Annotated in this window: 36 protein-coding genes; 12 read left to right on the top strand and 24 right to left on the bottom strand. The window is 57.5% G+C overall.

The genetic code is table 11. The features are described 5' to 3' along the window. Positions 1-780: 780 nt before the first annotated feature. Positions 781-1179: a hypothetical protein gene (locus VEH04_12445; GenBank protein HYG23587.1), complete on the bottom strand. Its 399-nt coding sequence runs from the start codon at positions 1177-1179 to the stop codon at positions 781-783. Positions 1180-1248: 69 nt separating this feature from the next. Next, positions 1249-2355, bottom strand: coding sequence for a DNA-processing protein DprA (gene dprA, locus VEH04_12440; GenBank protein ID HYG23586.1), 1107 nt, complete (start codon positions 2353-2355; stop codon positions 1249-1251). 58 nt (positions 2356-2413) lie between these two features. Between dprA and dusB the strand changes: the two genes are divergently transcribed. Beyond that, the gene (dusB, locus tag VEH04_12435) at positions 2414-3571 is read left to right on the top strand and encodes a tRNA dihydrouridine synthase DusB (GenBank protein HYG23585.1); all 1158 of its coding nucleotides are present in this window, start codon (positions 2414-2416) and stop codon (positions 3569-3571) included. 141 nt (positions 3572-3712) lie between these two features. Here the strand turns inward: dusB and udk are convergent, their stop codons facing one another. From udk to VEH04_12395, 8 genes are all read right to left on the bottom strand, one after another. Next, positions 3713-4330 carry a uridine kinase gene (gene udk / locus VEH04_12430; protein ID HYG23584.1) on the bottom strand — a complete coding sequence of 206 codons (618 nt, stop codon included), beginning with the start codon at positions 4328-4330 and terminating at the stop codon, positions 3713-3715. Then, on the bottom strand, positions 4327-5523 hold the full coding sequence (locus tag VEH04_12425) for a glycosyltransferase family 4 protein (protein HYG23583.1): 1197 nt from the start codon (positions 5521-5523) through the stop codon (positions 4327-4329). Before VEH04_12425 ends, udk begins: the two co-directional genes overlap by 4 nt. Positions 5524-5612: 89 nt before the next feature. Continuing rightward, positions 5613-7472, bottom strand: coding sequence for a glycoside hydrolase family 3 N-terminal domain-containing protein (locus VEH04_12420; protein HYG23582.1), 1860 nt, complete (start codon positions 7470-7472; stop codon positions 5613-5615). A gap of 11 nt (positions 7473-7483) precedes the next feature. After that, the gene (locus tag VEH04_12415) at positions 7484-8263 is read right to left on the bottom strand and encodes a prepilin-type N-terminal cleavage/methylation domain-containing protein (GenBank protein ID HYG23581.1); all 780 of its coding nucleotides are present in this window, start codon (positions 8261-8263) and stop codon (positions 7484-7486) included. A gap of 12 nt (positions 8264-8275) precedes the next feature. Beyond that, entirely contained in the window at positions 8276-9124 is an 849-nt protein-coding gene (locus VEH04_12410) for a prepilin-type N-terminal cleavage/methylation domain-containing protein (GenBank protein ID HYG23580.1), read from the bottom strand. A 55-nt stretch (positions 9125-9179) separates the two neighbouring features. Then, positions 9180-11189, bottom strand: a complete 2010-nt coding sequence (locus VEH04_12405; protein ID HYG23579.1) for an immunoglobulin domain-containing protein — start codon at positions 11187-11189, stop codon at positions 9180-9182. A gap of 69 nt (positions 11190-11258) precedes the next feature. Continuing rightward, a complete protein-coding gene (locus VEH04_12400) occupies positions 11259-11939 on the bottom strand; it encodes a PEP-CTERM sorting domain-containing protein (protein HYG23578.1) in 681 nt (226 codons plus the stop codon). A gap of 172 nt (positions 11940-12111) precedes the next feature. Further along, positions 12112-12771, bottom strand: a complete 660-nt coding sequence (locus VEH04_12395) for a site-2 protease family protein (GenBank protein ID HYG23577.1) — start codon at positions 12769-12771, stop codon at positions 12112-12114. A gap of 266 nt (positions 12772-13037) precedes the next feature. Between VEH04_12395 and deoC the strand changes: the two genes are divergently transcribed. Together deoC and VEH04_12385 are read left to right on the top strand one after the other, a co-directional pair. Then, entirely contained in the window at positions 13038-13769 is a 732-nt protein-coding gene (gene deoC / locus VEH04_12390; protein ID HYG23576.1) for a deoxyribose-phosphate aldolase, read from the top strand. Positions 13770-13845: 76 nt separating this feature from the next. Continuing rightward, positions 13846-15858 (top strand): CHASE2 domain-containing protein, encoded by a 2013-nt coding sequence (locus VEH04_12385; protein HYG23575.1) that lies wholly within the window; start codon positions 13846-13848, stop codon positions 15856-15858. A gap of 184 nt (positions 15859-16042) precedes the next feature. Here the strand turns inward: VEH04_12385 and VEH04_12380 are convergent, their stop codons facing one another. From VEH04_12380 to VEH04_12360, 5 genes are all read right to left on the bottom strand, one after another. After that, the gene (locus VEH04_12380; GenBank protein HYG23574.1) at positions 16043-17362 is read right to left on the bottom strand and encodes a PhoH family protein; all 1320 of its coding nucleotides are present in this window, start codon (positions 17360-17362) and stop codon (positions 16043-16045) included. After that, entirely contained in the window at positions 17359-18027 is a 669-nt protein-coding gene (locus VEH04_12375; protein HYG23573.1) for a glutathione S-transferase family protein, read from the bottom strand. Before VEH04_12375 ends, VEH04_12380 begins: the two co-directional genes overlap by 4 nt. Positions 18028-18105: 78 nt before the next feature. Then, positions 18106-18864, bottom strand: a complete 759-nt coding sequence (gene rnc, locus VEH04_12370) for a ribonuclease III (protein ID HYG23572.1) — start codon at positions 18862-18864, stop codon at positions 18106-18108. Beyond that, the gene (locus tag VEH04_12365) at positions 18824-19444 is read right to left on the bottom strand and encodes a hypothetical protein (GenBank protein HYG23571.1); all 621 of its coding nucleotides are present in this window, start codon (positions 19442-19444) and stop codon (positions 18824-18826) included. The genes rnc and VEH04_12365 overlap by 41 nt, the downstream gene beginning before the upstream one ends. An 80-nt stretch (positions 19445-19524) precedes the next feature. Further along, complete coding sequence (locus tag VEH04_12360) at positions 19525-23109, bottom strand: discoidin domain-containing protein (GenBank protein HYG23570.1); 3585 nt, start codon at positions 23107-23109, stop codon at positions 19525-19527. A 4-nt stretch (positions 23110-23113) separates the two neighbouring features. On the opposite strand from VEH04_12360, the gene VEH04_12355 reads away from it, so the two are divergent. The 4 genes from VEH04_12355 (at position 23114) to argS (ending at position 26470) form a co-directional block, all read left to right on the top strand. Continuing rightward, a complete protein-coding gene (locus VEH04_12355) occupies positions 23114-23257 on the top strand; it encodes a hypothetical protein (GenBank protein ID HYG23569.1) in 144 nt (47 codons plus the stop codon). 97 nt (positions 23258-23354) lie between these two features. Continuing rightward, a complete protein-coding gene (locus tag VEH04_12350; protein HYG23568.1) occupies positions 23355-24035 on the top strand; it encodes a M50 family metallopeptidase in 681 nt (226 codons plus the stop codon). Between the two features lie 97 nt (positions 24036-24132). Beyond that, positions 24133-24597 (top strand): PTS sugar transporter subunit IIA, encoded by a 465-nt coding sequence (locus VEH04_12345; protein HYG23567.1) that lies wholly within the window; start codon positions 24133-24135, stop codon positions 24595-24597. Positions 24598-24700: 103 nt separating this feature from the next. After that, positions 24701-26470: an arginine--tRNA ligase gene (gene argS, locus VEH04_12340; protein ID HYG23566.1), complete on the top strand. Its 1770-nt coding sequence runs from the start codon at positions 24701-24703 to the stop codon at positions 26468-26470. Between the two features lie 16 nt (positions 26471-26486). Here argS and dnaN read toward each other — a convergent pair whose 3' ends face one another. From dnaN to VEH04_12325, 3 genes are all read right to left on the bottom strand, one after another. Next, positions 26487-27596 (bottom strand): DNA polymerase III subunit beta, encoded by a 1110-nt coding sequence (gene dnaN / locus VEH04_12335; GenBank protein HYG23565.1) that lies wholly within the window; start codon positions 27594-27596, stop codon positions 26487-26489. Between the two features lie 207 nt (positions 27597-27803). Continuing rightward, on the bottom strand, positions 27804-28949 hold the full coding sequence (locus tag VEH04_12330) for a cysteine desulfurase family protein (protein HYG23564.1): 1146 nt from the start codon (positions 28947-28949) through the stop codon (positions 27804-27806). A gap of 3 nt (positions 28950-28952) precedes the next feature. Further along, positions 28953-29621, bottom strand: coding sequence for a sulfite oxidase-like oxidoreductase (locus tag VEH04_12325; GenBank protein ID HYG23563.1), 669 nt, complete (start codon positions 29619-29621; stop codon positions 28953-28955). Positions 29622-29759: 138 nt separating this feature from the next. On the opposite strand from VEH04_12325, the gene VEH04_12320 reads away from it, so the two are divergent. Further along, on the top strand, positions 29760-30449 hold the full coding sequence (locus VEH04_12320; GenBank protein ID HYG23562.1) for a UDP-N-acetylglucosamine diphosphorylase: 690 nt from the start codon (positions 29760-29762) through the stop codon (positions 30447-30449). 2 nt (positions 30450-30451) lie between these two features. On the opposite strand, the gene VEH04_12315 is transcribed toward VEH04_12320, so the two are convergent. The 4 genes from VEH04_12315 to VEH04_12300 are packed head-to-tail and all read right to left on the bottom strand — an operon-like array spanning position 30452 to position 37100. Beyond that, entirely contained in the window at positions 30452-32602 is a 2151-nt protein-coding gene (locus tag VEH04_12315) for a response regulator (GenBank protein HYG23561.1), read from the bottom strand. After that, positions 32599-34548, bottom strand: a complete 1950-nt coding sequence (locus tag VEH04_12310) for a PAS domain-containing protein (GenBank protein HYG23560.1) — start codon at positions 34546-34548, stop codon at positions 32599-32601. The genes VEH04_12315 and VEH04_12310 overlap by 4 nt, the downstream gene beginning before the upstream one ends. Position 34549: 1 nt before the next feature. Beyond that, on the bottom strand, positions 34550-35134 hold the full coding sequence (locus VEH04_12305) for a YfiR family protein (protein HYG23559.1): 585 nt from the start codon (positions 35132-35134) through the stop codon (positions 34550-34552). Between the two features lies 1 nt (position 35135). Continuing rightward, positions 35136-37100 (bottom strand): TonB-dependent receptor, encoded by a 1965-nt coding sequence (locus VEH04_12300; protein HYG23558.1) that lies wholly within the window; start codon positions 37098-37100, stop codon positions 35136-35138. Between the two features lie 97 nt (positions 37101-37197). On the opposite strand from VEH04_12300, the gene VEH04_12295 reads away from it, so the two are divergent. Continuing rightward, on the top strand, positions 37198-39486 hold the full coding sequence (locus VEH04_12295; protein HYG23557.1) for a helicase C-terminal domain-containing protein: 2289 nt from the start codon (positions 37198-37200) through the stop codon (positions 39484-39486). A 23-nt stretch (positions 39487-39509) separates the two neighbouring features. Here the strand turns inward: VEH04_12295 and VEH04_12290 are convergent, their stop codons facing one another. Then, positions 39510-40502, bottom strand: coding sequence for a sigma-70 family RNA polymerase sigma factor (locus VEH04_12290; GenBank protein HYG23556.1), 993 nt, complete (start codon positions 40500-40502; stop codon positions 39510-39512). 81 nt (positions 40503-40583) lie between these two features. Further along, on the bottom strand, positions 40584-41198 hold the full coding sequence (locus VEH04_12285; protein ID HYG23555.1) for a TetR/AcrR family transcriptional regulator: 615 nt from the start codon (positions 41196-41198) through the stop codon (positions 40584-40586). A 165-nt stretch (positions 41199-41363) separates the two neighbouring features. Between VEH04_12285 and VEH04_12280 the strand changes: the two genes are divergently transcribed. The 3 genes from VEH04_12280 to VEH04_12270 all read left to right on the top strand — a co-directional run. Beyond that, positions 41364-42578 (top strand): alkaline phosphatase family protein, encoded by a 1215-nt coding sequence (locus tag VEH04_12280; protein HYG23554.1) that lies wholly within the window; start codon positions 41364-41366, stop codon positions 42576-42578. A gap of 28 nt (positions 42579-42606) precedes the next feature. Beyond that, complete coding sequence (locus VEH04_12275) at positions 42607-43485, top strand: glycosyltransferase (protein ID HYG23553.1); 879 nt, start codon at positions 42607-42609, stop codon at positions 43483-43485. An 8-nt stretch (positions 43486-43493) separates the two neighbouring features. Then, a partial coding sequence (locus VEH04_12270) for a hypothetical protein (GenBank protein HYG23552.1) occupies positions 43494-43886 on the top strand: 393 nt, incomplete at its 3' end.

The following is a 43886-nucleotide window of genomic DNA, read 5'->3' as shown; positions in this document are numbered from 1 at the left end:
CTCTACGGACTATCCGTTTACTTCCAGTTGCTCTCCACGGTTCATTTCTGAACCGCAGTTACCTTCAGTCTCTGGCGGGAAGCGCCGCCAGACAGGGACTCTCACCCTGCGATGTGCGTTGTATCCCAAGCGCACTAGCGCCGACTTCCAGTCGGCATAACGCGTTCCCTTTCAATCGACCTGGCAAAGTTCGAGCAGGCGTCGTTCTCTTCTCTGGATTCTGACATGCCTCTCAATTGCGGCGCGTTTGGTTTCGCTCATCGTAAGCCGACTCCAAGTCGGCGCTCCGGCTCGCCGTTACTGATTTCTCAGAAACATCTTTCCAGGCAGCTGCTTCACCCTGCATCTGTAAGCCCTCCAACGGCTCCATCTAAAGCGCAGGCTTGCGGCTGGCTTACCCTGCTGGTTCAAACGTCAACTGCCCATCAATCCCGCGAAAACGCGCGCTGCTCCATGTCCATGCCTTTGCTTCTTTCATCAAGCCGGCTTGGACAGGATTCTGCTCGATATAGTTTCGTGCCTTAACCGCTTGGAATTCATTGCGCATGTAGGTGTCCCAATACTCTCGCTCCCAAAAGCGGCCTTCGCGGTGCAAGATTGTATTCGCCTCCCTTGCAATGAAGCGCTTCCAACTTTGGAGCACTCTCGACATGGGAACATCGCGCGTCTGCATCAGAACATGGCTGTGATTTGGCATTATGAACCATGCCAGCAGGTCGTAGCGTTCACCATGAAAGTGTTGCAGCGCGCATTCCGCAATCCTGGCAATGCGCTCGTGGCCTAGCCAGCAGGGCCCATGCCCCCGGGGTCGAGATACTGCTCCAGCTGCTTGCGCCGCTCGCGGTTGTTCTCGATTCGCAAAAGCGCCTCCCATTCGCCACGACGTGCAGCAGGAAAGCTGTCGCACAATCGGAAGGTCACAAACTGAATCAATCCAGGGCTGTCGCGGTGAGGCAGGTATCCGCGTTGATGCCAGCCGATGAAACTGTCCGCCTTTGCCTGAGCGTCCAGCCGTTGGGCCCACTTTTGTTTGCCTTCCACCAACTGTTGCAAACCACGATTGTAAGGTGGCCGGCTATCGCCACCGGAGCGCCGACTTCCAGTCGGCTTAGCGCGTTCCCTTTCAGTCGACCTGGCAAAGTTCGAGCAGGCGTCGTTCTCTTCTTTGGATTCTGACATGCCTCGCAATTGCCGCGCGTTTGGTTTCGCTCATCGTAAGCCGACTCCAAGTCGGCGCTCCGTTCGCACTTACTGATTCTTTACGAACAACTTCCCTGGCAGTTGCTTTACCAGGCGCTTCATTTCCAAACTCAGCAGAGCCACGGACACGGTCGAACTCGGCAGGCCGCTCTTGCGGATGACTTCGTCGATGGTGATTTGCTCGCGGTCCAGCGTGCCGAAGACTTTCTGTTCGTGGTCGGAAAGCTCCAGCGCGGGCAGGAGGCCGGTTTCGTTTGGGGCGGGTGGCTTGTTGCTTGTTGGAAACAGGTATTCAAATTCGCTCAAGATGTCCTCCGCCCCTTCGCACAACTTCGCGCCCTTCTTGATCAGTTCATGGCAGCCTTTGCTCCGCGGTGAGTCGATGCGGCCGGGAACGGCGAAGACCTGCCGGCCGTACTCTGTTGCGAAGTTCGAAGTGATCAGCGCACCACTCGAGAGGTTCGCTTCCACCACAACGGTGCCCATCGTCATGCCGGCGACAATGCGGTTTCGGATGGCGAAGGATTGTTTGTCAGCCTTGCGGTTGAACGGGTATTGCGTGATGACCGCGCCGCTGGCCGCGATGCGTTCGAACAGTTCCCCGTTCTCGGGAGGGAACACAATATTGATGCCTGTGCCGAGCACCGCGACCGTCCGGCCTTTCGCCGCCATGGCACCTTGATGAGCCGCGGTGTCGATGCCACGCGCTCCGCCGCTCACGGCCGTGACTCCGATGTAGGCGAGCTGGTATGCCAGCTTCCGTGCGACTTCGAGCCCGTAATGCGTCGTCATCCGCGAACCGACCAGTGCGACGCCGTTTTTGTCCTTCGCGAGGAGATTCCCCTTCACGTAGAGGACCAGTGGCGGATCATAAATTTGACGCAGCAATTCAGGGTATTCCGCGTCCTCCTGTGTCACCACGTGGCATCCATAATCATTTATGCGTTGGAGCTCAGCCTCCAAATCAATCGTGATCTTCCAATTCGAAATGGCATCCGCGGTGTCTTCCCCGATTCCGTGGACATGCAGCAACTGCGCCTTGGTTGCCTGAAGAATGTTTACCGGGTTTTCGAAGACCTGCAGAAGTTGTCGAACCCGAACCGGCCCGACGTGATCGATCATGTTCAACCCCACCCATGCATCCCTGGTTTCCATGGGCTTGAATTATCCTGCCGGCCCGTCGTCGGCAAGCGAGAACGTGCGTCGCTTTTGAATGTTAATTCGTCGATTGGCCGGCCTCGTCCATTTGTGCTACACCTACTCCGTGCGTTTTGGCTCGCTGACATTGGAATCGAACCTCTTTCTCTCGCCGCTGGCGGGATACACCAATCTCCCGTTCCGCCTCGTCGTGCGCGAGATCGGGGGAGTGGGCCTCGTCACGACCGACCTCGTGAATGCCCGCTCGCTGCTTGAAGGCCGCGACAAGGCGTTCAAGTTGATCGAAACGCGCCCCGCCGATTCTCCGATGGCTGTGCAGCTCTTCGGCTCGGTGCCTGAAGAGATGCGTGACGCTGCGGCAATGATTGCTGAACGCGGGGTGGCTTCGATCGACATCAACATGGGTTGCCCCGTGAAAAAAGTCGTCAAGGTGGGCGGTGGTTCCGCAATGATGACAGAGCTCGACAAAACCGCCGCGCTCGTGCGGGGCATGGTCAATGCCGTGAAGATTCCGATCACCGCAAAAATGCGGCTCGGTTGGGATGACGCCAACATTACTGCCCCCGACCTCGCCCGTGCCTTGGAGGATGTCGGCGTCGCCGCCGTGTTCGTCCATGGACGAACACGCGAGCAGGGATTTGGAGGCTCTGTGAATCTTGCTGGAATCCGGGCCGTCGTGCAGGCGCTCAAGAGGATTCCTGTCATTGGAAACGGCGACGTCACCACACCTGAAGCCGCGCAACGCATGATTGATGTCACGGGATGCGCGGGCGTGAGCATTGGACGCGGGGCGTTTTATGATCCGTGGATTTTCCGGCGGACGAAACATTACCTCGCGCACCGTGAACTTCTGCCTGAGCCATCGTTTGACGAGCGGATTCGCGTGATCATCCGTCACCTGGATCTGATGATCGAAATCTTTGGCGAGGATTTGGGCTGCCGGATGTTTCGCAAGGTGGCGCCCTGGTATGCAAAGCGATTCGGCCCCGCCAGCGAGTTCAACAAGAAGGTCGTGCTGCTTTCATCCCGGCAGCACTTCCACGAAATCCTGGAACATTACCGTTCGTGGCGTCAGCAATTCCTTGATGAAACGGGAGAACTGAAGCCGAAGTTCCGCCCCGGGCCGATGGCGGCGTCGTACATCGAGGACGCGCCTGCCGCTACGCAGCGCCAGCAAATTCCTGTGCCTCGCGGCCCGGTGGAAGTCTGGTAGCGGGATTTGTCCCCACGCGGCGCCGGCGATCCGGATCACCGCCTCCCGCGCGCCAGATTTGCCTCAGCAGCGGTATGAACATCAGCAGCGCAAAACCCCGCCCGCGGTTGTCATGAAATGGCCTAACGTCATCGGGCGGAGTCACAGCTTGAGAATCCGCTGCAGACGATCCGCCAGCTCCGTGACGTCGCGCCCGGAGAAATCATGAGGCAGAACGACGTCAGCCCATCGTCGCTGCGGCGCAACGAATTTCTGATGCATCGGCTCCACGCTCGTTCGGAATTGTTCTTCAACGGAACTGCGTGTTCGTCCGCGTGAGACAATGTCTCGTTCAATTCGCCGCCGCAGGCGCGTTTGTATTGGACACTCGATGAAGACCTTCAGGTCGAACATCCGTCGCAACGCGACTGGCCTCAACAGCCACAGCCCGTCGACGAGCACAACACGCGCAGCTTCCACGGTCCGGGTGCGCTGTTCGCGGCAATGGGTCTTGAAGTCGTAACAAGGCAGCGCGGCTGGGCAATTCGCCATGAGGTTCGTGAGAACCGCCTCCAACGCGGCCCAGTCAATGGCGCGCGGGTGATCGAAGTTGATCTTTCCCCGCCTCGCTTCCGTAAGGTGGGAGCGGTCGTGATAAAAATCGTCGAGCGAGATTCTTTGGGCGTGCGGGGCAAGCGCGGTTTCGAGGCGTTCGGCGAGCCATGTCTTGCCCGAGCCGCTGCCTCCAGTGATGGCGACAAGGAGGGGAGCGATTTTCATGAAGCGACCGCAGTCTGCTCGCGTTGGACCATGCGCGCAAACATTTGCTCCAGGCCATCAATATAATCCTCAAACGCAAAACGCTCGCGCACGATTCGCCGGCCATTTTGTCCCAGGCGTCGCGCGAGCGCCTTGTCGGCGAGCAGTTGATCGACGCGTTGCGCAAATGTCCTCCGATCCATCCATGGAACGAGAAATCCATTCTCGCCATCGCTCAGCCATTCGCGAATGCCCCCTGCGTCAAACGCTACAACGGGAACCCCGAAGCGCATCGCCTCAAGCCCAACCGCACCGAACGGCTCCGGCCAGACCGAGCTGACCACAGCCAGGGTTGCTTCGCCATAGAACTCTGCCATGGCGGCGGGTGGAACATACCCAAGGAATCGCACGCAGCTTCCGAGCCCCAGTCGCTGGCTCAATTGCTCGCAGTGTGCGCGATGATGCCCCTCACCCAGGATTACGCATTCGAATTTGGAGCTGACCTGGACGAGCGCTTCCAGAAGGACATCCACACCTTTTCCCCGGATGACCTGTCCTGCAAAAATGAGCAAATTACGATCGGAGAAATTCGAAGGCGGCGCGTCATCGGCCGCAGGCGGAACGGGAGCATGGATTTCCACGCGCTCAGGCGCGAATCCGTTTCGCAGTAGTTCCTGTTTCATGTAGTCGGTCGCGACGATCATGCGATTAAACTTGCGATTGATTCGAAGTTCCTTCCGTTTTGCCGTAAAGCTCATCCATTTGAACGGCAGGCCACCGCTGCGGTCGCGCGCGAGAACGGCGCCACACGGAAACACGCAATGCCATCCCGCTGCGCGAGTGCAGATGCGGCGGCTGAATGGCGAGTACTTGTAACTGCGAAGGCAATAAAGGTCGTGGTCATGAACCATTCGTGCCACGGGAACAGCACTGTCTGCGAGATCACGAAGAACCGAGAGGTCGGCCATTTTGTGTACGTAAACGGCGTCGGGTTCGAAATCGCGGATGACTTCAGCCACGGAAGAGTTGCCCGAACTGAGGGAATAGCATTTCTCGAACACGCGGATCCATTCCGCTTCAGCCCGGCCCGTCGATGGACCATGCAGTATTGCCAGGGAATGGCCGCGGTTCTTCAGTTCCCTGGCTGTGACCAGCAGGTTGACTTCAGCTCCCGCCATCGCTCCAAAGCGATCATGAACAAAAAGGATTCGCATCGACCAACGCGCATGTTCATGGCGAGCTGCCGAAGATCACAAGTGGGGAGAAGCCCCACGAGTCGCAGCGCGGGTTTCCTCTGTGCCAATCACTGCGCGGCGGCAGTTTTCACCTCCTTGTCAAAAGTCAGACCAAAACCGAAGGGGAACAGCGCATGAGTCGCCGACTTCAAAGCCGTGGATGTAACCTCAGGTCCTTTCGGCCATGGCCGAGGGAGTTTTCCGGTTGGTTTGAAATCCCCGAACAGGACGTCGGAGATGCCCAAACCTTCTGTTCCAGGAAGCCATGCTGCCACAAACGCGTCACTCGCTTGCAGGGCTTCGCCCAGGACGAGGGGCCGTCCGGAGAACAGCACTGTGAGCACGCGCGCGCCACTGGCCTTCGCCCTGCGCACCAGCGCCAGGTCTTCCGCTGCCAGCTGCAGCTCCTGCCGGTCGCCCTTCATTTCCGCGTACGGTTTTTCGCCTATGACAACAATCACCACGTTTGGATTCCCAAGATCGTTTGCGTCGGCAGAGTACGAGACCCGGCTGTCAGCGCCGATGCTTTTACGAATGGCCTGGAGCAGGGTTGTGCCGCCGCGCGTAATATTTCCGCTATCCCCCTGCCAGCTGATCGTCCATCCGCCGCATTGAACCCCGAGATCATCCGCGGCTTTTCCCACGACGGCGATTCGGTTGTTGTTCCTGGCAAGCGGCAAAATTTTGGAATCGTTTTTCAACACTACCAACGATTCCCGAACAGCCTGGCGCGCTACACTGCGATGTTCCGCGGATCCAATGGCTGCCGTCAGGGCGGGATCCACTGGCCGGTTGGCGAAGACCCCAGCATCCATTTTAGCCTTGAGGATCCGGCGTACTGCATCATCGATTCGCGTCATTGCCACGCGCTTCTCATTCACGAGCTCCGTTAGCTTTGTGATGAACTCCACATAGTTGTTCGCCTGCCCGGGTCCGTTGGGAACCATTACCATATCCAGGCCCGCGTTGATCGAAGCTTCAATGCTGCCCTTGTAATCGTAAGGAAGCTGATCGATGGCTGCCCAGTCAGACACGACAAAACCTTTGAATCCAAGTTCCCCCTTAAGCACGTCGGTAAGAAGGTGCTTGTGCTCGTGCATCTTCTTTCCGTTCCAACTGCTGAACGATGCCATGATTGAAGCTGCGCCCGCTTTGATCGAAGGAAGATACGGTGCCAGGTGAACGCGCCGCAGCGTGGCTTCATCGACAACCATGTCGCCCTGATCGCGGCCCTCGCTTGTGCCGCCATCTCCAACGAAGTGCTTCACGCATGCCAGGACGGAGCCGGGTTGAGAAAAGCTGTTGCCCTGGAAGCCGCGAAGCGCTGCAAGCCCCAATTCCCCAGCGAGCTCGGAGGAGTCCGAGAAGCTCTCATAGGTGCGCCCCCAGCGGGGATCCTGGGCAACGGCAACGCACGGAGCGAAGGTCCAATTGATGCCGGTGCCCGCCACTTCCCTTGCTGTCACGCGCGCGGCCTGCTCGACGAGCCCAGGATTCCTTGTCGCTCCGAGGCCAATGTTGTGTGGGAAAATCACGGCTCCGATGACGTTGTTATGCCCGTGCACCGCATCGACGCCGTACAACAGCGGAATTTTGAGCCGCGTTTTTTGCGCCCAAAACTGGCAGTCGTTCGCGAGCTTAAGCCACCCTTGGGGCATGTTATCAACGGGATCCGAGCCGCCACCGCTGAGCACTGAGCCGAGAAAATATTTTTCGATGTGCGACTTGTCCTTGAGCGCCTCGGAGTCGACCTGAGTCATCTGGCCAATTTTCTCCTCAAGCGTCATTTGGCCGAGAAGGGCTTCCACTTTGTCGTCCCCTGCAAGAACGCTTGCAATGGAGACCATGAATCCTGCCGCAAAGGTGGCGGCCTGCCGAAAGCGGCGCAACGACGCCGGGTTTTCAAGTGCCATCAGGAAATTGCTCATAGTTCAAACCGTTAAAGGGAATTCACCGCAAAGACATCGCCAAGGTTCTGGCGCAAATTTGTCCAGGTCCAACTCTCAACGTGACCGTCGCAAAACGAGAACACCGCGCGTTTGTTGTGGCGCGCAGCAGGCTGCTTGTAGGGAGCAACGGTCCAGCCGCGGCCCGGATCGGGCTGTTTCGTGACGACATCGGTCCAATAGCCCGCTGCAGGTAATTGGTCGAAACGCACACCGCTCTTGGTGACGCCCACGTCGCCGATCAGCCAGATCTGGCTGGCCCGGCGAATCTGCGTGAACTTGCGGCTGCCGAGCGGCGATCCATCCATGTTCTTGCCGTAGCGGACCACGCCGCTCGTGTAAGTGTTGCCCTCGAGAGGTCCGTAGCCTTCGCAAGGCGACCTGAAATACGCCACCGTGCCGGGATCGATGTCTGAGTCTTTCACAGCCGAGCAACGCCAGACATTGTTCGAAACAGCCGAGCTCGTCAGGTATTTGCCCTGATCGAGAATCACGAACCACCATTCCGTCGTCACTGCGGGAAAGACACCTGTGTTCAAGGGCGGAAGAAAATCGTTGTTGTCGGACGCATACATTGCGAAGCCCAGAGCGATCTGCTTGTTGTTGCTGAGGCAGGTGGTGGCCTTCGCCTTTTCCTTGGCCTTGCTGAGCGCGGGCAACAACATCGCGGCAAGGATTGCGATGATCGCGATTACAACCAATAGCTCGATGAGCGTGAAACCCGGCTGAGAAACGGAACGATTCCGATTACCTTCTGTCTGTCGGCAACGCATCGGGTCGTTCCTCTACAGCTTCGGCTCGGTGCTCCGTTGCTGCAGCCACTGATGGTCGTCGACGCTCCCGTCGGCGCGCGTCGTTCGGCTGGCATTGGATTCCGGTTTGAGACTCACGACTTCCTTATCCCTCCACTTGCGCATTTCTGAATGGCCGTCGGCATACGACATGCCGCTCGCGCGATTGTGGTAAGTCGCGGGGTAATCGTACCAGGCACTCGTGCCAACCCGGACTACAAACCAGCCGTCATTGATGCTCGCGGAATTCTCGTCGATCGTGACCCAGACTTCCGAAGGCCGGCGGATCTGGCTTTGTTTCCTGAAGAGCACCCCCACGTTTTCGTTCAGCAGCGTTTCTGTGCTGATTGGATTCATCCAGGCGTTCATGGACATGCTGCGCCGCGTCGGCCTGCCCGCTTCGATGTTGGAGAGTTTGCGATCGGCGGGGCATTTGTAGACATCAATGTTGTTGATGTAAGGGAACAGCAATCCCTTCCTGATCAATTCCGGATCCGTGTAGTTTACATCGCCCAAGACCCAGTTCGCCTTTTTCCCACCCGGCTGTGCATCGACGTCGGTCGGATTGGTAACAAGCCATGCCGTCCCGCCGGTCTGAACAATTTTTTCGTTGTTATCGTTCGAATAAAGGACCCAACCCAATTGGAGTTGGCGCAGGTTGTTCAAACACTGAATGCCCTGTGCCTTGACCTTCGCCTTGCTTAACGCCGGGAGCAGCATCGCGGCAAGAATGGCTATGATGGCGATCACGACCAGCAACTCAATCAAGGTAAAACCCCGGCGGGTTTGCCTTCGGGACTTAAGCGTGATCATTGAAAGGGCAAAACGGGTCACAATCCTCATAGCTCAATTCAGTAATCCCCGAAGCCGGGTGGCGGCTTCGGGGAAGTTTTATTTCTTACAGCGTTACGATCCGATAGAGACGCTGTGATCCAGTGGTCGGATAGGAACGGGAAATCACCTGGCCTGTGCCTGCGATTTCTTCCAGCACAGCCCATGGATCTCCAAGGTTATCCTTGTATTGGATCTGATAGGTGGTCGCGCCCTGGGATTTCCAGTTCAGTTGCAGGGTGTTCCCCACCGCGACGGGATTCACCGCGGCCGGAACCTTCAGCATGAGACGGGCGCTGTCGTAGTAGAGCGAACCGTTCCCCAGGCTGTTTCCCAAGTCATGCATCGTCACTTGAAAGCGCACCGTGGTTGTTCCCGGCGGTGCGACAAGATACTTCGCATTCGAGGTGGGGGGCATCGTTCCGAAGCCGCCCGCGTTCGTTGCCTGCAGATTAAACCAGACATTCTGGGGAGTTTCCGGAGTGATGAACTCGGTGATGTATTGCTGGAGAACAGTGCCGCCGTTGCGGAACTGCACCTCGATGAAGCTCTCGCTATCAGCGCCAACGGAAGGAATGGGATCGCCGCTGGGGTTGTAGAACCACATGTCGGCTGCGAAGATCTGGCCCGGGCTAGCCGGCACATCCTGATAGATGCCTGACCATTCGGCGTTAAACGTCGTGAAGCTCACGTAGGTGCCTTGATGCACGTTCACGTTTCCGCCACCGAAGTAGATGTCATTTGCGTCCTGCAGCGAACCGAAGCTCGGATCGGTCGATTCGAACCGAACCCAGGGGCTTTCATTCACGCCTGCGGGATCGTTCTCAAAACCGGGGTTCTCGAGGAAGTTCGCGAAATCCGCATACGATTTCACGACCAGATTCGCTCCTGTATCGGCCGATCCCGAACCCGTTGAGAGGCTAACGAGGTAGAATCCGGATTGTGCAACCTGCACGTTTGTGAGCGTCAAGGTGGATGTCGTCGCGCCTGATGCGTTGGCACCGTTAACGACATTATTCGTGACCCCATTGATCACAGACTTCCATTGGTAATTTAGCGGAGAGGAGCTTGTTGCGCCGACGCTGAACTGCACGGTCGATCCTTGCTCGACGCGCTGGCTCTGCGGGTTCGATGTGATCACTATGTCGAGCACGTTGACCTGCACCGTTTGCGAATCAACAGAACCAGCAGTGTCAGTCACAGTGACGCTGTAGGGACCGGAATCGGTCACCTGGGCGTTTGCGATGGTGAGCGTTGGGGTGTTCGCTCCCGAGATGTTTCCTACGTCAGAGAGATCGACGTTGTCGCGTTTCCACTGATAGCTCAACGTTGTCGCTCCCACTGCAGCAACACTCAGCTGAACCGCGGTTCCTGTTGTCACAGTTTGGCCAACAGGCTGGGTCGTGATTGCAGGATCTGAATCTTCGACAACCACCGCCAGTCCTGTGAAGGCATCGGGCGAGCTCGGGGCGGTGTTAGGTCCGAACGTGTAGAAACCGTACTGACACACGCTGCCAGCGCCGATGTTGCGGGTGACAGTGAACGCGCCCGGACTAAGATTGGTCGTTGTCGTGATTCCAATAAACCCGTACGAGGCGGTGAATTCCTTGATGAACGCAACAACGTGCCATGCGGCATCCGGCGTGACGGTGGGCAACCCGCCCAAATCGGTCATCGGAATGCTATTGGAAATCACCGTGCCTTCGAAGGTGACGGCCTGTCCGGCGAACTGGGTTCCAACGTCCACGTACCAATTTGCTTCGATCAGCTTATTGGCCGTTCCATCCGGAAGATTCCAAAACTCATTTGCGATGTCGTAGGTATTCACGTTGGGCCGCATGATCCCAACCGTGCTGAACGGCCAGCCGGAAGGGCTGTTGGCGGGCAGGAACTCGGCCCGGAGATCAGCCAGTCCCCACGCGCTTCCGAATGCGTAGGATGCAAACCCGTTGGTTCCGACGACGTTATTGAAGCCCTGCCAGGTCTTTGTGGAATCCACCTTCACCGTGACCTGCGCGTGGCTTTCCGCAGCACCCAGAAGCATCGCAGCCGCTGCGATGATAGGTGCGATCAACATTCGGTATGTTTTCATCATTGCCCTCTGTTTGATTGGTTGGTTGAACTCGCTGACTCGATGAATCGGATCCTAGACTTCAAAACGTTTTCGCAGGAGCAGGCCGGTGAGGCCCACAGCAACAAGCGACAAAACGGTCGGTTCAGGGATGGGTGCAATCTGCACGGAACCAAATGGCCCGACATCCGTTGCCCATACATTCACGCCCGTCATCTGGAAGCCAAACTGAACATGCCGCGCGGGATCGTTGATCGTAGCGAGGCTGACGCTGAACATGCCGGGGGTGAGGGGCACCGTGGTGGTGACTGACGAAGAATAGTCAGGCGCGAAATCCTTGATGAAGGCGACCGCCGTGTGCGAGGTGGTCAGGGAATTTGCGAGTACGGTGCCCGTAAATGTCACCATCTGCCCCGACAAGGGACCTGTCGTTTCCTGGTAAAAGTTCGCTTCCATGATCTTGTTGCCGGGTGCGCCTGGCGCGCCTCCGCCAATATACCAATAGGCCGCGAGGTCACCGATGGTGTTGGGTGCCAGCGTCAGCGTGTCTCCCGAAAAGCTCGCTCGAAGGTCACTCGTGCCCCAGCTGCTGCCGAATTGAAAGGCGCCGCCATCCGAAGGCAGGTTGAAGACGTTCATGTAGCCGAGCCATGAGGCGCCCGGATCAACGGTGAGGGTTGCGGCGGGAGAAGCGGCTGCAGCGAGAAGCAGCATCGCGCCAAGAGAGGCTTTGCACCATTGAATCGATTTTTTCATGCGGAGTTGGTTTGGGTTGTTAAGCAGAAAACAGTGGCAGCCTACCAGCGAGGCTCTCCCTGCCTAGCTACCAAAGTGGGTAGTATTGCTCTGGATACCTTGGATCAGGTAGCCTTGAAATGCCAGACGTCCGTGATTGATCCGACCCCGAATTCAACCGTGGGGATTGCGTTCAGCCCCCGACGAACCCAAATACTCGGGCTATTGCAACAAACGATCGATCACTCAGGAAGGCTATGACCTGGCGAACCGCCGGGATCTGCAGAACGATGATCAAGACAATGAAACCGTAGCGTGCCATTTGGTAGTATGCCTCGTAGCTGATGTTTAAGAGGCAGCGAACCACCTGCGAACCGTCCAGGGGCGGAATAGGCAGCAGATTGAAAAAACAGAGCAGCAGGCTGATGAACGCCCAGCCCAGGCAAACTTCAACGGCGACAGGAATGCCTGCGAAAAGGAAAAGCCGGCCCAAGCCGATCAGCGCGATGGCCAGCAAGACGTTCATCCACGGCCCGGCCAGCGTCACCAGGATGTCATCCAGCTTCTGATTGCGGAGATTGTACGGATTCACAGGAACGGGACGCGCCCAACCAATAAGGAAACTCCCTAATCCCGACCCTTGCATCGACAGGAATAGGGCAAACAGTGGAATGGCCACTGTCCCGATCGGATCGATGTGAACCAGCGGGTTAAGCGACACCCGCCCCTGAAGCTTGGCGGTATCATCTCCGCATTTCAGCGCCATCCACGCGTGCCCGAACTCGTGGAAGGTGAGCAAAATCACGAGGCCGATATATTGGATCAGCCCTTCAACCAAAAGATTCATGTCCATCGCCGGCGCAGCTTACGCGCCGTGACGCTTGGAGTCGAGGGTGGACCCGGCTACCCGTTCAGAGCCTTACAACAACACCGGAGCGCCGACTTGCAGTCTTACCGCACCATTTTTGAATTGCGGGCTCAATTGAAACAGCCCTCGTGGAATCGGGCATAACGGTTCAACCGGAACGTGGTCGGCTCGTCAGTAGGTGGAAGCCAACTGCAAGTCGGCACTCCGGCGGCCAAACGCTGGCCACATTGGAAGCGGCTGCTGGGTTTTTGATGGACGTTGACCTCGGTGAACGGATCAATCAGTTTTTGGCCATGGGAACAGACGCTCTCTCCGCAGCCCAACTGGCGGCTCATATCGAACACACTCTGCTTAAGGCGGATGCCACATCCGCGGATATCGAGCGCCTTTGCGCTGAAGCCCGGCATTTCGGATTCCGCTGCGTCTGCGTCAATGGATCTCACGTCGAACATGCCCGTTCCTTGCTGGAAGATACGAACATCCAGGTGGTGGCCGTGGTCGGGTTCCCACTCGGCGCCATGGCGGGCGATGTGAAGCGTTTTGAGGCAGAAGCGGCGATCGATGACGGTGCCCACGAAATCGACATGGTGATGAACATCGGCCATCTCAAAGATGCACGCGATGCCGTGATCCTGCGGGAGCTGCGCGACGTGGTTGAATCTGCGGATGAACGGCCGGTCAAGATCATCCTGGAAACAGGCCTGCTGGACGGGGAACAGAAGATCCGCGCGTGCCAGCTGGTTCTCGAGAGCGGTGCTCATTTCGTGAAGACCTCGACTGGCTTCGGCCCGGGCGGGGCAACGGTCGAGGACGTGCGGCTGTTGCGCGCCACGGTGGGTCCGAAGTTCGGGGTGAAAGCTTCAGGCGGCATACGTGACCTGGAAACCGCCTCGAAGATGATCAACGCAGGTGCCGACCGATTGGGAACCTCGTCTTCCGTTGCCATCGTTCAAGATCTTTTACGGACATCGAAGCCGGCGTGACAGCGCCCCTCATGCTGAACTGCGATCGTTCAATTCGGGTTCCTGCGTTTGCGCCCGCAGGGGTTATTGATCTCTCGTGAACTTGAGATCCACCAGCCCGACCGTTAGATCCGCGATTGGTGGCGGGCTGGTTGTCTTTGTCGGTTTGCTCTTGTGGGCGACACCCGCTGGGCAGGGATTCATCCATGGGAGCTACGATTACCTTTTCCGCTTTGGGTCACGTGCACCGAAGACTGAGATCGTTCTCATCCAGCTCGACAACGAGGCGTATGATTTCTATCAGCAGGTGCGCGGCGAACCTTGGGATCGCGGACTTCACGCCAGCCTGCTGAATCGTCTTGCAGATGATGGATGCGCGCTGGTGGTCTTCGATGCCTTCTTTCGAGCGCCCCGGAATCCGGAAACCGACGCTGCTTTGGCTGCGGCCATGCGCCGGCAGAGGGCGATGGTTCTGATGGCGGAGCAAGCCCGCGTCACGCACCCTGAGATCGCTGGAGCCCGCCCCGTCGTCCCGGCCGAGCCGTTCCTTTCCGCGTCGCGCACGAACTGGGGCGTTGCCTGGCTGGATCCGGACGTCGACGGAATCGTTCGGCGGCATTGGCCGTTTCCCGCCCCAGGACCTTATCCAAGCCTCCCGATTGTCGCTGCCACGGCTTCAGGAGCGCCTCCTTTGCTGAAGCCTGTCGAACTGTGGCTGCGCTACTACGGCCAGAATACCTGGGATGAATTGAGCTATCGCTTCGCGTTGTCGCAACCCCAGGGTTTTTACAGGGACAAAATCGTATTTATCGGATCGCATCCGCGGACCTCGTTAAGTGGCGATGAACGCGACGAATTCCTGACGCCATTCAGCCGTTGGACGGGCGAAACCACGGGGGGCGTCGAAATCCTGATCACGGAATTCCTGAACCTGAAGCGTCAGGAAGGATTGCAGCGTCTTCCGGGATGGATTGAGGCATGGTTGATCGCGCTCTTTGGCCTCGGTCTCGGGGCGACGTTATGGCAACGCCGATGGAAATGGATCCTCGTGACGGGGGTGGGGGCAGGGGTGGTCCTCGGCGCGAGCGCGATCATAGCGAGCCACGCCTCGAACTATTGGTTTCCGTGGATGATTGTCGTGCTGGCCCAGGTTCCGACGGCCATGGCCTGGGCTCTTGCCAATCGCGTCCACCTGTTTGCGGAACGTTCGTTGACGACTGCGGCAGCCGCCGTTGAGCCAGTGGAGCCGAAGCCGCATGTGCCTGGATATGAGCTCTGGCCGAAGCCTTTTGGAGAGGGCGCCTATGGAAAAGTGTGGCTGGCTCGGAAAGGCTCGGGTCCTTGGGAAGCGCTCAAGGTGGTTTACCTGGCCCGCTTCGATCAGCGAACAGAACCGTATGAACGGGAATTCAAGGGCGTGAATTTGTACCGCCGGATTTCGGACCAGCACCCCGGCCTCCTGCGGGTCACCCACGTCAGTGAAAAGCTTCAAGGGTATTTCTACTACGTGATGGAACTGGGCGACAGCGTCACGCCCGACTGGCGCGGCGACCCCAACCGCTACAAGCCGCGCGACCTGGTGAATCTCCGCGCAGGGCTGCATCGCAGCCGCTTGCCGGCTATCGATTGCATTCGCCTCGGCCTGATGCTCTGCGAACCTCTGGATTTCCTTCATAGCCAGGGTTTGACGCACCGCGACATCAAGCCCCAGAATATCATCTTCGTGGACGCCAAGCCAAAGGTGGCCGATGTCGGGCTCATTGCGGAAATCCGTCGTGCAGATGAACAACGAAGTATCGTGGGCACTCCAGGTTACATGCCGCCACTCCCGGAACTTCCAGGAACCGTCCAGGCAGATATCTATTCACTGGGCATGGTCCTTTACGTTTTGAGCACTGGAAATCCCGCGTCGCAGTTCCCCGAGATTTCTTCATCGATGGTGGAAAGCCGCAGCGTGGAGGAGTTCTCACTGCTCAATGGCATCATCGTCAAAGCGTGCCACCCGGACCTGCGGCAACGGTATTCATGCGTCACGGAGATGTGCCGCGCCCTGGCTGCGGCGGAAGCGAAATTGGTTTCGCTGCAAAAGAACCAGCAGGAAGGGCGTTGATCGGAATCCAGCAAATCCCCTGTTCTGCAAACTTCTTTGAAAGATTTGCCAATTTGATGCGTATAAGCCGTGGCTCGCGGTGGAGCATGCTTGGGATCGGGCTCGTTTAACGGGCTCAGCCGGGATATCGCTGCTCGATCGGGGCTGCTGTTGCTCAGGGTAATGGGAGCAACAGCTTAGCTTTCTACAGGATATTCGCTGCCAGTTCGGCCAGCTCCGAACGTTCGCCCTTCTGGAGTTCGATATGCGCGGCGACAGCTTCAGAACGGAAACGGCTCACGATGTAATTGAACCCGTTCGAGGATGAGTCCACATACGGGTTGTCGATCTGGTAAGGGTCACCCGTGAAGATGATTTTGGTCCCGTGTCCCACGCGCGTGATGATCGTCTTCGCCTCGAGAGGCGTGAGGTTTTGCGCCTCATCGATGACCATGAACTGATTGGCGATGCTGCGTCCGCGAATGTAGCTGAGCGCCTCAACCACGATGCTGCCCGAACGCATCAGGTCTCCGCTGCGCCGATGCTCCTGGCCCATGTTCAAGTCGCTTAACATCTCAAGCGCGTCGTGGATCGGTTGCATCCAGGGCGCCAGTTTTTCCTCGAGCGAGCCTGGAAGGAATCCGAGTTCCTTGCCCATGGAGATTGTCGGGCGCGCGACGATCAAGCGGCGGAACTCGCGATCATGCACCACGCGCTTCAACCCGGCAGCCATGGCGAGCAGAGTCTTGCCGGTTCCCGCCTTGCCCATGAGCGTGACCAGCTTGATGCGGTCGTCGAGCAGCGCATCAAACGCGAAATGCTGCTCGCGGTTGCGCGGCTTTATTCCCCAGACACCTTCGCGACAGTCGACAATCGGAATGAGCCGCGTGCCCGAGGCATCGACCTTCGTCAGCGCTGTCCGCTTCGGATTGGTTTCATCCGTCAGCGTGCAATATTCATTCGGAAAATATTTCCTGCCGGCGGGAAGCTCAAGTTCCCCTTTCGCGCGGAAGGCGGCGAGCTGCTCCGCTGTAGCGGGCATTTCCAGCATCCCTGTGTAGAGATCCTTGATGAAGACTCGATCTGTCTCGTAATCCTCCGCCTGCAGCCCGATCGCATCCGCCTTGATGCGCAGGTTGATGTCTTTGCTGACCAGAACGGCTGGGTTCTTCGGCTGCGCCTTTTGCACAGCGGAAGCCATCGCGAGAATGCGGTTATCCACGGAATCGCCGTGAAAGAGTTGTACGTTGCCATTGCCGTTCGCCTGGCCATCTTTCTCGACAACGATCTTCAGCTTGCCGCCATTCGGCAGCTTCACTCCCGCACTGAGGCTGCCATCGCCACGATACGAATCGAGCATTCGCGAAACGGTCCGCGCGTTCTGGCCCAGCTCGCTTGATTCCCTTTTGAAGCGGTCAATCTCTTCGATGACTTCGATGGGCAGAAGGACGTTGTTTTCCTCGAAATTCAGCAGGGAGTGGGGGTCGTGGAGAAGGACGTTTGTGTCGAGTATGTAATTTTTCACGAGCGCGGCGGGTCAAATTGAATGTCGGACATCAGGCGGTACCAGCGTTTAATCTTCGGATGTGCCTTGGGAAGGCGATAGTGCCCCGAATAGAGGAAATTCCCCAGCATCCCGAAAAGGTCGAAGTCAACAAACCTGGGTTTATCGCCGAGGAGAAAACGATTGTGCTCCAGCATCTGTTCGAACGGAAGGAGTCCTACCTCGAGGCGCTTCAGCCAGGCATCCTGCTGCTCGCGCCATTGATCCAGGCAGCCGCGCCCAAACTTTCGTTCCTTGTGGCGGACAAACGCCGCCTGGTCGGCCTTGGGCACCAACTCGCGCCAGTAGACGTCATCGAGCCGGAACGTGCAGCCTTCGATTTCACCTTCGATGTAGCGCCACAGAATCGATTGAACACCCTCGAGTTCCGCGGGAAACAGATCCAGCTTCAGCTTGCGATCCAAATATTTGGCGATGTCCTGGGAATCCTCCCCCGATTCAAAAGCGACGTGACGTCCGTCGCGAACAATCGGAACGCCGTAATATTGCTCGCGGGTGAGTTTCCAGATGAGAGAGCGATCGCCGTAGGCAATGTTGAGGATCTTGAAAGGGACGCGCGAGAATTCCAGGATTCGCCGCTGAACGATGCAGAAGGGACTCCACGGAAACTGAACCAATTCAATCATTCCAAAATTTCAGGCGCTGTGTGGCCTCAACTTAGGACCGTGATTTTGGCCTGACAAGCGGAAACCCAAAAAAGAAATTCACTGCGGGTTTTCATCCCCGCACGGAGCGTGCGGCAATCCTTCGCGGCACTTTTCGAGCGCGTGCCTTGCGGCCTCGCTTTCCGCCGCCTTTTTGCTCCGTCCGCTGCCTCGTGCCAGTTCCATGCCTCCGTGATGAACCGTGCATTCGAATACTCGATCGTGATCAGGTCCGGTGGCGGAAACCACGTGGTATTGCGGTGACTCGCTCGAGTTCGCCTGCAAGAATTCCTGCAGCTCCCCTTTAGGATTATCAACCACGGTTGTCGCGGCCCCCGACCCGAGCCATTTTTTGAACTGCTCAAGAACAACCTCTCGTGCGGCTTCGAATCCGCCATCGAGGAACACCGCGCCTAGCACTGCTTCATAGGCGTCCGCCAGCGCCGATTGACGATCGCGCCCGCCATGCAACTCCTCGCCGCGGCTCACCAGCAGGTGGCTTCCCAGGCCTATCTCGCGTCCGTGATCGGCAAGCGCGCGCCGGTTCACCATTCTCGCGCGGGTTTTCGTCAGCGGCCCCTCCTCGTATTCAGGAAAGCGTGTGAAAAGTTCACTCGTCAAAACCAACTGCAGCACGGCGTCACCGAGAAACTCAAGGCGTTGGTTGGTTTCGATCTTGTGCCCGATTTCATGCGCGATCGAAGGGTGCGTGAGGGCCAGCTTCAGCAGTTGGGGATCGCGAAACCGATATCCGAGTTTAGCCTCGAGTTGGTCGTAATCAGCCACGTTGCAATGATTCCGGCCGACCGGATTCGCCATGTTCTTCCGTTGCAGCAGGATTCTGCGGGTCAGCTGACGGCGCCGGTGTATCGGGATTTTGTGCGGCGGCTTGCGCGGCGAACCCGTGTTCGAGAAGGTGGGCTACATCGCGCTGCACCTTTTCAAGCTGGTCCAGGTGCAAATCGGGATCGGTTATGGTGAACACATCACCCGAGGCGGGGTGTTCATAAATGAAGATGCGTTGGCCGTTGCGCCGAATCTGTTCCTTCACCTTCAACAATCGTTTGCGTTCCAGCATCACGGCAAGGATGTACCCCGCGGGCATGTACTCCGGATCGTTCAATTCGATCAGTTTTCGCAGCAGAGTCTCAGCTGTTTCTTTCTTGATGGTTTCCGTGGGAGGAGGAGGCGCCTGGTAGACTCCCTGCCAGCATGAGACAAAGCGGTCACTGCGGGCACCAGCCATTTTCTCCTGCCAGCAACCCGCGCAGAAATCGGATCGGCGAAGACCGGCTTTTTCGTCCACAAGGACGGTGTGATAGGATTCCTGGTCTGCGAACGTTTTGCCGCAAGCTTCGCAGCCGTGCCCGCGCGACTGAATATTCCAATCCGTTATCACAATGCGCGTTCACCATAGCGCCGACCCGACCTGGTCTGCAAATGCATTTGCCAAGAGCTGCGAAACTCCATCCGGCTGTCTTACGGATAAACCAGCCGGAAGAAAACGTTCCCGGGTTCAGGACTGACGGGCAACACCATTCGATTGGTCGACGTCGAGAGTTCCACGCTAATCCAATTAGTGCCTATCCCCGCGTTGGCGCTGTTGGTTTGCATTTCCAGCCGCCATCCGAAATTTCCGGCAGGCCATTCGAGCTGAAGGTTTCCTGCTGACCGGTTTGCCGTTATCGCTGGCGGCGCCGCGATCGCAGTAACCACTCCTGCAGCCGCAGACAGGGGGCTTTCGCCCGCTGCGTTCGTGCTGTTCACCACATAAAAGTACGGCAACCCCTGCCCGAGCCCGCCGTTGGTGAACGCGTTGAAAGTCGTGGATCCGATCCATTCGTACGGTCCGCCTTCACTTTCAGATCGAAACACATTGTATCCCGTCGCCGAAGCCACGGCTTCCCACTGCAACTCGATCCAGCCGTAGCCGCCGGCTGCTGTCAGAGCGGCAGGGGCTGCGAGGGGCGTAAGGAAAGTCGCCACTTCGCCGGGTGTCAGCGTCCCGCGATAGATGCGAAAATCATCAATCAATCCATTCAGATAGGGATCGCTGTATTGCGAACGGCCGAGGTAGTTCAACGTGGTTGAACCGAGGTGCGCCGGCTTCAGGCTCAGGGAGCTGTTGGTTCCGACAGGAATTCCATCGATGTAGAGAATTCCCTCCGAGCCGCTCACTGTAACAGCCACATGCTTCCACACGCCGACCGGCAGCGGGCCCGCGCCGTTGATGACCTGTTCACCACCACCACCGCTGGTTGTAATGGCGAATCGAACGGCATTGTTGGCGCCGTTCTGCGGAGTAAGGAACATGTTCACGGAGGTTCCGGTGCCGAAATCAAAAAGGCGCGTCCATGAACTCAGTGAATTCAATCGCACCCAGGCGCTGATGCTGAAGTCGAAAAGATTCGTGAGGATGCCCGCCGGCAACGTCACATGCTGGCTGTTGGCGCTCGCAAGGTTCACGGCGTTGCCGGCGTAACCGGCCGCTCTCACGGGGGAGTTCACAAGGGTTCCATTCCATCCGTTGCCAGCCGAATCCGCGGCAATCATGCCTGCGGCTTCATCGAACTTAAGCCATGCGTGCAACTGCGCTGGCGCCACATTGGCTGTCGCGCTTGCCTCGGGCGAATCGACCGATTCACCATCCGCATTGCTGGCGCTCACCCTGTAGTAATACGTGACGCCATTGGTCAGGCTTGAATCCACGTAAACATTTCCCGTGACGCCCGAGCTCACGGTGGCGTATGGCCCGCCGCTCATGGGAGACCGCTTCACGGTATACGACGCCGCGTTCATGGCGCTGGTCCATTGGAGACCGATTGAGCGGTTGCCGCCCGTCGCGATCAATCCTGCGACATTCCCTGGAACCAGCGGCAGCGTGATGGCGACCTTATCGAACATGGAGGTGTTCACCACCCCATCGTTGCGACTGCTCACGGCAAGGCCAACAAGGCTGTTGCCACTCGACGCGACTGCTGTGCTGCCGAGCATCAACCAATTGACTCCATTGGCAGAGCGGTACGCGGTCACCGTGTTTCCAGAGCGAGCGAGGCGAAGCCAGTATGGAATCGATACCAGTGCTTCCGATGCGAGATGCTCGGTTTCGTCGCCCGTGCCGGGGCGCGCATCCAGGGCGATTCCATTTTCTGGCGTGATAAACTGGAGCACGTATCTTGAGTTTGCGTTTGTGCTTTCCCGAATCATCAACCCTGCCTTCGCCCATGGATTCGTATTGTCACTTGCCGTGACGCGCGCGCTGATGATAAAGTCGCCCGCGACTGGTTGGTAAACAAAATGGAATTCATCCGAGGTGCCGCCTATGTCCGAGCCGGAGCCCGCCACCGAAAAAACGCCATTCGAGATGCTGGACGATCCCGGCGCCTGCAGATCGCCTATGTCCGCACTGGTCCAGGGCGATAACGAGCGGCTGTAGATTTGGCACTCGTAGAACGCCGCGGCGCTTCCGGCCGGCGCGACTCCGGTTGCCGTGACACGGACGTACCTCGCGTACGCTGAAAATTGGTCGGTCGTGGTTCCTGTGGCCGTATTGCCGGTTTTATCAAGCAGCACGGTCCATGTCGCGTCATCTGTGCTGGTTTCAATGCGATATTTGTAAGCGCGCGAGCCGGCGCCCAGCCACTGAACCACCGCCTTGCTGATCAATTGCACTGTTCCGAGGTCTACCCGCCACCATTGTGGATACGCAGTGCTCGAGGCCGTCCAGCGAGTAAACGCCGGGTCGCCGTCATTGCTGTTCACGGGGAGATTCCCTGTCAACGAGCTGCTCGCGGTGGCGGGTCGATATTGCGACGCGAGTTCCAGGGGAGCTGTGTCATTGAACACACGCACCTCCCAGAGTCCAGCCCAACCCGCCGTGGCGCCGGTAATTGTGACACGAACATAACGCCCAGTGGCCGACACAAGGTCCGTGGTGGTTCCCTGTACGTTGTTGCCTGTCTTGTCGGCGACTACGGTGTAGTTCACGTCGTCGCTGCTCACTTCGATTCTGTAACGGTACGCCCGCGGCGAAGCGTTATACCAATCGATCACCACTTTCGTGATGGGTTGCACCGATCCAAGATCGACACGCCACCACTGCGGAAACGATCCGCTGGAGGCCGCCCAGCGGGTTGCAGGCGCGCCGTCGTTTCCTTCCCATTGATCGTTTCCAGATTCAGTGGAACTTGCCGTGGCAGGCTGACCCTGCGAGATAGCGCCCGGGGCTGGCAGGTTCACGACGGACGTGCTGACGAATTTCCATTCCTGATCGCCTGAGAGGTCGCTGCCCCAGCTTTGAATTGCGGCCCCGCTTGCTTGTTGGTTGGCGGCATCGAGATACTTTCCCGTGGCTCGATTCGCGATGCGGTAAAAGCCGGAATCACTCGCCACGACCTGCCATTGCTGGCTGAAGTTGGTGCCCGGCGCTGACAACACGATGGGTGCGCCGTTGGTCGACACTCCAAGCGTGTCCAGATTGCGGCCGCTCGCGACGTTCTGGAGAGTGAAATAGCCTCCGGCCAGCAAGGTGATCGTCCATCGCTGGCTGGTGGCGGCGCTGTTGTCCATCTGAACCAGAGGGGCGCCCTCCGCGTTGTTTCCGCCGTTGTCGAGCATCTTGACCGTGGCGCGGTTTCGCAACCGATAGGTTCCCGGGACCATGCCGATCGTTGAATCCGAGAGTCCCATGTCCCGCCGCATCGCGCCGATGAGCGCCACATGCCGTTCGGGATTGATGGCTTCGTTGTCGAAGTTCCAGCCGTACGGCCAGAAGTGACTGGCATCGGCCCCTATGCGGTCGCCCGGCCCGTCAAACGCCTGAATTGCTGCATTGCCGTACGTGCCGATCCATTTGCCATCACGCAGGTTGTTCCACGTGTTGTAGGTGCCTGCTCCCATCCAATGCCCCATTTCATGCAGCGCCACCCGGAAACTGCGCGAGCCACCGAACGTCACCCACCCCTGATAACTTGCCTGCGCCGTGGGAACTCCGGAATTGTAGTTGACCGGGACGCTGCCGGAATAGTTCGCGTAGGTGTTATATGCGTTGATGGCGCCATTCATGCCAATGGCGATTGAGTTGGAAATTGCCGGGTCAGACGGCGTGCTCGTCCAATGCCAGGAAAGGGCCGCGCGCGACGCGCAGGCGCCTGCGAGAAACAGCATTGTCACCAAAAAGAAGTATCGAATTCTCAAAGCGGAAGCATTGTAGCTCCTGGGCCTCTCCGCACCAGACTTGAAGACGACTATTCCGGGTGATTCGGCCCTCGCCCCGGCCGCTGAGAAATGAAATTGGAATCGACACTGCCGTGCCCGTTTTGTTTATGGGTCTGCAGATGCCGAAATGGTTCAAGCTCGTCGTCGCCATCTGCCTGCTCCCGGTCTGCGCGGGCGCCGCTACTGCCGCGTTGCGTGTCATTCGGCAAAGCGGCGCCGCCGATGAAACGTGGGTGCCGTTTCTGGCTGGCGTTGCCTGCTGGATCATTATTTACGTTTTGCTGCCGCGGCCTATGTGGGTCTACGTCTTTGGGCATGAACTCACGCACGCACTCTGGACATGGTTGTTTGGCGGGCGGGTGAAGAAGTTCAAAACCAGTTCGACGGGCGGGCACGTCATCATCACGAAAACCAATTTCCTGATTGCGCTCGCACCTTACTTTTTCCCCTTATACGCGGCCTTGACGGTGCTGGTCTTCGTTGTGGGCGACTTCATCTGGAACTGGCAACCCTACCTCATGTGTTTCCACCTGGCCCTTGGCGGCGCCTACGCGTTTCACGTCAGCCTCACGGGCCACGTTCTTCAAACCCGACAGTCCGACATCACCAGCCAGGGTTATCTCTTTTCCGCAGTGGTCATCTTTCTCGGCAACGTGATCGTGCTACTCGTGGGAGTGCCACTGCTCGCGAATCGTATTCACGTGACGACGGCGCTGCTCTGGTGGCTTGCGGGAACGGAGGACGTCGTGCGGCGACTCGGCAGCTGGATGTAGGACTATTACGCATGTATTCCGCACTTGTGCGGTTGAATTCTGTCTTGATAAGCCCGCTCGCTTCAGGCGAAATGCGAAAGCGGAAAATTACGACCCTATGGATTTAGGCGACATTTTGACGAGTGATCAGATCCTCACCGATCTCAAAGCGACGGATCGGTGGCAGGCCATCGACGAGCTGATCAACACCCTGGTCGCCACGGGGCGGATCAAACCCGAGCACCACGACGCGATCGCTGCCGTCGTCAAAAAGCGCGAGTCCTCGATGAGCACTGGCATCGGCTTTGGCATTGGAATTCCGCACGCTTCCACGGATCTGATCTATGAAGTCGTTGGCGCCCTTGGCCGTTCAAAGACAGGCGTGAGCTTCGATGCCCTCGACAATCAGCCAGTGAACCTGGTGATGCTGTTCCTCGTTCCTCAAGGTCAGTTCCAAAAGCATCTGCACACTCTCGCGAACATCGCCAAGCTCCTGCACAAGGCTGAATTCCGCCAGGCCCTTGAACAGGCTCCCGACGCTGAATCGATGCTCAAGATCATCCGCGACCACGGTAAGCGTTAGGATTTTTCCCCTGCGTTCTTGAACCAGCGGAGCGCTGTTTCGTCCCTTTCCCTTCCTGTTCCAGGCTTGAAACTTCAAACCTGACCCTTGAATCTCGTTTCCCGTGTTACCTCACAAGCAAATTGAGTCTGCGCTGCAAGCAGCCGTGCAATCTGTCCTGCCGGATGCCGACATCTCCTCCGTCCTCGTGCGCCCATGCGATCCCAAGTTTGGCGATTACCAGTCGAACGCGCTGATGTCCCTTGCGAAGGCCCGCAAAATGAATCCGCGCCAGCTGGCGGCCGACGTCGTCAGCCGTCTCGAAGTCTCAGCTTGGTGCGAGACGGTTGAGATTGCGGGTGCCGGGTTTCTAAACTTCCGATTGAAGAACGATGCCGTTATTGAAACATTGCGATCGGCTGCGCGTGGCGAACACTTCTTCTTCACCAAGCCTTCGGCGCCACGCACCATCGTCATCGATTTCAGCTCGCCCAACGTGGCCAAACCGATGCATGTGGGCCATATCCGCTCCACTGGCATCGGGGATGCGCTTCAGCGGGTTTTCCGCTTGCTCGGGCACAGAACGATCAGCGACAACCATATCGGCGACTGGGGAACCCAGTTCGGCAAGTTGCTGCTCGGATGGAAACAGCTTTTGAATCGCGCCGCCCTCGAAGCGGATCCTATCGCCGAACTGGAGCGGCTTTATCAGGTCGTCAACGCCGAATGCGACGCCAGCCCTGAACGCCTCGCGGAAGCTAAGCAGGAGTTGGTGAAATTGCAGGGGGGCGACGCCGAAAATGTTGCGATCTGGAAGGAAATGATCCGCCTGTCCCAGGTTCAGTTTGACGCGATCTATGGACGGCTGGGTGTGAACTTCGACCACGCGCTGGGTGAGAGCTTTTACAATCCCTGGCTCGGCAACGTCGTGGCTGACTTGATGGAGCGGGGCATCGCAAGGGAGAGCGAGGGCGCGGTTGCTGTGTTCAGTGATGGCTCATTGCCTGCGAAAGAGGATCCTTTTCTGGTCAATCGCGATGGCGAATGGATTGCGGATCCTGCCTTGGTCCGGAAAAGCGATGGCGGATTCAATTACATGACCACCGACCTCGCGACCATTGACTATAGAATGAAGACGTGGTCGCCCGATGAAATCATCTACGTGGTGGATGACCGCCAAGCCCCGCATTTTCGAAAGCTGTTCCTCACGTTCAGCCGCTGGCAGCCCGAGGTTGCGCGGAAAGTGAAACTCGTCCATGTCGGCTTCGGTAAAATCATGGGCGAGGACGGAAAGCCTTTTAAGACGCGCTCTGGCGGAACCGTCAAGCTTGGTGAGTTGCTGGATGAGGCTGAGGAGCGAGCATTGGCCCTGGTTTCAGAAAAAAGTCCTGCCCTGCCTGAAGCTCACAGAAGGGAGATAGCGCGGGTGGTGGGCATTGGCGCTGTCAAATACGCCGACCTGCTGCCAAACCGGCAGAGTGATTACGTCTTCAGCTGGGACAAGATGCTGGCTTTAAACGGCAACACTGTCCCTTATCTTCAATACGCCTACGCCAGGATCCGCAGCATTTTCCGCAAGGCGGATTTGCCGGCGAACCATGAGTTTGATGTTTCGAATCTCACGTTGGAGGCACCTGAAGAACTTGTCCTGGCCAAGCACCTCTTGAATTTCGGAATCACCCTTGAAGCAGTTGTCGACGAACTGCGCCCCAATTTCCTTTGCAACTACCTGTACGCCCTTGCCGGCCAATTCACCGGGTTTTTCGAAAACTGTCCCGTTCTCAAAAGTGAAGGGCCTACACGGACCAGCAGGCTGCTCTTGTGTGACCTTACGGCGCGCGTTCTGAAGCAGGGGCTGGATACCCTAGGGATTGAGACTTTGGAACAGATGTAGGGGCCCTGCAGCGCGATCAGGTCAGTCTCATCGGCATCACGACATACAGGAACGGGCCATTAATTTTTACGACGCCCGGACTCAGTTCATCAATGAGTTCGATGTAGATCTCATCATTGGAAAGCGCGTTAAGGGGATCGATCAGGTACTTGGGATTAAAAGCGATCGCCATTTCCTTGCCCTTGTAGTTGATCGCAAGGCTTTCGCGCGCTTCGCCCACTTCAGGTGAATTGGCGGTAATCGCGAGGTTGTTTTTTCCGAAACTCAACTTCACGGAGTTGGACTTCTCGCTCGTCATGATTTCTGCCCGCTTCAACGCGTGCAAAAATTCCTCCCTCCCCAGCGCTACCCTTTCCTTCACTTCATTCGGGATCACCTGGCGGTAATTCGGATAGTTGCCTTCGATGAGCTTTGTGATGATCAGAACGTTGAATCCCTGTTCATTTCTGAGCGAAAACGACGCCTGATTTTCCGCATATCGAATTTCTACTTCTCCCTTTTCCTGCAACAGGCGGTTCAGCTCGCTCACCGCTTTGGATGGGATGATGAATTCACCCTGGCTCTGCTCCGATACATCCACTTCTTCGTCCACCATGGCCAGCCTTCTGCCATCGGTTGCCACCATTGTGACCTTGTGATCCTTAAGGCTCAGGAAAATTCCATTCAACACGTAGCGCGATTCGTCAGTCGACATTGCGAAGGCTGTTTTCTTCATCATGCCCCTCGCGGTTTCCTGATTCAGGGTCACCTTCTTGTCATCCTTAAACTTCGGCAATGGCGGAAACTCATCCGCGCTCAATCCGTTGATTTTATAGAAGGACGCTCCCGAGCGAATGCTCGTGGTGTTCTTGTCATCCACCTCCAGCTCGATGTCCGTATTCGTTAATTCCCTTACAATGCCGAACAATTTCTTCACCGGGACCGTGGTTGCGCCCGCTTTCGTTACCTTCGCTTCCACACTGCACACCACGGTCACGTCGAGATCCGTGGCGGTGAGTTCAAGACGATCCCCTTCCGCCCTGAGCAACACATTGGAAAGGATAGGCAACGTAGAACGCGAGCTGACGACATTCTGAACAGCCTGCAGACCGTTGATGATTTGATCCTTAGCAATGGTCAGGTTCATGAGTCGCTTAATAGATGATTCTTTAGCTGTACAAATCTCTTCTTAATATCGGGTGTGAATAAGGCAAACAATTGGGGGTGTCAAGGAATGACGGGGTAACGATCAATGTCGGCCCTGCGAAGAACTTTCTGAGCAACAAAGCACAATAGGTAGAAACCCGGTTTGTTGACATCATCCACAATCTGTTCACAGGTTCTTGGACCTCTTTTAACGACGTTGTGAGCGCCTGATGATGTGGGGGAGGACCTGTTCGACGTGCTCAACTTCGAGAAGAGAGGAATCGCGTCCGAGCGAGAATCGGACGAGAGCGTTGGAGAGAGATGGAGAAAAACCGAGAGCTTGAACCACATGCGAAGGTTCGAGGGAACCAGCGGAACAGGCGGAGCCGCTTGAAGCACATATACCTTCGATATCCAGGCCTGCCATCAAGGCGATGCTGTCTGTGTTCTCAACGACAAACGAAACCGTGTTGGGAAGGCGGTGTTCACGAGAGCCTGCAAAGTGAACTCCCGGAATGGATTCAGCAGACTGAATGAGTCGTTCGGAAAGTGGCGATAGGAAAGAAGCATCAAAAACGGGGCGAGGGACGAAGCGTTCCAGAGCTTCAACGAAACCGGCGACAGCTGCGACATTTTCGGTTCCGGCGCGGCGTTCGTTTTCATGCCCGCCGCCAAACAGGATGGGATCGGGCTGAAGAGGAGATCGGATGAACAAGGCACCCACTCCCTTCGGACCATGAAACTTGTGGGCGCAGATCGAAACAAGATCAGCCTCGAACTGATGAATGTTTGTGAAAGGCTGCTTTCCAAACCATTGGACGGCGTCGGTGTGGAAGATGATGCCCAAGTGGCGGCATAAAGCGCCGAGTTCAGCAACGGGCTGAATGGTTCCCACCTCATTGTTGGCCGCCATTATCGAGACAAGCACAGTGTCGGGACGAATAGCCGACTGCAAAGCGGCAGGAGAAACGCGGCCCGTGGAATCGACTGGCAGCAGCGTGACATCAAAGCCTTCTCGATCAGCGAGGTAACGACATGAGTGCAGGACGGCGTGATGCTCGATTGACGATGTGATGATGTGGCGCCCCTTCTTCTGAAGCATCCTGGCCGCTCCGAAGACGGCAAGATTTGCACTTTCAGTTCCGCCGCTGGTAAAGATCAGTTCGCTGGGCTTGCATCCAAGAATTGCAGCGCTGCGATCGCGAGCCTCGTCGAGATGAGCGCGTGCTGTGCGGCCCACGTGATGAATGCTCGAGGGATTGCCCCAAATGGTACCGAAGAACGGCATCATCGCGTCCCGGACGCTGGCATCGAGCGGCGTGGTGGCGTTGTAGTCGAAGTAAATGGTCCGCACAGGTCACGTGAAGAAGCCAGGTGGAACATCATCGTTCCTGGCAAAACGATCTTCGTTCCAAGGATCTGCGGTGTTCGAATACCCGCGGACTTCCCAGAAACCAAGGATGTCCTGATCCATGAAAGTGATCTCACGGACGAACTTGGCGCCCTTCCAGGCGTAGCGTTTTGGGATGATCACACGCGCGGGACCGCCATGGTCGGGAGTCAGCGGCTTTCCGTTCCACGAATGAGCCACCAGCACGTCATCATCCATGCAGACGTCGATGGGATTGTTGGTCGAATAGCCGTCGTAACTCTTGAAAAACACGTGAGTGGCAGAAGAAAGCGGTTTGACAAGGTCAGCGAGGGTGAAAAAAGCGACGCCTTCAAACTCCATGTCGAACTGGCTCCAGGTCGTGACACAATGAAAGTCGCTGACATCCTTGAACTGAGGCAGATCCATGAACTCAGACCAGGTCAAATTAACCGGGTTTTCGACCTTTCCTCCGATTTTGAGACGCCATTCCGTCAAAGAAACATCGGGACGGATTCCCAAATCAAGCACCGGGAAGTTCGTGACCTGCCTCTGGCCAGGAGGCAGGCGCTCCCCGGAGCGGGGCGATGTGGAAGCCGGTTTGCCAGCCATCTTCCTGGCCCAGCGCTCTTTCGCGGCGATGTATTTTTCCTTCATGTTCCTGCAGCGTTTGCCAAACAATCCCTTCAGCCGAGGCGGCTGTAAAGCGCGCAGCGGTTTTTCTAACGTCGACCCGTGCCGAACTCGCGATAAGTTTTTGGTTTCTCCCGCTGATCCGCCGCTTAGACTGCGCGCATGTTCAAGCCGACTGACTTGTTCGACCTCTCTCAAACGCAGCATGCCGCGATTTTCGAGGATGTGGATTTTTCCTGGCAGGCATTACAGAGGATCAAGGACTATATCGCGGCGCATATGAAGCCGGTGATTCTGGGGCGCGTGGAAGGGGAGGCGTTCATAGGGAAGGATGTCATGATCGGGGAAGGCACGGTGATCGAACCGGGAGCCATGATCAAGGGCCCGGCTATCATCGGGAAAAGCTGCCAGATCCGGCACAACGCCTATCTGCGCGAGAACGTGATCGTAGGCGATGACTGCGTCATTGGAAATTCGAGCGAGTTGAAGAATGCGTTGCTTCTGAACGGGGGCCAGGTGCCGCATTTTAATTACGTGGGGGATTCAATCCTCGGATACAAGGCGCACCTTGGCGCAGGCGTCATCCTTTCGAATCTCCGGTCACTGCCAGGAAACGTCCAGGTGCAGGCAGGCAGCGAACGGATCGATAGCGGGCTGCGGAAATTTGGAGCGCTCGTGGGAGATCGAGCCGATGTGGGTTGTAATTGCGTCCTGAATCCCGGAAGCATCATCGGCCGGGGATCCATCATCTATCCCGGCGTGAACTGGAGGGGTTGTTTGCCGCCGTCCAGCGTGGCGAAGAATCGGGCGGAGATCGCCGTCGTGGAACGGCAGTCGACCCCGGGACAGTAGGCCTACGCCGGAGCTACAGGTTCCACGCGCATCCGGTCAAGACAGGTACGCACCTGCATCAGGAGCTGCGTCGGAGTGAAAGGTTTCGAAAGGAAGCATGCGTCCTTGCGCAGCTGAACATTCGCGAGATCAGGCGTGTAACCCGACGTGAACAGGATGGGCAATCCAGGCTTCATGGCACGGATGCGCGTCGCGAGTTCGTCCCCCAGCAGGTTGCCGGGCATCATGATGTCGGTGAACAACAGGGCCACCTGGTCACGATGCGAATCAAACAGCTGCAACGCTTCCTTGCCCGATGAGGCCTCAAGGACCGTGTATCCGCTCCCGCGCAACAGCGATGTTGCCATGGATCGGACAATATCCTCATCTTCGACCAGGAGGATGCATTCATTTCCCGTCGCAGTCGTGGGTGGATGCTCAACAGGAGTCGCAGGACTCCATCCTTCGGTCGACGCGGGAAAATAGATGTGAAAGGACGTTCCCTCGCCAACCGCGGTTTGAATGTCGATGCAGCCGCGGTGTTGCTTGACGATCCCGTAAACGGTGGCGAGGCCAAGGCCTGTGCCCTTGCCGATTTCCTTAGTGGTGAAGAAAGGATCGAACACACGCGATACGTTTTCAGGGGGAATCCCGCAACCCGTATCCTTGACCACGAGACAGACGTACTGGCCGGGAACGATGTCGGCATGCCGCTGAACCGTTTCGCTGGTGAGCGTGGTCCGATGAACGTGAATGGAGAGCGTGCCGCCTCTAGGCATCGCGTCGCGAGCATTGATGGCAAGGTTCAGAATGATCTGTTCCATCATGCTGACATCCGCTTTCGTGGGCGGTACGTTTTGCTCGGTGGTGACATTCAACGAAATGTGATCGCCGAGGACGTGATGCAGCATTTCGGCCATGTTCGAAGTGACCTGATCCAACTGCAGCACCTGCGGCTTCAACACCTGCTTGCGGCTGAACGTCAGGAGCTGGCGGACCAGGCGGGTTGCCCGTTCAGCCGCGAGGGAGATCACTGTCAATGATCGCGCCTGGGTGGCGTTCGTGGACAATTGCGCCTGCAGCAGGGAGGTGTGGCCATGGATCGCCGTCAGAATGTTGTTGAAGTCGTGCGCCACTCCCGCAGCGAGCTGGCCCACCGCTTCCATTTTCTGCGACTGTCGCAGCTCGCTTTCGAGTTTCAGGTGGTCGGTGATGTCCTGAATGATCATCAACAGATGGGGCCCTGAACCGGATTCAAAAGGTTCAACCGAGAGCAGCGCATGGCGCTGTTGGCGGTCCAGGTTGCGGATCACGCAACTGCGATTCCGAATGGCGGGCTGCTGGCGAAGGGTCTGAATCAGCTCCTTTCCGAAATCCCGCTCCAACCACATGCCCAGCTGGTCAGGGGAACGATCAACAATGTCCTCGCGGGATCCGGCAAGCATTTGCAGGAAGGACTCGTTGGCGTCGATGAGCCGGTCCGTGTCGAGCGATTGGATCGCCAATGGAATTGGCGTCGCGTGGAATGCCTTGGAAAACCGCTCCTCAGAAAGTCGCATCACCCCTTCCGCTTCGATGCGCGCTGCGATTTCCTTCTTCAACTGCTCGTTCGCGGTCTCGAGCTCGGACGTGCGCTGGCGCACCAGGTTGTCCATGTTGTCCAGCTGCGAGCGCAATTGGCGGTTGAGGTGCCATTTGTCCGTGAGCGCATGGGCAAGTTGCAGAACCTCGACATTGTCAAAAGGCTTCTTGAGAACGACCAGGCTCGGAGAAAGGCCCAGTTTCCGGATCATTTCCTCCCACGAATAGTCTGAATACGCGGTGCAGATCACCACCTGCAGCTCGGGGTAGCTGTTCCAAAGATGTCCGATGGTTTCGACCCCGTCCCAGCCAGGAGGCATTCGGACGTCGACGAAAGCAACGGCGTAAGGTTCCTCTTCTTCAATGGCGCGTTTCACCATCTCCAGGCCTTCCTGTCCCTGGTAGGCGGAATCGATGCGGAAGCTCGTCCGAACAGAATCGACCGGCTCCTCGTCGAACAGCAGGGCTTTGGTCATCTCCAGTTCAGCGCTGTCGGCATCCTGGCCGCGAAGGATCTTGCGAATGTCGGCGTGAATGGCCGGGTTATCGTCGATGATGAGAATCCGTCCTGTGTGTCTTGCGGCTTCCATCATAAAACATTTTCAGTTTTCGGTTCCAGGGGGAGCGTGAGTGTAAATACCGCGCCGCGGCCTTCCCCTTCACTGGCGGCAGTCAGCGATCCGCCCATCTGCCGCGCATTGAGGGCGCCTATGTGCAACCCAAACCCATGACCGTCCTTGCGGGTGGTAAAGCCATGCGAAAAGATCCGCGTGAGGTTTGGCGCAGGTATGCCCACGCCGGTGTCCTGCACGACAATGCGAGCGCCGCCCGGATCCATCGGCTCGATGGAGACAGTCAGTCGGCGGCTGCCGGTATGGTTTTCAGTCATCGCGATGCGTGCGTTGCGAATCAAATTGATCAGGATCTGCAACGTCTTATGTCTATCGACAGTAACAATCGGTACTGGAGCAAAGTTGCGCACGACCTCCACTCCAGCCCGTTCCATCGCCGCCTGCTCAATTCGCAACGCGTCTTCGACGGCGTCCGCAAGGGCGATTCTCTCGAGCACGCCTGAAATTCTCGCGTAGCTTTGTTGCATGGCCACAATGTCGTTGATGTGCTCGACATTTCGCGCCAGCTGCGAGAGCTCGTTGACATAGAAATCCCGTTCCCGCGACAGCTGGCCCGAGACCTGGACAATGGCCTGGGGGATCAGCCGTCCTTTCGGATGTTCGGTCAGGAACGAACCCAGATTGCCGTTCTGCTCGGACATCAGCGCAGCCAGGCGGTTGAGTGTCCGCAGCTCCGATTGGCTGAGACGATCCCGCAAGAGGCCCGCCGAGACGTTTACACTGTTGAGGACATTGCCAACATTATGCAGCACGCCAGTCGCGACCTCAGCCATGCCGGCCTGCCGGGAAGCTTCCAGCAGCTGCTGGTGCAGCTGGTTCAACTCCGCAGCCGCAGCCTTTTGGCTGGTTACGTCCAGGAGGATGCCGCGAACACTGAGGGGCTTGTCCTGCTCGATGACAAAGACCCCGCTTTCCCGGATCCAGACCACGCGATCGTCGGAAGAGATCATCCGGTAATCGTAACTGTAGGGTTGCTGCAGCTCGACCACCTGTTTGCATCGCTGCACCGCTTCCACGCGATCTTCGGGATGAACATGACGCTCCCAGAAATTCGAGTCTGAAATCCATTCTTCTGGCGAATAGCCAAGGATGCGTTCGCTCTGGCGGCTCACATACGCGAAGGCGGCACGGGCGGGATCCCATTCCCACACAATTCCGTCGAGCGAGTTGACTAGGCTTTCCAGCTTCTGCTGCGAAAGTGTCAGGGCAGCGTCCTGCGCCTGAATTCGGCTCACCATGCGATTGAACGCTCCTGCAAGGGCTCCCAGTTCGTCGGCGTGATTGGCCACCGACGAGCGCATGGAATAGTCATGCCTTTCACCCACGGTGCTCGCAGTTGCAGCGAGGCTCTGGATCGGGTCCGTGATGAAGCGGCAGAAGCGGCTGGATAAAAGACCAGCCAGGAGCACGGAAACGGTGACGACTGCGATCGAGATCAATCCGTAAAAACGCAGCAACTTCAAGAGCCCGCCGCGGTAATCAGACCGCAGGTAAAGCTTCCCCACTTCCTTGCCGTCAAGGACCACAGGCTGCGTGAAAAGAAGATCGCCGCCAACGAAGCGGTAAACCCCCGGCGGCGGGTAGGCAGCAAGGTCATCGCGCGAGCGAAACCGCGCATCCAGGGCCATTGTCCGACTTGTTAGAGCGGCGCTGAGCACAGTGGGCTTGGCGATCAGTGATCCAAGCACCTCCTCGGCGGCATGCTGATCATTGAAAGCCAGCGCCGCGGTGCTGTTGTTGGCGACAATGGAAGCGAGCGTTGCAGTATCGCGCTGGAATGCAGACCTGAACGTGACCATTTGAAACACGAACAACGCACCGGCCGCCGAAAGCAGAACCGCGCCGCAAATCGCAAGCGTCATCAGCAGAAGCTTGCGTTGGATGGGCAGGTCTTTGAAGGAGCGCATTTCAACGAGGGGAACTGCCGCGGGCCGGAGTGACAACCGTTGCAATGTTCAGCAGCTTGGAACTGATTTGCAGACCCGCCGTCTGCGCCGCAGCCGGATTGACTTCCATCCGGACGCTGTCGCGAACCACGAGATTTACCATGACCCCTCGTTCCAATGCCTTGGGCGAGTCCGCGACGAGCAGCGTGGGCTTTCCGCTCATCGATGCCACCCACTCGTCGAGCCGATCCCGCTCGGCGCGGCTGATGAAGAGAATTTGACAATCAGGCGCGGGTTCCCCGGCACGGACGCGTTTCACGACGAGTTCCCTGCCGCGAACGATCTCACTTCGCACCACTTCGTCCAGGATTCCACCAAGCGGATCCTCACCCGCTATTGAAATGACAAACGGCGCGTTCGTGCTGGCAAAGGATTTCTCCGGCCATTCAATGAACTTGGTAAAATTGAACAGGAACACGGCCTTGATCTGATACTCGCCCGCAGAACGCGGCTCAGCCCCGCGCAGCGAAGGCAGCAGCAGGCCGGCGCTCAGCAGGAGCAAAAGTCCTGCGCGCAGCGCTCGACCAGGATTGCGGGTAAGGTGCACGCTAGAATCTCCAGGTCAGTTTGCACCGCAGTTGCCGGCCATCCTGGCGCAATGAGCGCTGGACGAATTCCATCGACGCAGGATCGCTGTAACGCGTGTCGAGCAGGTTATAGACACTCACGGACGCATCCAGTCCTGGCAGGAGCTCCCGGCTGAAGAGGGTCGTATTGAGCAGGCAGAGCCCGTTCACAGGCGGACCACCCAGAGTCTTTCTCCTGCTCATGATTTGAAGTTCCGCGGAAGCAAAAACTTTCTTGCGCCAGATGGGAACGGCGATGTTGAGCTTGCCCAAATGTTCGGGGGAGTTGGCCAGGCGGCTGGAATCGGAATCGTCGTATGCGTCCGCAAACGTGTAGCTGGCGCGACCCTGGATGCCGCTCTCGTAAAAAGCCGTGAGGCCGAGTTCGACGCCTTGGGCAGTCGCGGTTTCCATGTTCGCGAAACCATCCTCGCTGTCGGTGATCAGGTTCTTCAGCTCGTTTCGGAATACAGCCGCGGAAGCTCTCCAGGTGCGTCCCAATTCGTGTTCGTAGATGATTTCGTAGGAGCGTACAGTTTCAGGTTCAAGGCCCAGGCTGCTCGGCGGGGTCGGCCAGTCGTAGTAATTCTCGCTGGCGTTCGGCGCACGGTAGGCCTCTCCGTACAACAGTTTCCAGGTTCCCGGATCCCACGGGCGATAAATCAACGCCGCGCGGGGATTCAAGGTCTCGCCGCCGACCGCGTAATAATCATACCGAAGGCCCGCAGTCAGCGTGAGTTCGGGCAGGATGCGGAATTCGTCTTGCAGGAAAAGCCCCGCGAAATATCCGTCCTGCTGCGTGTTGAGATAAGTCGCAGCGGGGGCAAGATCGCGATTGATCAGCGTCAAATCAAAATCGTAACGCGCTTCTGCTCCCAGCGTGAGAAGGTGCTTGTCGTAAATCTCGCGGCTGACCTGAATCTCTCCACCAAACGACTGGGAACGATCGAGGTCGAAGTTCACCGTCGAAGGATTTCCCTCCACATCCGGCTCGTAATCGGATGGGTAATAGCCGTCGTACCGATAGTAGTCATAGTATACGCGAGCCATGAGCTTCCAGTCGTCCTCAAAGGTGTGTTCGAGCTTCAGGCTGGCGAACGCGCGATCGTCGTAAATGCGGAAACGGCGGTCGTTGAAAATGATCGGGGATTCAGGAAGCGTGTAAGCGAGCGTGGGAACGCGTTTGAAGCGATCCACATAACCGACCTCGAGCGTCAGCGCCTTCCAGCTCACCTGCCCAAGCGCGCTACGCGACCAGCCGTCGTCCATGTTCCTGGCGATTCCATTGTCCAGGTGTGAGAACTCGGGAAATGACAGGCGAGGATTTCCATCGCTCCCGTACACGGAACCCGAGAACAGGAACTCCACCCCGTTCGTCAGCCGGGTTCCATAACTCAGGCGGCCTGTGTAGGTGTCGAACGTGCCATACGATCCGGAAACTTCGGCCCCGCCCATCGTCGCGCCGCGGCGGGTGACCACATTGACGATTCCAAAAAACGCATTGTTGCCGTAAAGCGTCGATCCCGGCCCGCGGATCACTTCGATGCGCTCGATCAGGTCGATATCCAGAATGAAGTCGCGATCCACCGAGGTGCTATCGAACATGGCATCGTTCAACCGATGCCCATTCACGGTGATGAGGGTGCGGCCGCTGTAGTCGCCGGGGCGGTTGAATCCGCGGACTCCAAGGAAGCTGTAGCTGCGATCATGAGTCACAACCAGGCCAGGAACCGATCGAAGCGCCTCGCCGAGGGTTCGCCAGCCATGCAACTGAACCTCCTCGCGGGTAAGAACGGTCACATTTGCCGGTGCATCTCGTAATTTTTGCTCGTGTTTCGCAGCCCCGACAACAGTGTCAACGCGCAACGAAGCCAGGCTTTCGAGGCTCAGCTCCTTCAATTCGCTGAGACCAGGTCCGCCCCAAGTGGTGAAACCTGAAAGGCCCACCGCCAGTACAGCAGCCAGCGCGTGCCCCGGAAACGGGCAATGCTTCAGCGCCGATCTTGTTCTCTTTCGCTCCATTGTCGTCGTGTACTCGATGTGAATGGCACAAAGGTGTCGGCCGGAACGCTGCCCGGCTGAAGCGGAATACCCCTTGTTTGCACGGGTTTGCCGAACGTTTGGGGCGAGTTTTTATTTCGCTCATGGCGGCCGGAACGGCATATTGGGCGCGGTGATATCGCCAGTCGAAGTTCAACCCTCCGGTTTCGATTACCTCGCGACGGTCGAGAAGATTTTCTCGGCGACAGGCGTGCTGTCGCGCGCCCGGAATTTTGAATACCGGCCACAGCAACAGGCGATGGCACTCGCAGTGGCGCGGGCGCTCCAGGAGGGTGAGCACCTGGCGGTTGAGGCAGGAACGGGCGTGGGCAAAAGCCTGGCCTACCTGATTCCAGCCATCCTGTTCGCGGTCAAAAACAAGAAGAAGGCCGTCGTGTCCACGCATACGATCAATCTGCAGGAACAATTGATCGAGAAGGACCTGCCCATGTTGACGTCTGTGCTCGGCGCCATGGACGAACCCCTGCAATTCAGCTATTGCATGCTCAAAGGGCGCGGAAATTACCTCTGCACCCGCAGACTTCAAAAAGCGCTGCAACAGACAGGAAATCTTTTTACCTCCTCGGAGGCAGCCGAGTTGAACCGCATCGCACGCTGGGCAGCAACAACCGAAAACGGGAGCGTGTCTGATTTCGAGATCGAGCCCGACCCAAAGGTTTGGGCACAGGTTTGTTCCGAAAAGGGGCTCTGTTCGTCCAAGAAATGCGGCTATCAATCCGACTTTGCACGAGATCATCCTGTCTGCTTTTATCAGCGCGCCCGCAGGCAGTATCTCAGTTCTGATGTGCTGGTCTTGAACCATACGCTTTTCTTCACCCTTCTCGGCCTGAGCGACGAGGATGCCGACAGCAAAGGCATTCTGTTTCCGAACGACTTTGTCATCTTCGATGAGGCGCACACGATGGAGAGCGTGGCTTCGAAACACATTGGATTGAGCGTCGCGAACGGCCAGGTGCGGTATGCGCTGCACCGATTGTGGAATCCGACGACGAAAAAGGGCCTGCTTGCGACGGTCAAAGGGAAGGCGGCGCTGCTCGTCGAAACACTGCTGGATGAGACAGAGCGGTTCTTTGGGAATGTGGAGGACGCGTGCGAAACGATTCACCAGGCCGCCAACCGCAGGCCGGGAGCCACGGCGCTGCGGAATTGGAGCGAGTTGCGGGTGCGCCGGCCAGAACTGGTGGAGGATAGCGTAACGCTGCCGTTGCAAAGTTTGCGCGAGGCTGTGAGTGAACTGATCCGGCTGAGCGATGACAAGGAAAGCGGCGAAGAACTCCGCGAATGCAACCTTCGCCTGGCCGAGTTGCGCGAAGAGGTCGCCATGTTCCTCGAGCAAAGCGCACGCGGCCACGTGTATTGGGTTGAACGTTCGGGGAAAACGCAGCGGAATCTTGCGCTGAATGCCGCGCCCGTCGACGTCGCCGAATACCTGCGGCAAAGGCTCTTCCGCAGCAACACCTCCATCATCATGACCAGCGCAACGCTGGCGACGCGCGCGGGCCAGGCCAGCAGTGAGGGAACCGAAGCCGCGGAATCGATGCCAGCTCAAGGCCGGCGGCGTCTCGCATCTAAGCAGTCCGATGCCACCAACAGCAGTTCACCACTCCACTATTTTACGCATCGGGTGGGTGCGGAATCAGCGATCCAATTGCAGGTTGGAACGCCGTTCGATTACGCGAGGCAGATGAAGCTGTTTGTGGTCAAGCGCATGCCCGACCCGCGCGATTCGACCTACGCTTCGGCCCTGCAGCACTGGATTGAGACGTTTATCCGCAGGACGCACGGAAAGGCATTCGTCCTGTTCACGAGCTATAAGTTGATGCAGGACATAGGAAACCGCATGGAGCCGTTTTTCCGTGAACTCGGAATTCCCTGTTTCATCCAGGGCACAGGAACTCCCCGTTCCGTGATGCTCGAGAGATTCAAGGAGGATGTGGATTCGGTCCTGTTCGGCACAGACAGTTTCTGGCAGGGAGTTGATGTGCCAGGGGAGGCGTTGAGCAATGTCATTATAACGCGCCTGCCCTTTGCTGTTCCCGATCATCCGTTGATTGAAGCAAGGATTGAGGCGATCGAGGCGCGAGGCGGAAATTCGTTTGGTGAATTCTCCCTGCCCGAGGCGATCCTCAAATTTCGACAGGGGGTGGGACGATTGATCCGAACGAAGTCGGATTCAGGAATTGTTGTGGTTTTGGATAATCGAATCCTGATGAAGCAATATGGGCAGGCGTTCATTGACGCCATGCCCCAGTGCCCGATGGAAATCGTTTAGCGCGATTCAGATCATTGGCCGAATCACGCCGCGGATGCCATTCGCAAACGCAGTTTGCGCAGCGCGATTTCCTGAATCTGGCGAATGCGCTCGCGGGTCAGTCCAAAGTGCTCGCCGACTTCCTCAAGCGTTTTCTCATTTCCGCCTTCGTTCAGACCAAAGCGCAGCGTGAGAATGCGCCGTTCCCGTTCGTCGAGCGTAGCCAGCGCGTCTTGCACGGACGACAGTTCGGCTTCCTTGTCGAGCCGGTCGTACGGAGCGGCGGCGTTCGTGTCCGCAACCATCTCGGAAACCGAACTCGATTCGTCCTCACCCACTGGAGAATCCAGCGAAACAGGTGACCTCGACGCGTCGCGATACTGCTGAATGCGGCGTGGATTGATCCCCAACTCGTCCGCCACTTCCTCGTCGCTGGGTTCACGGCCGAGCGCGTCGCGCAGGCGGGTCTCAGCGCGCCGGATGTGCGCCACTTTGTCGACAACGTGCACAGGCAAACGGATCGTCTTGGACTGGTTGGCAAGCGCCCTTTTGATCGCCTGCTTGATCCACCACGACGCATATGTCGAAAGTTTGGCTCCCTTGGTCGGGTCGAAGCGCTCGACGCCCTTGATCAGGCCGATGTTTCCCTCGTTGATGAGGTCAAGCAGCGGCAATCCCAGGTTTTCGTAATCGCGCGCGATCTTCACCACCAGGCGAAGGTTGGCTTTGATCATGGCTTCGCGGGCGGTCTCGTCGCCTTCGTGGATCCGTTCAGCCAGGGTGATCTCTTCCTGCGGGGTCAGCAGTTTGACCTGGCCAATTTCTCGCAGATACAGGTGGAGAGTATCAGTTCGCTCGGCTGGAAATTGCAGGACCTCTGCCCCCTGACCGCTCTTCTTCTCAGCTGCAACAGCATCTGTCGCTGATTTATCTGTGGTATCAAAGCGAGGGGTATCGGCCGCCGCCCGTGCGGGACCTCGGCGATGTCGGGGATTTTGTTCGCGCGCGCGGCGCTGTTTTCGTTCGCTTGTCTTCATGGTTCTATCGCTGTTGTCAGCCTGTCACACTCCGATAGTTGGCCGTTTAGTCAAGTATCAGTATAAAAAAACTTTGATCGGTCAAGCCGCTTGAGTTCGAGGCGACGTCGCACCGAGCAGATCGTATGTGCCCTGAACGGCGTCCTTGAGCACTTCCAGGCTGTTTTTGATGCGAGCTTCGGCAAGCAAGCCCTGGTAGTAGGCATCGAGCATTCTCGCTTTTCCCACGGCATCAGGAGCATTGATCAACCCTGCAGCATGGGCGTCGCGAATTGCGGATTCGAGGTACTTGCGTTTTTGTTCAAGAATCGACTGGACGCGATCACGAAGGTCGATCTCTTGTGTGCAGATTTCCGATCCCAGCGTGTGCAGGGGACAACCCAGAACGGAACCGCACTTCTTCTTTAAACTTGCCTGGAGCTCAATGCCGTACTCGCAGTAACGGCGCAAGCGTTCCAGAGGTGGCACGGTGGGGGAAAACAGACTGTCCAGCTCGGGACGGCGGCGGCTCCAGGCGTCATCCAGCGCAGCAATGGCCAGGTCAGCCTTGGAGTCAAAAAAATAGTAGAAGCTGCCTTTTTTGACGGCTGCCTTCTCGCAGATTTGGTCAATCGTGGTGCTGCCGTATGAGCCAGTCCAGATCAACTCCAGAACTGCCTCCATCAACCGCATTTTAGCGTCACTACAGCGTCCCATAAATTTTCAACACGAAATAAGGTCCGGCGAAATCGTGTCGCAGGCAACCGAATGAACCATAGAACCCTTGACCAAATAGTCAAATTGCAAAGCTCCGCGAAGGGGGGAAACACCCAATTCCGCGCCGAGGCGTAGCGTGGTTGCATCGCGGGACGGTAGCAGCCTATGAAAGCAGTTTTGCCCTTGTTTATTTTTGTGGACGCGTGCGGATGGGAAATCATCCGCAACGATCCGTTCGTGCGGAACTGCGCTCCGATTCGGAAACGACTGACCTCGGTTTTTGGCTACAGTTCAGCGTGTGTCCCTTCCATCCTTTCGGGGCGCTGGCCCGATGATCATCGCAACTGGTGTTACTTCGTTTACGATCCGGAACGCTCACCGTTTCAGCCGTTGAAGGTGCTGGAGAAGCTCCCCGCCGCCCTGACGAGCCGCCGGATTTTTCGCCGCTGGCTCTCCAAATGGGTCAAGGCGCGGCTGGAATTCCGCGGCTACTTCGATCTTTACAACATTCCGTTCAAGCACATCTCGCTTTACGACTTCTCGGAAAAGAAAAACCCGTTGCAGCCCGGCGGGATGAATTGCGGCTCGAACATCTTCGATTTCCTCGAGGAGCGGAATATTCCCTACCACGTGAGCGCCCCGGAACGTTCCGAAACAGAGAATCGCGACGCGCTGATCGCCGATCTTAAAACGGAACGGATAGACTTCGCGTTTCTGTATTGGGCCGGGCTCGACGGCCTGCTGCACATGGTTGGAAACCAATCGCCCGCCGTGCAGACCAAGCTCCGCGAATACGAAGAGTGGATCAGTTCCATTCTCGAAGCGGCGGAGGATCATTACGACGAGATTCGCCTTTATGTATTCAGCGACCATGGAATGGCCAATTGCGACGAGTTGCTTGACCTGAAGAAGGTCATCGAAGCTCTGCCCCTGGCTTTCGGGAAGGACTATGCCGTCGTTTACGATTCCACGATGGCCCGTTTCTGGTTCTTCAACGATCAAGCTCGCGAGCAAGTTTCTGCAGCGCTTGGCGCTGTGCCGCAGGGACGAATCCTCCCTGACAGCGAATTGAAGGAATTGCGAACTCACTTTGCGGATCGCTACTTCGGCGAACTCATTTTTCTGGTGCGACAGGGCGTTTTGATTGTGCCGAGCCACATGGGTGAAAGGCCGATTCGGGCGATGCATGGGTACCACCCCGCTGAATCGCAGAGTTACGCAGCACTTTGCACGAATCAAGCCGGCCTGCCGGATGACATCAATGCCATCCCTGACGTTTTCAGGCTAATGACCCGCGATGCGGAACTCGCGCACGCGCGCAACGCGGGAGAACCCGAAAATGAAGCTTCTTCCGAGGAAATGGAAGTGCAGCTGCAGTGACGGCAACGATTGAACGTGTTTCAAGTCCATGGACCCGATGGTTTCAATAATTGTTCGATCCTTTAATGAAGCGTGGGCTTTGCGTGAAACCTTGCCCGCGCTTCAGGAACAGGAATATCGAAAGTGGGAACTGATCGTGATCGATTCCGGCTCGAGCGATGGGTCAGTGGAACTCATTCAGCGAGCGCGGCCCCGATACTTCATCCAGATCAAGCCTGAGGAATACAATCCCAGCCGTGTCATGAATCTGGGAATGAAGCTCACGTCATCGGACTTCGCGATATTCCTCAACGCCGATGCAACGCCGCAAAATTCGAACTGGTTGCGGCCGCTCGTAGACGGGTTGCAGGATCCAAGGATCGCTGCGGTTTTTGGCAAACAGATTCCACGTCCTGGATGCCGTGCGGTTTTTGCCCATGACTACGAACGGTGCTTCGGCCCTTCGCGGGAATCCGCCCAGTGGGAACATTTCTTCAGCATGGCCAACAGTGGAATACGGAAGGATGTGTGGTCTCAGCGAGGGTTTCTGGAAGCGATGCAATATTCGGAGGATGACGAATACACGCGCTGGTGCTGCGCGCAGGGATATCGCGTCCTGTATGTACCGGAATCCGTGGTCATGCATTCGCACAACTATTCGCCTCAGCAGGCTTTTAAACGCAGCTATGGCGAGGCACGCGCGCTCGCGGCGGTTTGGACGGGCAAGGAGGACGAGATCAACTGGCCCGCGACGGTTCTGCTGGGCTGGCTGAATGATGCACGCCGCGATTTCGGTTACTGCCTGAGAACGCGCCAGTTGAGCGAATGGCCGCATGCTCTTGCCATCCGCTGGCAACAACGCAGGGCGAAGCTGCGCGGTTTTCGGGAGGGATGGAAACATTATCGCAACGGCCTCGTCCAGGCGTGACTCTCCGCGTGTCATCTGAACCCCCGGGCCGCGGCATTCTGAGGTCGGAACTGCAACACTTTCGCTCCGAGAATACCCAGCAGCGTTTTACAATCGATGGCAGCAACGCTCTCGAGGCGCGCCTTTCGGCGCTTTGCGATGAAGTCCTCGAGGGTGTCCAGAAGATCGTGCCGGCAGCCAAACTGGACGCTGTCGTGCTGGGCGGCGGGTATGGGCGCGGACAGGGTGGAGTGTTGCGCACGAGGACAGGAGACGAGCCCTATAATGATTTGGAGTTCTACGTCTTCCTGAACGGAAACCGCTTGTTAAATGAACGTCGATTCGGGCGCGCTTTGCACATGTTGGGCGAAGAGATGTCGCCAGACGCAGGGCTGCATGTCGAATTCAAGATCGATGCGCTG

This window comes from Verrucomicrobiia bacterium (assembly GCA_035629175.1).
Taxonomy (GTDB): Bacteria; Verrucomicrobiota; Verrucomicrobiia; order Limisphaerales; family DASXHY01; genus DASXHY01.
The sequence above is the reverse complement of the archived record's forward strand: the minus strand, read 5'-3'. Positions and strand labels throughout refer to the sequence as shown.

Coding starts and splice junctions, on each gene's coding strand:
- VEH04_12275 (HYG23553.1), top strand. CDS start 42,607: ATGGACCCGATGGTTTCAATAATTGTTCGATCCTTTAATGAAGCGTGG.
- VEH04_12325 (HYG23563.1), bottom strand. CDS start 29,621: ATGAAGGAAAAATACATCGCCGCGAAAGAGCGCTGGGCCAGGAAGATG.
- VEH04_12285 (HYG23555.1), bottom strand. CDS start 41,198: ATGGGACGCTGTAGTGACGCTAAAATGCGGTTGATGGAGGCAGTTCTG.
- VEH04_12415 (HYG23581.1), bottom strand. CDS start 8,263: ATGCGTTGCCGACAGACAGAAGGTAATCGGAATCGTTCCGTTTCTCAG.
- VEH04_12420 (HYG23582.1), bottom strand. CDS start 7,472: ATGAGCAATTTCCTGATGGCACTTGAAAACCCGGCGTCGTTGCGCCGC.
- VEH04_12345 (HYG23567.1), top strand. CDS start 24,133: ATGGATTTAGGCGACATTTTGACGAGTGATCAGATCCTCACCGATCTC.
- dnaN (HYG23565.1), bottom strand. CDS start 27,596: ATGAACCTGACCATTGCTAAGGATCAAATCATCAACGGTCTGCAGGCT.
- rnc (HYG23572.1), bottom strand. CDS start 18,864: ATGGCGAATCCGGTCGGCCGGAATCATTGCAACGTGGCTGATTACGAC.
- VEH04_12310 (HYG23560.1), bottom strand. CDS start 34,548: ATGCGCTCCTTCAAAGACCTGCCCATCCAACGCAAGCTTCTGCTGATG.
- VEH04_12355 (HYG23569.1), top strand. CDS start 23,114: ATGGCGATTGAGTTGGAAATTGCCGGGTCAGACGGCGTGCTCGTCCAA.
- VEH04_12295 (HYG23557.1), top strand. CDS start 37,198: ATGGCACAAAGGTGTCGGCCGGAACGCTGCCCGGCTGAAGCGGAATAC.
- VEH04_12315 (HYG23561.1), bottom strand. CDS start 32,602: ATGATGGAAGCCGCAAGACACACAGGACGGATTCTCATCATCGACGAT.
- VEH04_12320 (HYG23562.1), top strand. CDS start 29,760: ATGTTCAAGCCGACTGACTTGTTCGACCTCTCTCAAACGCAGCATGCC.
- VEH04_12395 (HYG23577.1), bottom strand. CDS start 12,771: ATGGACATGAATCTTTTGGTTGAAGGGCTGATCCAATATATCGGCCTC.
- VEH04_12400 (HYG23578.1), bottom strand. CDS start 11,939: ATGAAAAAATCGATTCAATGGTGCAAAGCCTCTCTTGGCGCGATGCTG.
- deoC (HYG23576.1), top strand. CDS start 13,038: ATGGACGTTGACCTCGGTGAACGGATCAATCAGTTTTTGGCCATGGGA.
- udk (HYG23584.1), bottom strand. CDS start 4,330: ATGAAAATCGCTCCCCTCCTTGTCGCCATCACTGGAGGCAGCGGCTCG.
- dprA (HYG23586.1), bottom strand. CDS start 2,355: ATGGAAACCAGGGATGCATGGGTGGGGTTGAACATGATCGATCACGTC.
- VEH04_12360 (HYG23570.1), bottom strand. CDS start 23,109: ATGAATGGCGCCATCAACGCATATAACACCTACGCGAACTATTCCGGC.
- VEH04_12410 (HYG23580.1), bottom strand. CDS start 9,124: ATGAGGATTGTGACCCGTTTTGCCCTTTCAATGATCACGCTTAAGTCC.
- VEH04_12405 (HYG23579.1), bottom strand. CDS start 11,189: ATGTTGATCGCACCTATCATCGCAGCGGCTGCGATGCTTCTGGGTGCT.
- dusB (HYG23585.1), top strand. CDS start 2,414: ATGTTAATTCGTCGATTGGCCGGCCTCGTCCATTTGTGCTACACCTAC.
- VEH04_12425 (HYG23583.1), bottom strand. CDS start 5,523: ATGCGAATCCTTTTTGTTCATGATCGCTTTGGAGCGATGGCGGGAGCT.
- VEH04_12445 (HYG23587.1), bottom strand. CDS start 1,179: ATGTCAGAATCCAAAGAAGAGAACGACGCCTGCTCGAACTTTGCCAGG.
- VEH04_12375 (HYG23573.1), bottom strand. CDS start 18,027: ATGATTGAATTGGTTCAGTTTCCGTGGAGTCCCTTCTGCATCGTTCAG.
- VEH04_12290 (HYG23556.1), bottom strand. CDS start 40,502: ATGAAGACAAGCGAACGAAAACAGCGCCGCGCGCGCGAACAAAATCCC.
- VEH04_12280 (HYG23554.1), top strand. CDS start 41,364: ATGAAAGCAGTTTTGCCCTTGTTTATTTTTGTGGACGCGTGCGGATGG.